The organism is Streptomyces sp. NPDC102437 (assembly GCF_044765565.1).
In the GTDB taxonomy this organism is placed as follows: domain Bacteria; phylum Actinomycetota; class Actinomycetes; order Streptomycetales; family Streptomycetaceae; genus Streptomyces.
The window spans coordinates 1-57,671 of the sequence record NZ_JBIWKI010000007.1; the positions used below are offsets into that span (position 1 = coordinate 1).

General features: G+C 70.1%; 44 protein-coding genes, 1 tRNA gene and 2 rRNA genes. 30 read left to right on the forward strand and 17 right to left on the reverse strand.

Going from position 1 to position 57,671, the window contains the following annotated elements; genetic code table 11:
* The 3 genes from ACIRJP_RS11100 to ACIRJP_RS11110 form a co-directional block, all read left to right on the forward strand.
* Window positions 1-73: ribosomal RNA gene (locus ACIRJP_RS11100) — 23S ribosomal RNA — on the forward strand; the annotation flags it as partial.
* Between the two features lie 76 nt (window positions 74-149).
* Window positions 150-266: ribosomal RNA gene (gene rrf / locus ACIRJP_RS11105) — 5S ribosomal RNA — on the forward strand.
* Between the two features lie 242 nt (window positions 267-508).
* A tRNA-Thr gene (locus ACIRJP_RS11110) sits at window positions 509-581 on the forward strand.
* A gap of 691 nt (window positions 582-1,272) precedes the next feature.
* Here ACIRJP_RS11110 and ACIRJP_RS11115 read toward each other — a convergent pair.
* Window positions 1,273-3,918, reverse strand: a complete 2,646-nt coding sequence (locus tag ACIRJP_RS11115) for a SpoIIE family protein phosphatase (RefSeq protein WP_404171181.1) — start codon at window positions 3,916-3,918, stop codon at window positions 1,273-1,275.
* Between the two features lie 400 nt (window positions 3,919-4,318).
* On the opposite strand from ACIRJP_RS11115, the gene ACIRJP_RS11120 reads away from it, so the two are divergent.
* The 9 genes from ACIRJP_RS11120 (at window position 4,319) to ACIRJP_RS11160 (ending at window position 18,531) form a co-directional block, all read left to right on the forward strand.
* A complete protein-coding gene (locus ACIRJP_RS11120) occupies window positions 4,319-9,748 on the forward strand; it encodes a HAMP domain-containing protein (protein ID WP_404171184.1) in 5,430 nt (1,809 codons plus the stop codon).
* A 244-nt stretch (window positions 9,749-9,992) separates the two neighbouring features.
* Window positions 9,993-10,667: a two-component system response regulator gene (locus tag ACIRJP_RS11125; RefSeq protein WP_404171187.1), complete on the forward strand. Its 675-nt coding sequence runs from the start codon at window positions 9,993-9,995 to the stop codon at window positions 10,665-10,667.
* 276 nt (window positions 10,668-10,943) lie between these two features.
* Complete coding sequence (locus ACIRJP_RS11130; protein WP_404171190.1) at window positions 10,944-13,724, forward strand: DNA translocase FtsK; 2,781 nt, start codon at window positions 10,944-10,946, stop codon at window positions 13,722-13,724.
* 205 nt (window positions 13,725-13,929) lie between these two features.
* Window positions 13,930-14,730 carry a helix-turn-helix domain-containing protein gene (locus ACIRJP_RS11135; protein ID WP_404171193.1) on the forward strand — a complete coding sequence of 267 codons (801 nt, stop codon included), beginning with the start codon at window positions 13,930-13,932 and terminating at the stop codon, window positions 14,728-14,730.
* Window positions 14,731-14,877: 147 nt separating this feature from the next.
* Window positions 14,878-16,353 (forward strand): 30S ribosomal protein S12 methylthiotransferase RimO, encoded by a 1,476-nt coding sequence (gene rimO, locus ACIRJP_RS11140; protein WP_404171196.1) that lies wholly within the window; start codon window positions 14,878-14,880, stop codon window positions 16,351-16,353.
* The gene (gene pgsA / locus ACIRJP_RS11145; RefSeq protein ID WP_358950916.1) at window positions 16,350-17,063 is read left to right on the forward strand and encodes a CDP-diacylglycerol--glycerol-3-phosphate 3-phosphatidyltransferase; all 714 of its coding nucleotides are present in this window, start codon (window positions 16,350-16,352) and stop codon (window positions 17,061-17,063) included. The genes rimO and pgsA overlap by 4 nt, the downstream gene beginning before the upstream one ends.
* A complete protein-coding gene (locus tag ACIRJP_RS11150) occupies window positions 17,060-17,569 on the forward strand; it encodes a CinA family protein (protein ID WP_404171200.1) in 510 nt (169 codons plus the stop codon). The genes pgsA and ACIRJP_RS11150 overlap by 4 nt, the downstream gene beginning before the upstream one ends.
* Before the next feature lie 109 nt (window positions 17,570-17,678).
* The gene (locus ACIRJP_RS11155) at window positions 17,679-18,062 is read left to right on the forward strand and encodes a helix-turn-helix domain-containing protein (protein ID WP_018105285.1); all 384 of its coding nucleotides are present in this window, start codon (window positions 17,679-17,681) and stop codon (window positions 18,060-18,062) included.
* A 277-nt stretch (window positions 18,063-18,339) separates the two neighbouring features.
* Window positions 18,340-18,531 (forward strand): CsbD family protein, encoded by a 192-nt coding sequence (locus tag ACIRJP_RS11160; RefSeq protein WP_404171204.1) that lies wholly within the window; start codon window positions 18,340-18,342, stop codon window positions 18,529-18,531.
* 683 nt (window positions 18,532-19,214) lie between these two features.
* Here ACIRJP_RS11160 and ACIRJP_RS11165 read toward each other — a convergent pair.
* The 3 genes from ACIRJP_RS11165 to ACIRJP_RS11175 all read right to left on the reverse strand — a co-directional run bounded on the left by ACIRJP_RS11165 (window position 19,215) and on the right by ACIRJP_RS11175 (window position 25,692).
* Window positions 19,215-19,979: an SDR family NAD(P)-dependent oxidoreductase gene (locus ACIRJP_RS11165; protein WP_404171207.1), complete on the reverse strand. Its 765-nt coding sequence runs from the start codon at window positions 19,977-19,979 to the stop codon at window positions 19,215-19,217.
* Between the two features lie 50 nt (window positions 19,980-20,029).
* Window positions 20,030-20,833, reverse strand: coding sequence for a DNA-formamidopyrimidine glycosylase family protein (locus tag ACIRJP_RS11170; protein WP_404171210.1), 804 nt, complete (start codon window positions 20,831-20,833; stop codon window positions 20,030-20,032).
* A 155-nt stretch (window positions 20,834-20,988) separates the two neighbouring features.
* Complete coding sequence (locus ACIRJP_RS11175) at window positions 20,989-25,692, reverse strand: DEAD/DEAH box helicase (protein ID WP_404171213.1); 4,704 nt, start codon at window positions 25,690-25,692, stop codon at window positions 20,989-20,991.
* 149 nt (window positions 25,693-25,841) lie between these two features.
* On the opposite strand from ACIRJP_RS11175, the gene ACIRJP_RS11180 reads away from it, so the two are divergent.
* The 3 genes from ACIRJP_RS11180 to ACIRJP_RS11190 are packed head-to-tail and all read left to right on the forward strand — an operon-like array spanning window position 25,842 to window position 27,899.
* A complete protein-coding gene (locus ACIRJP_RS11180) occupies window positions 25,842-26,711 on the forward strand; it encodes an AraC family transcriptional regulator (protein ID WP_404171216.1) in 870 nt (289 codons plus the stop codon).
* A gap of 10 nt (window positions 26,712-26,721) precedes the next feature.
* On the forward strand, window positions 26,722-27,597 hold the full coding sequence (locus tag ACIRJP_RS11185; protein ID WP_404171219.1) for an AzlC family ABC transporter permease: 876 nt from the start codon (window positions 26,722-26,724) through the stop codon (window positions 27,595-27,597).
* Window positions 27,594-27,899, forward strand: a complete 306-nt coding sequence (locus ACIRJP_RS11190) for an AzlD domain-containing protein (RefSeq protein ID WP_266729332.1) — start codon at window positions 27,594-27,596, stop codon at window positions 27,897-27,899. The genes ACIRJP_RS11185 and ACIRJP_RS11190 overlap by 4 nt, the downstream gene beginning before the upstream one ends.
* A 176-nt stretch (window positions 27,900-28,075) precedes the next feature.
* Here ACIRJP_RS11190 and ACIRJP_RS11195 read toward each other — a convergent pair whose 3' ends face one another.
* On the reverse strand, window positions 28,076-28,990 hold the full coding sequence (locus ACIRJP_RS11195) for a hypothetical protein (RefSeq protein WP_404171222.1): 915 nt from the start codon (window positions 28,988-28,990) through the stop codon (window positions 28,076-28,078).
* Between the two features lie 79 nt (window positions 28,991-29,069).
* On the opposite strand from ACIRJP_RS11195, the gene ACIRJP_RS11200 reads away from it, so the two are divergent.
* The 4 genes from ACIRJP_RS11200 to recX all read left to right on the forward strand — a co-directional run bounded on the left by ACIRJP_RS11200 (window position 29,070) and on the right by recX (window position 33,022).
* Window positions 29,070-29,264: a DUF3046 domain-containing protein gene (locus ACIRJP_RS11200; RefSeq protein WP_114247022.1), complete on the forward strand. Its 195-nt coding sequence runs from the start codon at window positions 29,070-29,072 to the stop codon at window positions 29,262-29,264.
* 223 nt (window positions 29,265-29,487) lie between these two features.
* Window positions 29,488-30,684, forward strand: coding sequence for an AI-2E family transporter (locus ACIRJP_RS11205; protein WP_404171706.1), 1,197 nt, complete (start codon window positions 29,488-29,490; stop codon window positions 30,682-30,684).
* 463 nt (window positions 30,685-31,147) lie between these two features.
* Window positions 31,148-32,275, forward strand: coding sequence for a recombinase RecA (gene recA / locus ACIRJP_RS11210; protein WP_404171225.1), 1,128 nt, complete (start codon window positions 31,148-31,150; stop codon window positions 32,273-32,275).
* Window positions 32,276-32,278: 3 nt separating this feature from the next.
* Window positions 32,279-33,022, forward strand: coding sequence for a recombination regulator RecX (gene recX / locus ACIRJP_RS11215; protein WP_404171228.1), 744 nt, complete (start codon window positions 32,279-32,281; stop codon window positions 33,020-33,022).
* A 33-nt stretch (window positions 33,023-33,055) separates the two neighbouring features.
* On the opposite strand, the gene ACIRJP_RS11220 is transcribed toward recX, so the two are convergent.
* The 9 genes from ACIRJP_RS11220 to ACIRJP_RS11260 form a co-directional block, all read right to left on the reverse strand.
* Window positions 33,056-33,709 carry a hypothetical protein gene (locus tag ACIRJP_RS11220; RefSeq protein ID WP_404171231.1) on the reverse strand — a complete coding sequence of 218 codons (654 nt, stop codon included), beginning with the start codon at window positions 33,707-33,709 and terminating at the stop codon, window positions 33,056-33,058.
* 544 nt (window positions 33,710-34,253) lie between these two features.
* Window positions 34,254-34,664, reverse strand: a complete 411-nt coding sequence (locus ACIRJP_RS11225) for a rhodanese-like domain-containing protein (protein ID WP_404171234.1) — start codon at window positions 34,662-34,664, stop codon at window positions 34,254-34,256.
* Entirely contained in the window at window positions 34,661-35,179 is a 519-nt protein-coding gene (locus ACIRJP_RS11230; protein WP_404171237.1) for a cysteine dioxygenase, read from the reverse strand. Before ACIRJP_RS11230 ends, ACIRJP_RS11225 begins: the two co-directional genes overlap by 4 nt.
* A 105-nt stretch (window positions 35,180-35,284) precedes the next feature.
* On the reverse strand, window positions 35,285-35,371 hold the full coding sequence (locus ACIRJP_RS11235) for a putative leader peptide (protein WP_311605579.1): 87 nt from the start codon (window positions 35,369-35,371) through the stop codon (window positions 35,285-35,287).
* Between the two features lie 32 nt (window positions 35,372-35,403).
* Window positions 35,404-37,017: an FAD-dependent monooxygenase gene (locus tag ACIRJP_RS11240; RefSeq protein ID WP_404171240.1), complete on the reverse strand. Its 1,614-nt coding sequence runs from the start codon at window positions 37,015-37,017 to the stop codon at window positions 35,404-35,406.
* A gap of 221 nt (window positions 37,018-37,238) precedes the next feature.
* Entirely contained in the window at window positions 37,239-38,138 is a 900-nt protein-coding gene (locus ACIRJP_RS11245; protein ID WP_404171243.1) for an amino acid ABC transporter permease, read from the reverse strand.
* Window positions 38,135-38,800 carry an amino acid ABC transporter permease gene (locus ACIRJP_RS11250; RefSeq protein ID WP_404171246.1) on the reverse strand — a complete coding sequence of 222 codons (666 nt, stop codon included), beginning with the start codon at window positions 38,798-38,800 and terminating at the stop codon, window positions 38,135-38,137. Before ACIRJP_RS11250 ends, ACIRJP_RS11245 begins: the two co-directional genes overlap by 4 nt.
* Before the next feature lie 75 nt (window positions 38,801-38,875).
* Entirely contained in the window at window positions 38,876-39,712 is an 837-nt protein-coding gene (locus ACIRJP_RS11255) for a glutamate ABC transporter substrate-binding protein (protein ID WP_383724040.1), read from the reverse strand.
* A 90-nt stretch (window positions 39,713-39,802) separates the two neighbouring features.
* A complete protein-coding gene (locus tag ACIRJP_RS11260) occupies window positions 39,803-40,588 on the reverse strand; it encodes an amino acid ABC transporter ATP-binding protein (protein WP_376308394.1) in 786 nt (261 codons plus the stop codon).
* Between the two features lie 356 nt (window positions 40,589-40,944).
* On the opposite strand from ACIRJP_RS11260, the gene ACIRJP_RS11265 reads away from it, so the two are divergent.
* Together ACIRJP_RS11265 and ACIRJP_RS11270 are read left to right on the forward strand one after the other, a co-directional pair.
* Window positions 40,945-41,637, forward strand: coding sequence for a response regulator transcription factor (locus ACIRJP_RS11265; protein ID WP_266729320.1), 693 nt, complete (start codon window positions 40,945-40,947; stop codon window positions 41,635-41,637).
* A gap of 15 nt (window positions 41,638-41,652) precedes the next feature.
* A complete protein-coding gene (locus tag ACIRJP_RS11270) occupies window positions 41,653-43,047 on the forward strand; it encodes a sensor histidine kinase (protein ID WP_404171251.1) in 1,395 nt (464 codons plus the stop codon).
* 27 nt (window positions 43,048-43,074) lie between these two features.
* On the opposite strand, the gene ACIRJP_RS11275 is transcribed toward ACIRJP_RS11270, so the two are convergent.
* On the reverse strand, window positions 43,075-44,073 hold the full coding sequence (locus ACIRJP_RS11275) for a TAXI family TRAP transporter solute-binding subunit (protein ID WP_404171254.1): 999 nt from the start codon (window positions 44,071-44,073) through the stop codon (window positions 43,075-43,077).
* A 162-nt stretch (window positions 44,074-44,235) separates the two neighbouring features.
* Between ACIRJP_RS11275 and miaB the strand changes: the two genes are divergently transcribed.
* The gene (gene miaB, locus ACIRJP_RS11280) at window positions 44,236-45,729 is read left to right on the forward strand and encodes a tRNA (N6-isopentenyl adenosine(37)-C2)-methylthiotransferase MiaB (protein WP_404171709.1); all 1,494 of its coding nucleotides are present in this window, start codon (window positions 44,236-44,238) and stop codon (window positions 45,727-45,729) included.
* Between the two features lie 114 nt (window positions 45,730-45,843).
* A complete protein-coding gene (locus tag ACIRJP_RS11285) occupies window positions 45,844-46,560 on the forward strand; it encodes a class III extradiol dioxygenase subunit B-like domain-containing protein (protein WP_404171257.1) in 717 nt (238 codons plus the stop codon).
* A gap of 84 nt (window positions 46,561-46,644) precedes the next feature.
* On the opposite strand, the gene ACIRJP_RS11290 is transcribed toward ACIRJP_RS11285, so the two are convergent.
* The gene (locus tag ACIRJP_RS11290) at window positions 46,645-46,887 is read right to left on the reverse strand and encodes an antitoxin (RefSeq protein ID WP_404171260.1); all 243 of its coding nucleotides are present in this window, start codon (window positions 46,885-46,887) and stop codon (window positions 46,645-46,647) included.
* A gap of 217 nt (window positions 46,888-47,104) precedes the next feature.
* Between ACIRJP_RS11290 and miaA the strand changes: the two genes are divergently transcribed.
* The 7 genes from miaA (at window position 47,105) to ACIRJP_RS11325 (ending at window position 56,186) form a co-directional block, all read left to right on the forward strand.
* Entirely contained in the window at window positions 47,105-48,043 is a 939-nt protein-coding gene (gene miaA, locus ACIRJP_RS11295; protein WP_404171263.1) for a tRNA (adenosine(37)-N6)-dimethylallyltransferase MiaA, read from the forward strand.
* Between the two features lie 107 nt (window positions 48,044-48,150).
* On the forward strand, window positions 48,151-48,588 hold the full coding sequence (locus ACIRJP_RS11300; protein ID WP_356088101.1) for a hypothetical protein: 438 nt from the start codon (window positions 48,151-48,153) through the stop codon (window positions 48,586-48,588).
* Window positions 48,589-48,700: 112 nt separating this feature from the next.
* Window positions 48,701-49,573, forward strand: coding sequence for a diaminopimelate epimerase (gene dapF / locus ACIRJP_RS11305; RefSeq protein ID WP_404171266.1), 873 nt, complete (start codon window positions 48,701-48,703; stop codon window positions 49,571-49,573).
* A 142-nt stretch (window positions 49,574-49,715) separates the two neighbouring features.
* The gene (locus ACIRJP_RS11310; protein ID WP_404171269.1) at window positions 49,716-51,887 is read left to right on the forward strand and encodes a RelA/SpoT family protein; all 2,172 of its coding nucleotides are present in this window, start codon (window positions 49,716-49,718) and stop codon (window positions 51,885-51,887) included.
* 97 nt (window positions 51,888-51,984) lie between these two features.
* Complete coding sequence (locus tag ACIRJP_RS11315) at window positions 51,985-53,439, forward strand: M1 family metallopeptidase (RefSeq protein ID WP_404171272.1); 1,455 nt, start codon at window positions 51,985-51,987, stop codon at window positions 53,437-53,439.
* A 144-nt stretch (window positions 53,440-53,583) separates the two neighbouring features.
* Window positions 53,584-55,104, forward strand: a complete 1,521-nt coding sequence (gene hflX / locus ACIRJP_RS11320; protein ID WP_404171275.1) for a GTPase HflX — start codon at window positions 53,584-53,586, stop codon at window positions 55,102-55,104.
* Window positions 55,105-55,358: 254 nt separating this feature from the next.
* Window positions 55,359-56,186, forward strand: a complete 828-nt coding sequence (locus ACIRJP_RS11325) for a transposase (RefSeq protein ID WP_404171278.1) — start codon at window positions 55,359-55,361, stop codon at window positions 56,184-56,186.
* Window positions 56,187-56,262: 76 nt separating this feature from the next.
* Here ACIRJP_RS11325 and ACIRJP_RS11330 read toward each other — a convergent pair whose 3' ends face one another.
* Window positions 56,263-57,432 carry a trypsin-like serine peptidase gene (locus ACIRJP_RS11330; protein WP_404171281.1) on the reverse strand — a complete coding sequence of 390 codons (1,170 nt, stop codon included), beginning with the start codon at window positions 57,430-57,432 and terminating at the stop codon, window positions 56,263-56,265.
* Window positions 57,433-57,671: the final 239 nt, after the last annotated feature.

Sequence of the window (57,671 nt, forward strand, 5' to 3'; positions counted from 1 at the left end):
GTTGATAGGCCAGATGTGGAAGCCCGGTAACGGGTGGAGCTGACTGGTACTAATAGGCCGAGGGCTTGTCCTCAGTTGCTCGCGTCCACTGTGTTAGTTCTGAAATAACGAACGGCCGTGTTGTTCCGGTGTTGTTTATTTCATAGTGTTTCGGTGGTCATTGCGTTAGGGAAACGCCCGGTTACATTCCGAACCCGGAAGCTAAGCCTTTCAGCGCCGATGGTACTGCAGGGGGGACCCTGTGGGAGAGTAGGACGCCGCCGAACTCCTTTTACGGGAAAGCCCCGTGTCCTTTTGGACACGGGGCTTTTCTGCGTTCTACGGCCGATTCGGTGGCGGCATAATCGGCCGGCCCGGCTTCCGTCCCGTCAGGTCCCGTCATCGTCGCGAGTGTGCGGGCGGGTGTGCGGTACGGGTGCGGTGAGAGCCCGTCAGAATCGTCTGCGAACAGTGGTTTTGAGCATCCCCGAGTTCGGGGTATGCTTTATCTCGTTGCACAGCGCAGCACGCCCCAATAGCTCAGTCGGTAGAGCGTCTCCATGGTAAGGAGAAGGTCTGCGGTTCGATTCCGCATTGGGGCTCCGAAGAACAGGAAGGGCCCCCGCCAGCTGGCGGGGGCCCTTCCTGTTGATGCGGAAGCTAACCGGCTGCCATGAACGCCCTGTTGGTGAGGTCGGTACGACAGCGGAGGCGTCCAACTCCGTGCGATGCCTATGTCGTCGGGGAAGCCCCCTGAGAGGACCTCCTGCCCGGATGCACCGGCGGTCACCGCGGCAGTGACATCCGGTGTTGCTTCGAAGCACGCGGCCGCTGTGGCCGCCTCGGGCGACAGGAGCCCGCCTCGCTGCTTCCTGAGCGCAGCGAGAACGGCTCCCAGCGCGGGGCGCAGGCTGCCGTCCGGCCATCGCTCGCCCGAGGTGAAAGGCGCGTCTCCCAGGACCGGCGGCGACCACGACCAAGGGGATGCCGAGCCGGCCATGCGTCGCCCTACGGCCAGTTGTGCGTCCATACGGTCGGCGAAGGCCGATGCCGACGCGTCACGCCAGGCATACGGGAAGACCCGGGTACCGAACTCCACGGCCACGGTCACCGAGGTGGTGAACGACAGCACGTCGACCACCACCAGACACGCGACCGCCGACAAGAGTCGTTCGGCACCTGTGGGCCCCCAGTCGAACCGCGCTCCGCTGCCCGCTTCCAGGTACCAGTCGTTCGTCCATGGCAGACGAGAACGGCAGGAGCTCGGCCGCAGGCCGCAAGGGCGGCGGCGTACTAGGCGGTGGGCGGTTCCGGGACACGCATGGCGAGGATGGCCATGTCGTCCGAAGCCGGTTCGGCGGCGAAGCGTTCCACTGCTCGCAGGATGCGAGCCGCCACCGCACCCGCGGTGAGGCCGGTGCAGGTCGCCAGGACGTCCGCCAGACCGTCGTCGCCGAGCATCCGCGTGCCCTCCCGGCGTTCCGTGACGCCGTCGGTGACGCACAGCAGGACATCGCCCGGGGCGAGGGTCACCGTCTGCTCGTACAGTTCGAGGTCCTCGATGACGCCCAGCAGCGGCTGGGGCTCGGCCGCTGCTTCGACCGAGCCGTCCTGACGCAGGCGCAACGGCAGCGGGTGCCCCGCGCAGACCACCTTCAGGAGGGCGCTGCCGTCCTCCTGGGGCCACAGCTCGCCGTACAGGAGGGTCAGGAAGCGGCTGCGGGCGCCCTCGTCCAGGATGGCGGCGTTGAGACGCTCCAGGACGGCGGGGCCGCCGAAGCCCTCGCGGGCGAGGAGGCGCAGGGCGTGACGGGCGAGGCCCGTGACGGCGGCGGCCTCCGGACCCGTCCCGCATACGTCGCCGATGGCGAAGCCGTAGGCGCCGTCGCGGATCGGGAAGACGTCGTAGAAGTCACCGCCGACCTCGTTGCCCTCGCCGGCCGCACGGTAGATGACCTCGATCTCGACATTGGGGACCTCGGGCAGCCCCGGAGGCAGGAGGCTGCGCTGCAAGGACTGGCTGATCGCCATGCGCTCCGAGTAGAGGCGCGCGTTGTCGAGGGCCAGAGCGGCGCGCCGGGAGAGGTCCTCGGCCAGTTCCAGGATCTCCTGGCGGAAGTGGTCGTCGGAGGGCTTCCCGAGCGTGAGCATGCCGATGACGCGGTTGCGGGCCACGAGTGGCAGGACCACCGTCTCCCCGCCCACGGCGGCCGCGGTGGCGAGCGTCGTACGGATGCCGGAGCCGAGTCTGCCCGGTTCGCCGAGCCTGCCGGTATCACCGAGGCCGAGAGTCCGCATCGAACTGCGCAGGGCTGCCTGGTGGGCGGCCTCGGAGGGGGCGGACCATACCCGGGCGCCGGGGGTGGGTACCGGGTCCGGCGGCGCGATCTTGGAGAGCAGGGCCTTGAGGCCGTCGATGCGCTCCTCGTCCTCGTGCAGGACGTACGAGAGGTACGGCTCGGAGGACTGGTCGGCAATCGTGTACACGGCGCACCAGGTGGCCAGGGTCGGGACCGTCATCTGGGCCATCAGCGCCAGGGTCTGGTCCCGGTCGAGAGTCCCGGCGAGCAGGTCGGAAGCCTCGACGAGGAAGGAGAGGGAACCGCGGCGGAGGCGTTCCAGCTCGCCCAGGCGGGCCGATTCGACCGCGAGCGCGATCCGGTCCGCGGCGAACTGAAGGCGCAGGGCCTCCTCGTTCGAGTAGCGGCCGGCCGCCTCGGCGGCGACGCCCAGCGAGCCCGTGAGCCGCCCTTCGACCTTCAGCGGGACGGTGACGACGGAACGCATCCCGGTGCCGCCCAGCAGCGGAACGGCGCCCGGGACGTGGTCGAGGTCCTCGTGGACGGCGGGCATCCGGGCGGATCCGTACCGTCCGGTTCCGGCTTCCACCGGGACCCGGGCGAAACGCTGGCGGGCGGAGGGCAGGCCGGTGGTGGCCCGTACCTCCAGTTCCGTTTCGTCGTCCGTCGCCAGCAGCAGGAAGGCCGCGTCGGCGTCGAGCATGTCGCGGGCCCGTTCGACCGTGCGCTGGAGCAGGCCGTCGAGGTCGTCGGGGGCGGGGGAGCCGATGAAGATCTCGAACGGGTCGGTCTTGCCGCTCTCGGTGTTGGTGTCGGAGACCGGCGCGCGTGCCGGTGACTGGAGCACCGCGCGTTCGTAGTCGCGGACGAGGAGACAGACGGTCGAGGGCTCGCCGTGGGTGTCGCGAACCCGCAGGTGCGAGGCGTAGACGGGGATGGTCCGGCCGTCGGCGCCGCGGATTCCGTAGCTGCCCTCCCATCGCGAGAGCTGGAGCGCTTCGACGATGCCGGTGTTGGTGCCTGGAGTCTGGGGCCAGGCGGTGAAGTCGGTGAGCTGTTTTCCGGTGACCTGATCCGTGGTGTGGCCGAAGAGGAACGAGGCGTCCTCGTTCCAGGCCGCGATGGAGCCGGTGCTGTCGATCTGGACGACCGCCACCCTGACGCGCTCGTCGGCGACGGGGAGCAGCCCCACGGGGAGCAGTGGGCCGGCCGAGCGGATGCCCACCGGGCGTTCGGGGAGATCGAGCTGGAACCAGACATGTTTGCGGGTGGGGGAGTACTCGACGCCCCAGCGTGTGGCGAGTGCCGCGCAGAGCAGCAGTCCGCGGCCGTTCTCGCTGTCCGGGCTGCCGAAGTCCGGGCCCGCGCTCTGGAGCGGGACCTCGCGTTCCGGATAGTGGTCGGAGACCTCGATCCGGACGCCGTCCTCCGTGCGAAGGCACAGGACGTCGGCGGCGGTGCCCGCGTGGACCACGGCGTTGGTCACCAGCTCGCTGGTGAGGACGACCGCGTCGTCGACGACGTCCGTGTAGCCCCACCCCTGAAGGGTGTCGCGGACAAAGGCGCGGGCGGTCGCGACGGAGCGCCCGACCGGGTCGAAGGTGGCGGCCGCGCGCGCGGTGATCACAGAACTCCCCATGTGGTGTCTCGTCGCTTCCCCGAGTCCTGTGCCCGTTTCTCGCCGCTTCGATTCGCCTGCCAGGCTAGACGCTCGGTCTGCGTGCCGGGTACACGAGGGGCGACTTCGGACAGGAGCGACCAGGAACCGACCTGTGACCGGACAAGTGTGGCCTTCTCAACGGAGGGATGAGGGACAACCATTGGAGGTGGCGCCCCGGCTGCGTCCGGCCTGGTACGTTTCAACGATTTGACGTCCCCATGGTCACCCGTCGACGGTGGGCTGTGGCGGTGAGCCAAGAAGAACTGGGCAAGCTCCCAGATAAGGCCCGAGCGATACGGTCAACCCCTGCGGGAGGGACACGGTGGAGTCTGGCGTGGCGGCGCGGGGCAGAAGCACGCGCACAAAAGGCGGACAGTCCGTGAAGAAACAGCGCAATGGAACCATCGACGTCGACGCGGCGGCACTCAACAGACTGTTGGCGGGCCTCGTGGCGATGCGCGACGGGAACTTCCGCAGGCGTCTGACCGTCTCGGGCGACGACGTGATGGCGGAGATCGCGGCAGTCTTCAACGAGGTCGCCGACCGCAATCTGCATCTCACCGGTGAGCTGGCCCGGGTGCGGCGGGTGGTCGGACGCGAGGGGAAGCTCACCGAGCGGCTGGAGACGGGCGCCTGCGAGGGCTCCTGGGCCGCCGCGATCGACGCCTCCAACGAGCTGGTCGACGATCTGGCCCGGCCGGTCTCGGAGGTCGGGCGGGTGCTGTCGGCGGTGGCCGACGGTGATCTCGAACAGCGGATGGAACTGCGTTCGCACACATCCGACGAGACGGTACGGCCGCTGCGCGGCGAGTTCCTGAAGGTCGCCCGTACGGTCAACAGTCTCGTCGACCAGCTTTCGGCGTTCACCGAGCAGGTGACGCGGGTCGCGGTCGAGGTGGGCACCGAGGGCAAGCTGGGCGGACAGGCCCAGGTGCGAGGGATGTCCGGGTCCTGGAAGGACCTCACGGACTCCGTGAACACCATGGCGTACCGGCTGACCGCGCAGGTGCGCGACATCGCCCTGGTGACCACGGCGGTCGCCAAGGGTGATCTGTCGCGGAAGGTCACCGTCCATGTGGCCGGTGAGATGCTCCAGCTGAAGAACACCGTCAACACGATGGTCGACCAGCTGTCGTCGTTCTCCTCCGAGGTGACCCGGGTCGCCCGTGAGGTGGGTACGGAGGGCGAACTCGGCGGTCAGGCGACCGTGCCGGGTGTGGCGGGGGTGTGGAAGGACCTCACCGACTCCGTCAACACCATGGCCGGCAACCTCACCTCCCAGGTGCGCGGGATCGCCGAGGTGACGACGGCGGTCGCCAACGGCGACCTGTCCCAGAAGGTCACGGTGAGCGCCCGCGGCGAGGTCGCGCAACTGGCCGAGACCATCAACCAGATGACCGACACGCTGCGCCTCTTCGCGGACGAAGTGACCCGGGTGGCCAGCGAGGTCGGTGGCGAGGGGCTGCTCGGCGGTCAGGCGAAGGTGCCGGGGGCGGCGGGGACGTGGAAGGACCTCACCGATTCGGTGAACACGGTCTTCCGGAACCTGACCACGCAGGTGCGGGACATCGCACAGGTGACCAAGGCGGTGGCCAACGGTGACATGACGCAGAAGGTCACCGTGAATGTGGCCGGCGAGATGCTGGAGCTGAAGAACACCGTCAACACGATGGTGGACCAGCTCCAGGCCTTCGGTTCGGAAGTGACCCGGGTGGCCCGGGAGGTCGGCGTGGAGGGCCGCCTCGGCGGTCAGGCCGAGGTGCCGGGGGCGGCGGGGACCTGGAAGGACCTCACCGATTCGGTGAACGCGGCGTTCCGCAACCTCACGGGGCAGGTGCGGGACATCGCGCAGGTCACGACCGCGGTGGCCAACGGTGACATGACGCAGAAGGTCACCGTGGATGTCGCGGGCGAGATGCTGGAGCTGAAGAACACCGTCAACACGATGGTGGCGCAGCTCTCGAACTTCGCCGACCAGGTGACGCGGATGGCGCGGGACGTGGGCACGGAGGGCCGCCTCGGCGGCCAGGCCCGGGTGGACGGCGTCTCCGGTACCTGGAAGGAGCTCACCGACTCCGTCAACTTCATGGCCGGGAACCTGACTTCGCAGGTCCGCCAGATCGCGCAGGTGACCACGGCGGTGGCGCGCGGTGACCTGTCGCAGAAGATCGACGTGGATGCCCGGGGCGAGATCCTTGAGCTGAAGAACACCATCAACACGATGGTCGACCAGCTCTCCGCCTTCGCGGATCAGGTGACGCGGGTCGCCCGCGAGGTGGGCACCGACGGGCGGCTCGGCGGGCAGGCGCAGGTGCCTGGCGTCGCCGGTGTGTGGCGGGATCTGACCGACTCGGTGAACGGAATGGCGGGCAATCTGACCGCTCAGGTCCGTAACATCGCGCAGGTCGCCACGGCGGTGGCGCGCGGTGACCTGTCGCAGAAGATCGACGTGGACGCGCGGGGCGAGATCCTTGAGCTGAAGAACACCATCAACACGATGGTCGACCAGCTCTCGAACTTCGCCGAGCAGGTGACCAGGGTCGCCCGTGAGGTGGGTACGGAGGGCATGCTCGGCGGCCAGGCCGAGGTGCAGGGGGTGTCCGGTACGTGGAAGGACCTCACCCAGTCCGTCAACGGCATGGCGAACAACCTGACCCTGCAGGTCCGCAACATCGCCGAGGTCACCACCGCGGTCGCCAACGGCGATCTCTCCAAGAAGATCACCGTCGATGCCAAGGGCGAGATCCTCGAACTGGTCACGACCGTCAACACCATGGTCGACCAGCTGCTCAACTTCGCCGACGAGGTGACGCGGGTCGCCCGCGAGGTGGGCACCGAGGGCATCCTCGGCGGCCAGGCGCGGGTGCCGGGGGCCACCGGCATCTGGAAGGACCTCAGCGACAACGTCAACCTGATGGCCAACAATCTGACCAGTCAGGTGCGGAACATCTCCCGGGTCTCCTCGGCGGTCGCCAACGGCGACCTGAGGAAGAAGGTCACCGTCGAGGCGCGCGGCGAGGTCGCGGAGCTCGCGGACACCGTCAACACGATGGTGACGACGCTGTCCTCGTTCGCCGACGAGGTGACGCGGGTCGCCCGCGAGGTGGGCACGGAGGGCGAACTCGGCGGCCAGGCGCGGGTGCCGGGCGTCTCGGGCACATGGAAGGACCTCACCGAATCGGTGAACTCCATGGCGTCCAACCTGACCGGTCAGGTGCGCCAGATCGCGGCGGTCACCACCGCCATCGCCAAGGGCGACCTCACCAAGAAGATCGACATCGACGCGCGAGGTGAGATCCAGCAGCTGAAGAACACCATCAACACCATGGTCGACCAGCTTTCCTCGTTCGCCGAGCAGGTGACCCGGGTGGCCCGCGAGGTGGGTACGGAGGGGCAGCTGGGCGGTCAGGCCCGGGTCCGGGACGTCGACGGCACCTGGCGCGACCTCACCGAGTCGGTGAACGAGATGGCCGGCAACCTCACCCGTCAGGTGCGGGCCATCGCGGCCGTCGCCACCGCGGTGACCCGCGGCGATCTCAACCTGAAGATCGACGTGGATGCGGCCGGCGAGATCCAGGCCCTGCAGGACAACATCAACACGATGATCGCCAACCTGCGCGACACCACGGCGACCAACAAGGAACAGGACTGGCTCAAGGGCAACCTCGCCCGGATCTCCGGCCTGATGCAGGGGCGCCGCGACCTGGACGACGTGGCCTCGCTGATCATGAGTGAGCTGACCCCGGTCGTCTCCGCGCAGCACGGTGCGTTCTTCCTGGCCATGCCCACCGGGGACACCGCCGCGGTGGGCTCGGACAGCGACGAGGACAACTCGTACGAACTCTGCATGAGGGGCAGCTACGGATACTCGGCCGGTTCGATGCCGACGTCCTTCCGGCCGGGCGAGACGCTCATCGGTACGGCGGCCGAGGAGAAGCGGACCATCCAGGTGGACAACGTTCCGCCGGGTTATCTGAAGATCTCCTCCGGGCTGGGCGAGGCACCTCCCGCGCATGTGATCGTGCTGCCGGTGCTCTTCGAGGGGAAGGTCCTCGGTGTGATCGAGCTGGCGTCGTTCCAGCCGTTCACCCACATCCAGCGGGACTTCCTCAACCAGCTCGCCGAAATGATCGCGACGAGCGTCAACACCATCAGCGTCAATACGAAGACCGAGAAGCTGCTCGAACAGTCGCAGGAGCTGGCCGAGCAATTGCGGGACCGTTCACAGGAGTTGGAGAACCGGCAGAAGGCGCTCCAGGCCTCCAACGCGGAACTGGAGGAGAAGGCCGAACTGCTGGCCCAGCAGAACCGCGACATCGAGGTCAAGAACACCGAGATCGAAGAGGCCCGGCAGGTCCTGGAGGAGCGCGCCGAGCAGCTCGCGGTCTCGATGCGCTACAAGTCCGAATTCCTGGCGAACATGTCGCACGAGCTGCGTACGCCGCTCAACTCGCTGCTCATTCTGGCCAAGCTGCTCGCAGACAATGCCGAGGGCAATCTCTCGCCGAAGCAGGTGGAATTCGCCGAGACGATCCACGGGGCCGGTTCCGATCTGCTCCAGTTGATCAATGACATTCTCGATCTGACGAAGGTCGAGGCGGGCAAGATGGACGTCAGCCCGACCCGGATCGCACTGGTTCAGCTGGTGGACTACGTGGAGGCGACGTTCCGCCCGCTCACCGCGGAGAAGGGGCTCGACTTCTCCGTACGGGTATCGCCGGAACTGCCCGCGACCCTGCACACGGACGAGCAGCGGCTCCTGCAGGTACTGCGCAATCTCCTCTCCAACGCGGTGAAGTTCACCGACAGCGGGGCGGTCGAGCTGGTGATCCGGCACGCCAACGAGGATGTGCCGAACGCCATCCGGGAGCAGCTCCTGGAGGCCGGCTCGCTGCGCGACGCGGACGCCGACCTGATCGCGTTCTCGGTCACCGACACCGGTATCGGGATCGCCGCCAGCAAGATGCTGGTGATCTTCGAGGCGTTCAAGCAGGCGGACGGTACGACCAGTCGCAAGTACGGCGGCACGGGACTCGGGCTGTCCATCAGCCGGGAGATCGCCCGGCTGCTGGGCGGCGAGATCCATGCGGCCAGTGAGCCGGGCCGGGGTTCGACCTTCACGCTGTATCTGCCGCTGCACCCGAGCGAATTGCCGCCGCAGGGGTACTCGCAGATCGGTCCCGGTGCCATCGAGGGACACGGCGCAGCGGCCGAGGAAGGGCTGCTGCCGGAGGCCGGTCCGGGTGCCGACCAGGTGGCCGAGGCACCGGATCCGGGCGGCGTGGCCGGCCTGATGCGGCGTCGCCGCAAGAGCCTGGGGAGTACGGAGCGGCGGCTCGCGCTGCCGCCCCGGAGCGCCGCGCCGGCCGCTCCGCAGGAGCCGTGGACTCTCGCAGGGCACGAGGAAGCCGAGGTCCGCAGGACGTTCCGGTTCCGTGGCGAGAAGGTGCTCATCGTCGACGACGACATCCGTAACGTCTTCGCGCTCACCAGCGTGCTGGAGCAGCACGGGCTTTCGGTGCTGTACGCGGAGAACGGACGCGTCGGCATCGAAGTCCTGGAACAGCACGACGATGTGACAGTCGTACTGATGGACATCATGATGCCGGAGATGGACGGCTATGCCACGACGGCGGCGATCCGGCGGATGCCGCAGTTCGCCGGGCTGCCGATCGTCGCGTTGACCGCGAAGGCGATGAAGGGCGACCGGGAGAAGGCGATCGAATCCGGCGCTTCCGACTATGTCACCAAGCCTGTCGATCCTGATCATCTCCTTTCCGTAATGGAGCAGTGGATGCGCGGAGAGTGATCATTGAGCGAGGGAATCCGGACGAGTTACTGATCGACTGTGCTGGCAGGGGTGTGAGGGGGTGGAATACGGGGAACCTTCTCGTCCCCCACCGCGTTTTTGCTGTGTGCACAGTGACATCACGGTGACAGGGTGTGGCGACGGGCGGGGTGCGGCTACCATGACCGGCACAAGGACGGACGGCGTAAGGGAGTCGTCCCCTGGGGCGGCGCCCGGTGCAATTCCGGGGCGAGGAGGACGGGCCATGGTGCAGAAGGCCAAGATCCTCCTGGTCGATGACCGGCCGGAGAATCTGCTGGCGCTGGAGGCCATCCTCTCTGCGCTCGATCAGACACTGGTCCGGGCATCGTCAGGGGAGGAAGCGCTCAAAGCGCTGCTCACGGACGACTTCGCGGTCATTCTGCTGGACGTCCAGATGCCGGGCATGGACGGTTTCGAGACCGCCGCGCACATCAAGCGGCGGGAACGGACCCGGGACATCCCGATCATTTTTCTCACCGCGATCAACCACGGCCCGCATCACACCTTCCGGGGTTACGCGGCGGGCGCGGTGGACTACATCTCGAAGCCCTTCGACCCATGGGTGCTCCGCGCCAAGGTCTCGGTCTTCGTCGAGCTGTACATGAAGAACTGCAAGCTGCGCGAGCAGGCGGCGCTGCTGCGGCTCCAGCTCGAGGGCGATCCGGGCGGTGCGGACCATGCGAAGGAGCCCGCCGGGCTGCTCGCCGAGCTCTCGGCGCGGCTGGCAGCCGTCGAGGAGCAGGCGGAGGCGCTCTCCAAGCAGCTCGACGACGAGTCGGCGGACGCCGCGGCGGTGGCCACCGCCGCCCATCTGGAGCGCAAGCTGACCGGGCTGCGCCGGGCGCTCGACGCCCTGGAGCCCGGCACCGGCACCGGCCCGGCCACCCTTACCTCGTAACGCCGCACCGCCGCTACCTCGTAACGCCGTATCAGCCGCGTCCCGCACCGGGAGAGGGCCGGGTTCACGACTGGTCCGGCGGTGTGACTTCGGCCCGGGGGCGGGTGGTTGTCCGGGCGTCGGCCCAACTGGCCCCTCCGGTCCGCCGGTCGGCGCACGGAATCGGGGCGTCCGGCAGTGAGGTCGCGTCAGTTTGCGTCCCCCGCACAGCGACACGGTCGGGTGAAGCGGCAGTCGCACGTGTTCACAGGCGCCGACAACGGTAACCTCGGCACCATGGCCTCACGTACGTCCGGCAAGGGTTCCCAGGGCACGGCGGGCACCGCGAAGCGCGTCGGCGGTACCGCGGGGCCGGCCAGGAAAGCCGCGCCGAAAGCCGCGCCCGCGAAGAAGACCGCCGCGAAGAAGACCGCGCCCGCCAAGAAGGCACCCGCCAAGAAGGCGGCGGCGAAGAAGGCGGCCCCGCCCAAGCCCGCCCCGTCGCCCACCGGCGGTGTGTACCGCCTGGCGCGCGCCGTCTGGCTCGGTGCGGCCCACGCCGTCGGAGCCGCCTTCCGCGGCATAGGGCGCGGCGCCAAGGGACTCGACCCGGCACACCGCAAGGACGGCGTCGCGCTGCTGCTGCTCGGCCTCGCGCTGGTCGTCGCCGCGGGCACCTGGTCGAATCTGCGCGGACCCGTCGGCGACCTCGTGGAGATGCTCGTCACCGGGGCCTTCGGCCGGCTCGATCTGCTCGTGCCGATACTGCTCGGCGCCATCGCCGTACGGCTGATCCGCTACCCGGAGAAGCCCGAGGCCAACGGCCGGATCGTCATCGGGCTCTCCGCCCTCGTCATCGGGGTGCTCGGACAGGTCCACATCGCCTGCGGATCGCCCGGCCGGGAGGACGGCACCACGGCGATGCAGAACGCGGGCGGGCTCATCGGCTGGGCCGCCTCCAAGCCGCTGATCTACGCGATGGGCGAGGTCCTCGCCGTACCGCTGCTGCTGCTGCTCACCGTCTTCGGGCTGCTGGTCGTCACCGCCACCCCGGTGAACGCCATTCCGCAACGGCTCCGGCTGCTCGGTACCAAGCTGGGTCTCCTCCACCCGGAGTACGACCCCGAGTCGGACGAGGAGAACGACGACGAGCGCTACGAGGAGCAGTGGCGCGAGCAGCTTCCCGCCCGCTCCCGCCGTTCCCCGGCACGCCGCTCCGAAGTCCCCGACGAGTACGACCCCGAGCAGGTCGAGGCCGAAGCGCTCTCCAAGCGCCGCCGGCCGCGCAGGCCCTCCGTGCAGCCCGCGATGAACCGCACCATGGACGCGGTGGATGTGGCGGCGGCCGCGGCCGCGGCCCTCGACGGTGCGGTGCTCAACGGCATGCCGCCCTCGCCGATCGTGGCCGACCTCACTCAGGGCGTCTCCGTCGAGCGCGAACGCCAGGGCACACCGGTGCCGGGTGCCAGGGCGGCCGAGCCCTCCTCTCAAGGAGGGAGGCCGTCGGCCCCCACGGGCGGCGTACCCGATCTGACGAAGCCGGTGCCCGACTCGCAGTCCCAGCCGCTGCCGGCCCGTGCCGAACAGCTCCAGCTCTCGGGCGACATCACCTATTCGCTGCCCTCGCTCGACCTGCTGGAGCGCGGTGGCCCGGGCAAGACGCGCAGCGCCGCCAACGACGCGATCGTCGCCGCGCTGACCAACGTCTTCACCGAGTTCAAGGTCGACGCCGCCGTCACCGGCTTCACCCGCGGACCGACGGTCACGCGGTACGAGGTGGAGCTCGGCCCGGCGGTGAAGGTCGAGCGGATCACCGCGCTCGCGAAGAACATCGCCTACGCCGTCGCCAGCCCCGACGTCCGGATCATCTCCCCGATCCCGGGCAAGTCGGCGGTCGGCATCGAGATCCCCAACACCGACCGGGAGATGGTCAACCTCGGCGACGTACTGCGCCTCGCGGACGCCGCCGAGGACGACCATCCGATGCTGGTCGCGCTCGGCAAGGACGTCGAGGGCGGCTATGTGATGGCCAACCTGGCGAAGATGCCGCACGTGCTGGTGGCCGGTGCGACCGGTTCCGGCAAGTCGTCGTGCATCAACTGTCTGATCACCTCGGTCATGGTGCGGGCGACCCCGGACGACGTCCGCATGGTGCTGGTCGACCCCAAGCGCGTCGAGCTGACGGCGTACGAGGGCATCCCACACCTGATCACGCCGATCATCACCAACCCGAAGCGCGCCGCCGAGGCGCTCCAGTGGGTCGTGCGGGAGATGGACCTGCGCTACGACGACCTCGCGGCGTTCGGCTACCGGCACATCGACGACTTCAACCAGGCGGTCCGCAACGGCAAGGTCAAGCCGCCGGAGGGCAGCGAGCGCGAGCTCTCGCCCTACCCGTATCTGCTGGTGATCGTCGACGAGCTCGCCGACCTGATGATGGTCGCTCCGCGCGACGTGGAGGACGCCATCGTCCGGATCACCCAGCTGGCCCGTGCCGCAGGTATCCACCTGGTGCTCGCGACCCAGCGGCCCTCGGTAGACGTCGTCACCGGTCTGATCAAGGCGAACGTGCCCTCCCGGCTCGCCTTCGCGACTTCGTCGCTGGCCGACAGCCGGGTCATCCTCGACCAGCCCGGCGCCGAGAAGCTCATCGGAAAGGGTGACGGTCTGTTCCTGCCGATGGGCGCGAACAAGCCGACCCGAATGCAGGGCGCCTTCGTCACCGAGGACGAGGTCGCGGCCGTCGTTCAGCACTGCAAGGATCAGATGGCGCCGGTCTTCCGCGAGGACGTGGTGGTCGGCACCGCCAAGAAGAAGGAGATCGACGAGGACATCGGCGACGACCTGGACCTGCTCTGCCAGGCCGCCGAACTGGTCGTCTCCACGCAGTTCGGGTCCACGTCGATGCTTCAGCGCAAGCTGCGGGTCGGCTTCGCGAAGGCGGGCCGGCTGATGGACCTGATGGAGTCGAGGAACATCGTCGGACCCAGTGAGGGGTCGAAGGCGCGCGACGTCATGGTGAAACCCGACGAGCTGGACGGGGTGTTGGCTCTGATCCGCGGGGAAACCGGTTCGTAAGGGTGTTACGGGCAACCGTTTCGTCGGGTCGTACGTCAACTTGGAGGGAGGGGCGGCAGAATTGTCCTTCCCGGGGCGGTCCGGCGAATCGGACAGTGATTCGAGTCCGATGGAGGACAAAGTCATTCCTCCCGGTTGCCCCACCCTTTCGTACCCCCCCTAGACTGAACACCCAGCAGGTGGCTCACGCTCGAAAGGCGCCCCCGTGTCCATCGGCAACTCCCCCGAAGACGACCGGCCTTCGATCGGTCGAGTGCTCCAGCAGGCTCGCATCGCCGCAGGTCTCACGGTCGAAGAGGTCAGCTCGTCCACCCGGGTGCGCATCCCCATCGTGCACGCGATCGAAGAGGACGACTTCTCCCGCTGCGGCGGCGACGTGTACGCGCGCGGCCATATCCGTGCGCTCGCGCGTGCCGTCGAACTCGATCCGGAACCGCTGGTTTCGCAGTACGACGCGGAACACGGCGGCCGTCCCGCTCCCACCCCCGCGGCGCCGCTGTTCGAGGCCGAGAGAATCCGTTCCGAACCCCGTCGGCCCAACTGGACGGCGGCCATGGTCGCGGCGATCGTCGCCGTCGTCGGTTTCGTCGGCTTCACCTTCCTCAAGGGCGGCGACGACAGTCCCGCGGCCACCCAGGTCGCGGAGGGTCCCGCACCCCACAAGAAGAGTCCCGCACCGAAGACCGGTAAGCCCGTCGACCCCAAGCCGGCGCCTTCGGACAGCGCCATCGCCGCGGCACCCAGGGACAAGGTGACCGTCCGGCTCAACGCCAAGCAGGGCAAGAGCTGGATCTCCGCCAAGGACCACAACGGGCGGCTGCTCTTCGACGGTCTGCTGCTCCAGGGCCAGACCAAGACCTTCCAGGACCAGGAACGGGTCGACCTCGTCCTCGGTGACGCGGGCTCGATCGAGCTCTTCGTCAACGGCAAGAAGGTCGAGGACCAGTTCCAGCCCGGCCAGGTCGAGCGGCTCTCGTACACCAAGGGCGACCCGGCGGTCGGCTGACCCTGGCACGCACAGTTCCCTCAGGCGGCATCGACGACACGGCGAGCGCCCGGCAAACAAGCCGGGCGCTCGCAGCATTTGTTACTCGATGTAACGGTGGAACCCTGCGCGGCAGGGCGAGTGCAGGGACAAAGTAGTCTTGAGCCCATGCCCGAACGCCGTACCGTCGCCCTTGTCACTCTTGGCTGCGCCCGTAACGAGGTGGACTCGGAGGAGCTCGCAGGCCGCTTGGCAGCGGACGGCTGGGAGCTCGTCCAGGACGCCTCCGACGCGGATGTCGCCGTGGTCAACACCTGTGGATTCGTCGAAGCCGCCAAGAAGGACTCCGTCGACGCCCTGCTCGAAGCCAATGATCTGAAGGACCACGGCCGGACCCAGGCCGTGGTCGCCGTCGGCTGCATGGCCGAGCGCTACGGCAAGGACCTCGCCGAGGCCCTGCCCGAGGCGGACGGCGTCCTCGGCTTCGACGACTACGCCGACATCTCCGACCGCCTCCAGACCATCCTCAACGGCGGTATCCACGCCTCGCACACCCCGCGCGACCGCCGCAAGCTGCTGCCGATCAGCCCGGCCGAGCGGCAGGACGCGGCCGTGGCCCTGCCCGGTCACGCACAGGAGGCCGCACCGGCCCCCGCCCCCGAGGACCTCCCCCACGGCGTCGCCCCGGTCTCCGGGCCCCGCGCGCCCCTGCGCCGGCGGCTGGGCACCAGCCCCGTCGCCTCGGTGAAGCTCGCCTCCGGCTGCGACCGCCGTTGCTCCTTCTGCGCCATTCCGTCCTTCCGCGGCTCCTTCATCTCGCGGCGCCCCTCGGACGTGCTGCAGGAGACCCGCTGGCTGGCCGAGCAAGGCGTCAAGGAGGTCATGCTCGTCTCCGAGAACAACACCTCGTACGGCAAGGATCTCGGCGACATCCGCCTGCTGGAGACGTTGCTGCCGGAGCTCGCCGACGTCGAGGGCATCGAGCGGATCCGGGTCAGTTACCTCCAGCCGGCCGAGATGCGGCCCGGCCTGATCGACGTGCTGACCTCGACGCCGAAGGTCGCGCCCTACTTCGATCTGTCCTTCCAGCACTCGGCCCCCGGTGTGCTGCGGGCGATGCGCCGCTTCGGCGACACCGACCGGTTCCTGGAGCTGCTGGCCACCATCCGGAGCAAGGCGCCGCAGGCCGGTGCCCGCTCCAACTTCATCGTGGGCTTCCCCGGCGAGACCGAGGCCGACCTGGCGGAGCTGGAACGCTTCCTCACCGGTGCCCGGCTCGACGCCATCGGCGTCTTCGGCTACTCCGACGAAGAGGGCACCGAGGCCGTCGGCTACGAGAACAAACTGGACGCCGATGTCATCGCCGAGCGGCTCGCGCACATCTCGCAGCTGGCCGAGGAGCTGACCTCGCAGCGTGCCGAGGAGCGCCTGGGCGAGTCGCTCCAGGTGCTCGTCGAGTCCGTGGACGACGAGGACGGTGCGGTGGGCCGCGCGGCACACCAGGCACCCGAAACGGACGGCCAGGTGCTCTTCACGACACGCGACGGCCTCGTACCCGGCCTTATGGTCGAGGCAAAGGTCGTGGGCACCGAAGGAGTGGATCTGGTGGCCGAGTGTTCCGGACTCGTGGAGGCAGCCAGATGACGGGAGCCCCGGCATCCGCGGCAGGCGGCTCCGGCGCGAAGCCGGTCCGTGGCGGCAAGCTGGGCACTGCGGCCGTCAATCAGGCCAGCCTGTGGAACATCGCCAATCTGCTCACCATGCTGCGGCTGGTGCTGGTGCCCGGCTTTGTGCTGCTGCTGCTGCACAACGGCGGGTACGACCCGGTCTGGCGTTCGTTCGCCTGGGCGGCCTTCGCCATCGCCATGATCACCGACCTGTTCGACGGTCATCTGGCGCGCACGTACAACCTGGTCACCGACTTCGGGAAGATCGCCGACCCGATCGCGGACAAGGCGATCATGGGCGCTGCGCTGGTCTGTCTCTCGTACCTCGGTGATCTGCCCTGGTGGGTCACGGGCGTGATCCTCTTCCGCGAGCTCGGCATCACGCTGATGCGCTTCTGGGTGATACGGCATGCGGTGATTCCGGCCAGTCGCGGCGGGAAGATGAAGACCCTGGCTCAGGGGACGGCCGTCGGGATGTACGTCCTGGCGCTCACCGGTCCACTTGCCACTCTGCGCTTCTGGGTGATGGCGGTGGCCGTCGTGCTGACGGTGGTCACCGGGCTCGACTACGTGCGCCAGGCCGTGGTGCTGCGTCGCAAGGGGCTGGCCGCCGAGCGGGCCGCCGCGGCGGCGGGGCCGGTTCAGGAGGCCACCGGAAGCCGTGATTCGGCGGAGGCCGAGCGGTGACTGCCGCGGCCAGGGTGCTGGAGCTGCTCGTGGAGCGTGGTGAGACCCTTGCCGTCGCGGAGTCGCTGACCGGCGGTCTGGTCGCGGCCGAGCTCACCTCGGTGCCGGGGGCCTCGCGGTCCTTCCGGGGCTCTGTGACGGCGTACGCGACGCCCCTGAAGCGGGATGTCCTGGGTGTGGACGCGGGCCTGCTGACGGAGCGCGGTGCGGTCGATCCGGAGGTGGCGCGGCAGATGGCAGCCGGTGTGCGCCGTGCCCTCGGGGCGGACTGGGGCATGGCCACCACGGGGGTCGCGGGCCCCGATCCGCAGGACGGCAAGGCCGTGGGGACGGTCTATGTCGCGGTGGCCGGGCCGGGCGGCGCGCAGAATATGGCCGAGCTGAGGTTGAACGGCGGGCGGGCGGACATCCGTAAAGAGAGCGTACGGAGCGTGCTCGAGCTGCTCTCCGCCGAACTCCGCAAGAATGCAAGGGCACAGGATACGGAACAGAACGGGGGGAATTGATGTTTGCAGCCCTGAGTGAACACGACATCGCTCCCCGCACGGCCGCGGCGCGAGGCGGTACGGTGGGGCGTGAAGGATGCGGCTACGCGGTCCGAGGAGGGAGCCACCGATGATTCTGCTCCGTCGCCTGCTTGGTGACGTGCTGCGTCGGCAGCGCCAGCGCCAAGGCCGTACTCTGCGCGAAGTCTCCTCGTCCGCCCGAGTCTCGCTCGGCTATCTCTCCGAGGTGGAGCGGGGGCAGAAGGAGGCATCCTCCGAACTGCTCTCCGCCATTTGCGACGCGCTTGACGTACGGATGTCCGAGCTCATGCGTGAAGTGAGCGATGAGCTGTCGCTGGCCGAACTGGCCGAGTCGGCAGCAGCCAGCGATCCGGTGCCTGTGCCGGTCCGGCCAATGCTCAACTCCGTCTCCGTGACGTCGGTGGCAGGTGTGCCGACGGGCCGGGTGACCATCAAGGCGCCCGCGGAAGCGGTGGATGTCGTCGCCGCCTGACCCGTGCGGTCCGGTGTGAAGCGATGTGTGGCGGAGCCCCGGTCGTCCCCTTGAGGGGGCGACCGGGGCTTCTGCGTGCTCGGGGGCGGGTTCAGGCGCTCGGGCCGTGCTCGGGGTGGGCTTGGGTCGTGCTCGGGCTGTGCTCGGCGTGGATGGCTCGGGGCGTGCTCAGGTGGGTGGCACAGACGGTTCTCAAGTGACCGATTTGTTTCGTTTGTGTAATCGTGGGTGAAGCCGAACGGGCAGAGTGACCATCCCCGTACCCGAAGGAGTCGCAATGGTTGACGAAGGCGCCAAGGACAAGATGAAGGGCAAGGCGAAGGAAGCCATGGGCAAGATGACCGGCGACCGCCGCAAGGAGGCCGAAGGCAAGATGGACCAGGCCAAGGGCCGGACCAAGGACGCCATGAGCGACGCCGAGAAGCGCGCGAAGGGCATGAAGGGCTCGCTGCGCCGCGACGAGCACTGACCGCGTCCGCCGGGCCCCCACTCGATTCGGTGGGGGCTCAGTGGTGCCGAGGCGCCCCTTGTTCTGGATGCGGTCCGGGCGCTGCCGGGCGAGACTGCGGTGAGCGGGCCGCCGGCCGGTGGGATCCGGTGCGGTCGTCGCCCGCAGTACGACGGGGTCGTGCCCTCCGGTTGCGTACCGGAGAGTGTCCGGCCGTGGTGGGCCCGATCCGGCGCAGCATGCCCTGGAGTTCTGGGCAAGAGCGTGCAACGGTCTGCGGCTGTACGCCGCGCGCCGGCGGTGCGCCGATGCGCTCTCCCGCCGGGTGAGTGCGCCGCACTAGGTTCGGCCGGAGGAGGCAGCCATGGTACGGCGAGGGGTGCCGGCGCTCGTTCTCGGCGGGGTGTGGTGGTGGGCCGTGCTGCGGCTCGTGCTGGAACCGGCCCATGCGGGACTTGTCGAGGGTGCGGTGGCGGCGGGTGGATGGGGTCTGAGTCTGCTGCCCGTGCATGTGGCCGCGACCGCCGGTTCGACGGATGCCCGCCGAAGGAGCATGGCGGCAAAAGGCGGGGGCGCCGAAGCGGGTGCTGCCCGGTGGGCGGCCCTCGGTGTGCGGTGGGCGGGCTGGTGGCTCGCTGCCGGCGTGCGGAGCGCGAGCCGTTGGTCGGCTGCTGGGGTGCAGGGTGCGGAGCGGGTTCGACGGATCACCAGGGCATGGCTACGCCGCCGTTCGGGCGGAGGATCTGGCCGGTCATGAAGGCCGATGCGTCGGAAGCGAGATGGAGCACGGTGTGGGCGACGTCCTCCGGTTCGCCCACCCGTCCCAGCGGGGAGATCCGGGCCATCGTCGTCTCCACCCGTTGCTGTCGGGCCGCGTCGTGGCGGGCAGTCATGGGCGTACGGATCCAGCCCGGGGCGACGGCGTTGACGCGGATCGCGTGCGGCCCCAGTTCGGTGGCCAGTGTCTTCGTGAGCTGGACGACCGCCGCCTTGGCCGCGCTGTAGCAGAACAGTCCCGGGCCCGAGGAGTCGACCGCTCCCGAGGCCATGGTGATCAGCGAGCCGGGGGCGCCGCGCGCGATCATGCCGCGGGCCGCCTCCTGGCAGGCGTACAGCACACCCTTGAAATTGACCGCGAGCACGCGGTCGAGGTCCTCGTCCGAGGTCTCCAGAACGCTGCTCGAATGCATGATTCCGGCGACGGCCGCCAGGATGTCGAGGTCGCCCGCTGCGGCCACCGCGGCCCCGACCCGACTGCGGTCGGTGACATCGAGGACCTGGATGTGGGATGTGCCACCCGCGTCGTTGATCAGGTCCCGGGTTTCCAGCAGACCCTTCTCGTCGAGATCCGCGCAGTGCACCGTGGCGCCCGCGGCCGCGAGCAGGAGGGCGCTGGCCCGGCCGATGCCGCCTGCCGCGCCGGTGACGAACGCGGAGCGGCCCGTGAGGTCGTACGCGGCGAGGAGCATGACCGGACGGTACGACGGGAACTGACGGAGCGTCAACCAGTGGGCGGCCCTCAGCTGGTGGGGCCCGACTGGCAGTGCGGGCACCAGTAGGTGGGACGGGCGTCCTGGTCCGCGGTGCGGATGGGGGTGCCACAGCGCAGACAGGGGCGGTCGGCCCTGCCGTAGACCCAGAGCCGTTCCTTCGGGCCGGGGCCGCGTGGGGCGCGCGTGGTCGTGGTCGTGCGCATCGGGCGGTCGCGATTGGCTTCGAGGAGCTGCTTGGCCGTGGTGACCAGGCGGGCGGCGGTGGGGGCGGGGAGGTCGCCGACGATGAGCCAGGGGGTGGCGCGGGCCAGGAAGCAGATCTCGGCCTTGTAGATGTTGCCGATTCCGGCCAGGTTGCGCTGGTCCAGCAGGGCTTCACCGAGCGGGCGGCCGGGGTCGGCGAGCAGATTGCGCAGAGCGGTCTCGGGGTCCCAGTCCGGGCCCAGCAGGTCGGGGCCGAGGTGGCCGACCGCCTTTTTTTCGTCCCGGGTGCGGAGCAGTTCGAGGACGGGCAGCCGGTAGCCGACCGCGGTGTACTCCGTGTTGGCGAGGATCGCGCGGATCTGATGGGCGGGGCCACCGCGCCAGCGCTCGCCCGGGGCGTATACGCGCCAGGCGCCGTCCATCCGGAGGTGGCTGTGCAGGGTGAGGCCGCCCTCGACGCGGGTGAGGAGATGCTTGCCGCGCGAGATGACGTCCAGGACCGTCCGGCCGGTGAGGTCGGCGGTGGCGAATCGAGGGACGCGCAGGTCGGAGCGGGTGAGGGTCCGACCTGCGAGTGCGGTGTGCAGACGTACGGCGGTCTGCAGGACGGTGTCTCCTTCGGGCATGCCTCCATGATGCGGGGCGGGCGCGCCGTGCGGGCGTGTGTGGGGTGTGTGGCGATGCGGGGGTTGGGTACGGGTGCGGCGATACGGGCTTGTGTGCGTGGTGCCGCCGACGGCTGCGGCGATGCGGGGGGCCAGGAGCGGGGCGTGCTGTTGGTTCAGGCGCGCAGGCGGAGCCCTCTCGGGGTGGCCAGGAAGCCGGCCGCCTCCAATGTGCGGCCGAGCGGGGAGGTCAGGGACGGTGCGCCATTGGTGCGCTCCACCGTGACCGTGCCGAGTGCGCCAGCGCGGGCGGCCGCCGCCAGTGCCCCGGCCGCAGCGACGAGCGCCGGATCGTCCGGGGCTGTGGGCCAGGCCAGCAGCGTCTTGCCGCCGCGCTCCATGTACATCGCGAGCTCTCCGTCGACCAGCACCACCAGGGCGCCCGCCTTGCGGCCGGGCTTGTGCCCGGCGCCGTCCGGCGGTTCGGGCCAGGGCAGAGCGGCGCCGTACGCGTTGGCCGGGTCCGCCGCGGCGAGGACCAAGGCGTGGGGCGCGGCGCCCGGCTCCGTACGGTCGCGGGCGGTGGACGTGGCACGCAGCCGGTCCACCGCGCCGTCCATCGCGAACTGCGCAGCCCCCAGGCCCTCGACGACATAGCCGCGCCGGGCCTGCCCGTTGTCCTCGAAGGCGGACAGGATGCGGTACGTCGCGGAGAAGCCGCCTTCGACGCCCTCGGCCTGGACCGCGCCCCGGGTCACCACACCATGGCGGTCGAGGAGAGTGCGGGCCAGGGCGTGAGCACGGTGCGTGGGGTCGGGTTCGGTGGCGGGCAGCAGGGACCAGCGGCCCGAGACGGTGGGCGGGCCGGTGCGGGAGACGGGCCGGGCGGCGGAGGTGAGCGAGCCGTAACGCCCGCGCGGGACATTGCGTCTGGCGCGGTGGGCGGTCGACCCCGCCGTGCGGCCGGAGCCGAGCAGCGAGCGCAGTGGGGCGAGCGTGTCATTGGTGAGCCGGCCCGACCACGCCAGCTCCCAGATGGCGTCGGCCAGTTGCGGATCGGTGCAGTCCGGATGAGTGGTGGCGCGGACCTGATCGGCGATCTGCCGGAAGAACAGTCCGTATCCGCCGCTCAGCGCGGTCAGGACGGATTCGTGCAACGCGCTGAGCTCCAGCGGGTGCGGGGGCGGGAGGAGCAGTGGTGCGCTGTCGGCGAGGTAGAGGGACAGCCAGCCGTCCTTGCCGGGCAGGGCACCCGCGCCGGCCCAGACGACCTCGCCGGTGGTGGTCAGCTCGTCGAGCATCGCGGGGGTGTAGCCCGTGACCCGGCCCGGCAGGATCAGCTTCTCCAGCGCCGACGCCGGGACGGGCGCGCCCTGCAACTGCTCGACGGCGCGGGCCAGTCCGTCGATTCCGCGCAGGCTGTTGCTGCCCAGATGCTGCCACTGAGGCAGGAAACCGGCGAGGGCGGCGGGCGGGACCGGTTCCAGTTCGTGGCGGAGCGCGGCGAGCGAGCGGCGGCGCAACCGGCGCAGCACGGTGGCGTCGCACCACTCCTGGCCGATACCGGCGGGATGGAACTCGCCCTGGACGATCCGGCCGGACGCGGAGAGCCGTTGCAGCGCCCCGTCGGTGACGGCGGTGCCGAGACCGAAGCGGTTGGCGGCCGCGGTGGAGGTGAACGGGCCGTGCGTACGGGCGTACCGGCCGAGGAGATCGCCGAGCGGGTCCTTCACCGGTTCGGTGAACGCCTCGGGGACGCCGACCGGGAGGGCGGTGCCCAGTGCGTCCCGCAGGCGGCCCGCGTCCTCGATCGCCGCCCAGTGGACGGCCCCGCCGATCCGGACCCGGATGGCCCGGCGGGCCGAGGACAGCTCCGGAGCCCAGGACGGGTCGGCTCCGCGTGCTGCCAACTCCTCGTCGGTGAGCGGACCGAGGACCCGAAGGAGGTCTGCGACGCCTTCGACGTCCTTGATCCGGCGGTCCTCGGTCAGCCACTGGAGCTCCTGCTCCAGCTCGGCCAGGACATCCGCGTCGAGCAGCTCGCGCAGCTCCGCCTGGCCGAGGAGCTCCGCCAGCAGATGGGAGTCGAGGGAGAGGGCGGCGGCCCGCCGCTCTGCGAGGGGCGAGTCGCCCTCGTACAGGAACTGGGCGACGTAGCCGAACAGGAGCGAGCGTGCGAAGGGCGAGGGCTCCGGGGTGGTCACCTCGACCAGCCGGATCCGGCGCGCTTCGAGGTCGCCCATGAGTTCCGTGAGGCCGGGGACGTCGAAGACGTCCTGGAGGCATTCGCGGACCGCTTCCAGGACGATGGGGAAGGAGCCGAACTCCGATGCGACCTGGAGGAGTTGCGCGGCGCGCTGGCGCTGCTGCCACAGCGGGGTGCGTTTGCCGGGGCTGCGGCGCGGCAGCAGCAGGGCGCGGGCCGCGCACTCACGGAACCGGGAGGCGAACAGCGCCGAACCGCCGACCTGGTCGGTGACGATCTGGCTGATCTCGCCCTGTTCGAACGTCACGTCCGCAGCACCTACGGGCGGTTGGTCGCTGTCGTACGAGAGGCCCGGCAGCGGTGCCGGAGCCCGGCCCGGACTGTGCGCCAGGCCCCGTGCCGGGTCCGGTGCCAGATCCTGCGCCGGGTCCTGCGCGGGGTCGAAGTCCAGGAGGTCCAGGCCCATCAGGTCGGCATCCGGCAGCCGGAGCACGATGCCGTCGTCGGCGTGCATCACCTGGGCGTCCATGCCGTACCGCTCGGCGAGGCGGGCGCTCAGCGCCAGCGCCCACGGCGCGTGCACCTGCGCGCCGAACGGGGAGTGAACCACGACGCGCCAGTCACCCAGCTCGTCACGGAACCGCTCGACGAGGATGGTCCGGTCGTCCGGCACATGGCCGCAGGCACGGCGCTGTTCGTCGATGTACGACAGAGTGTTGTCGGCGGCCCAGGGGTCGAGACCGGCGGCGAGCAGACGTTCCCGGGCGTCCTTCTGCGACAGTCCGCCGATCTCGCGGAGGAACGCCCCCAGCGCACGCCCGAGCTCCAGCGGGCGGCCCAGCTGGTCGCCCTTCCAGAACGGCAGCCGGCCGGGAACGCCGGGGGCGGGCGATACCAGGACCCGGTCACGGGTGATGTCCTCGATCCGCCAGGACGTGGTGCCGAGCGTGAAGACATCGCCGACCCGGGACTCGTACACCATCTCCTCGTCGAGCTCACCGACCCGGCCGCCGCCCTTCTTCGGGTCGGCGCCCGCGAGGAAGACCCCGAAGAGCCCCCGGTCGGGGATCGTTCCTCCGGAGGTTACGGCGAGCCGCTGCGCGCCGGGGCGGCCGGTGACCGTACCGGCCACCCGGTCCCAGACCACGCGGGGGCGCAGCTCGGCGAAGGCATCGGAGGGGTAGCGGCCGGCGAGCATGTCCAGCACGGCGGTGAACGCGGACTCGGGCAGCGAGGCGAAGGGCGCGGCGCGGCGGACCGCCGCCAGCAGATCGTCCACCTGCCAGCTGTCCAGGGCGACCATGGCCACCAGCTGTTGGGCCAGCACGTCCAGCGGGTTGGACGGGACCCGGAGCGCCTCGATGGAGCCCTCGCGCATCCGCTCGGTGACCACGGCCGCCTGCACCAGATCGCCCCGGTACTTGGGGAAGACCACTCCGGTGGAGACTGCACCGACCTGGTGTCCGGCCCGGCCGACCCGCTGCAGGCCGGAGGCGACCGAGGGCGGCGACTCCACCTGGATCACCAGGTCGACCGCCCCCATGTCGATGCCCAGCTCCAGGCTGGAGGTGGCGACGACGGCCGGCAGCCGGCCCGCCTTGAGGTCCTCCTCGACCTGGGCGCGCTGTTCCTTGGAGACCGAGCCGTGGTGGGCGCGGGCGAGCAGCGCCGGGGCGCCCTTCGCCGCCCCGGACTCGGCCATGATCTCGGCGGGGGAGTGGGACTCGGCGATCGTCTCGCCGGTGAGCCGCTCGTAGGCGATCTCGTTGAGTCGGTTGCACAGCCGCTCGGCGAGGCGACGGGAGTTGGCGAAGACGATGGTGGAGCGATGCTGCTGGACCAGGTCGACGATCCGCTCCTCGACGTGGGGCCAGATGGACGGCTTGTCCGCCTGGCCCGCCTGGTCGGGGTCGGTGGCGGGGGAGCCGCCGAGCTCGCCCAGATCCTCGACCGGGACGACCACCGACAGGTCGAACCGCTTGGTGGACGGCGGCTGGACGATCTCCACCTTGCCCCGGGGCGAGAGGAAGCGGGCCACCTCGTCGACCGGACGGACCGTCGCCGACAGGCCGATCCGCCGTGCGGGACGCGGCAGCAGCTCGTCCAGACGCTCCAGCGACACGGCGAGATGGGCGCCGCGCTTCGTGCCCGCCACGGCGTGCACCTCGTCGAGAATCACCGTGTCGACGCCGGACAGCGCCTCTCGTGCTGACGAGGTCAGCATCAGGAACAGTGATTCGGGTGTGGTGATCAGGATGTCCGGCGGCCGGGTCGCCATCGAGCGGCGCTCGGCGGGCGGGGTGTCACCGGAGCGGATCCCCACCCGGACCTCGGGCTCGGGCAGCCCCAGCCGCACCGACTCCTGTCGGATGCCGGTCAGCGGCGAGCGGAGGTTGCGCTCCACATCGACCGCGAGCGCCTTGAGCGGCGACACGTACAGCACCCGGCAGCGCTTCTTCGCCTCGGCGGGCGGCGGGACGGACGCCAGGGCGTCCAGCGCGGCGAGAAACGCGGCGAGGGTCTTGCCGGAGCCGGTCGGCGCAACGACCAGCACGTCCGAACCCTCGCCGATCGCGCGCCAGGCGCCCTCCTGCGCGGCGGTGGGCGCGCTGAAGGCACCCGTGAACCAGCCGCGGGTCGCGGGTGAGAACGAATCGAGCGCAGAGCCGGTCATGCCCCCCATCGTGCACCCCGCCACTGACAACGACCCCGCCGCCGTGCGTGCCCCCACTGGCGACGGTCGCGAAGCCGCGCACCCCGGCTCACCTGCAGGGGCTCCGACCGGCCTCGGCGGCCCTGCCCCGCAGCTGCGAGAATTCGTGCATGGCGGCGACACCGGAATCGGGATCGGGGGAGTGGGCGAGGCACTGGCAGTACGCGGAGCTGCCCGAGCTCGATCTGCTGCGTGCCCGCTATGTGCGCCACACTTTCCCGCGCCACAGCCACGAGGGCTATGTCTTCGGCACCATCAGCCGCGGAGTGGAGGACGTCGGGCTGCCGGGCGGCACCGTCCACGCCGGCCCCGGCACCGTTGTCGTGATCAACCCCGAGGTTCCGCACACGGCCCGCGCGGGTGTGCCCGAGGGCTGGGTCTACGCCACGCTCTACCCGTCGTCGCAGGTGATCAACGACATCGCGGCCGAGACGACGAGCCTGCGCGGCACAGTCGGATTCACCGAGACCAGCGTCGTGGACCCGTACGTGGCCCGGCTGATCGGCGAGGTCCACCGGGCCGCCGAGGAGGGCAACGCGCTTGCCGCCGACACGGTGCTGAGGGTCATGGTCACGCGGCTGCTCGACCGGTGCGGCAGCGTGCTGCCCACCCGGGCGCCCCGCTCGGCGGGCGCCCGCGACGCGGCGAGGGCCCGCGCGGTGCTGGAGGGACGGATGGCGGCGCCGCCCACCCTGGAGGCGCTGGCGGCGGAGCTGGGTACGAGGCCGTTCGCGCTGCTGAGAGCCTTCAAGAAGCAGTACGGGATGCCACCGCACGCCTGGCTCACCGATGCCCGGGTGCGGGCAGCGCGGCGGATGCTCGACGCGGGGACGGCGCCCGCGGAGGCGGCCGCCGAGGTCGGCTTCACCGATCAGCCGCATCTCAATCGTCACTTCACCCGGATCGTGGGAGTACCACCCGGCGCGTACCAGCGTGAACGTGCAAGAACGTACAAGACCGGTCCTGATCTGCCCACGTAGCGTTCCGGTCGTGGCAGAACAGACAACACTCCCAGAGGGCGTCGGCGCATCGGCCGGCGCACCCCACCGCGACGCGACCGGCCGAGGAGAGCAGCCGGACGCGGTCCGTGGGAAGCCGGACGGTGCGGAGCCGGCCGGCGCGAAGCCGGACGCGGCCGTCGTACGCGATGCGCTCGGCGTCGGGATAGCCGTCGGGCTTTCCGGGTTCGCCTTCGGCGTGACCTCGGCCGGTTCCGGACTGAGCCTGCTGCAGACCTGCGTGCTCAGCCTCGCCGTCTTCACGGGAGCCTCGCAGTTCGCCCTCGTCGGCGCCCTCGCGGCGGGTGGCAACCCGTACACCGCGGCGGCCGGCGCCTTCTTCCTCGGCGTACGCAACTCTTTCTACGGCCTGCGGCTGTCGCAGCTGCTGGCGCTCCCCAGGGCGCTGCGCCCCTTCGCCGCCCAGTGGGTCATCGACGAGACGACCGCCGTCACTCTGCCGCAGCCGACCCGACGGGCGGCACGGATCGGCTTCGCCGTCACCGGGCTGACCCTGTATGTGCTGTGGAACCTGACCACGCTGCTGGGAGCCCTGGGCGCCGAGGCGCTCGGCGACACCGACGCCTGGGGGTTGGACGCAGCATCGCCGGCGGTCTTCCTCGCTCTGCTCGCGCCGATGCTGAAGAGCACCACGGAACGCGTCACGGCCGCCATCGCGGTCCTGCTCGTGCTCGGGCTGCTGCCCGTGCTGCCCGCAGGCGTCCCTGTCCTGCTGTCCGCGCTCGCCGCACCTGCCGTGCTGTTCCTGGGCGGACGCGGAAAGGGCGCAGGCCGGGGAACGGCCACCACGAAGCGCAGCACGAAGGAGAGCACGAAGAGCACGAAGAGCACGGAGAAGAACCGATGAACGTCTGGATCGCCATCGCACTGACCGCCGTCGGCTGCTACCTCGCCAAGCTCGTCGGGCTGCTGGTGCCCGCCGGTGTGCTGGAACGCCCGCTCGCCCAGCGCCTCGCCGCACTCCTGCCCGTGGCGCTCCTGGCCGCCCTCACCGCGCAGCAGACGTTCGGCGACGGGCAGCACCTGGCACTGGACGCCAGGGGGGCCGGCCTTGCCGCAGCGGCGCTCGCGCTGGTCCTGCGCGCGCCGTTCCTCGTGGTCGTGGGCGCCGCCGTGGCCGTCACCGCAGGGGTACGGGCCCTCGGTTAGGCACGCGCCCCGCACGGGAGGTAAGGGGCTGGGGCCATGGAGCCGCGCTCCTTACCATCCGGAGCCGACAGCCGACAGCCGACAGCCGACAGCCGACAGCCGACAGCCGGCCGGCCGACAGCCGGCCGGCCGGGCGCACCGAGCTGACCGCCACCATCCGCTCCGGCGACCGGGGCTCAGCCGAGGCTGCGGCCATGGGCGCGCAGAGTCAGGAGCGCCTTGAGTGTCACGATGGGCCGCCCTTCCAGAGCCGTCCCCGGTGCCCACTGCCGCCAGTTGACCGGCCAGCCGCCGTCCGGCTGCTGCTCGGCCGCGAGATGGTCGAGCGAGCGGGAGAGCTCCTCGTCTGTGAACCAGTGACGAGCGAGCGACTCGGGCGTACGGGCGTAGTCGTACGGGAAGTGCTGCTCCCCCGGCGCGTAGCCGGCCGCGACCGGGTACTCGGCCCGCCGCTCCGGATCCAGTACGACGAGACGCTGTTCCCGCACCAGCCGCCCGAGCCGGTCGGCCGCCGCCTCCGCTCGCGCCCGGTCCGGAGCGCCGTCCAGGAAGGCGAGCGCCGCCTCGATCTCGTACGGATGCGACCGGTCCAGTGCGTCCACCGCGGCCCAGCAGAAATCGGTGGCCCGGAACAGCCAGGCGTGCCACACCTCGTTGCGGTGCAGGAGTCCGACGACGGGGCCGGTGGCCAACAGCTCCGCGGGGGGATCGTCGACGATCGGGATGAACGGCGCGGCGGGATAGCCGCGCTGCGTCGGCAGCAGAGCGGGGAGCGCACCCTCCTTGGTCGACACCTGGGTGAGGAAGCGGCAGATCCGCTCCACCCGCAGTCCGTCGCAGCGCCCGATGGAGTCCAGCACATTGAGTGCGTGCGCGGTGTGCAGTGGCTGACTGACGGGGCCGCGCAGATCGGGTTCGAGCGCGTGCCCGTAGCCACCGTCCTCGTTCAGATAGGCGGCGAGTGCGGTTTCCACCCCGTCCGCACTTCCTTCCAGGAAGTAATGAGCGAACCGCCGTTGTTCCAGGACACGGGCCGTGAGCCAAATGAACTGCTCGGCACGGTTGAGGGGACTTGCTCCGGTTCCAGCCATGGACCGACCGTAGGGCGCTAAGCGCTCTCGGTAAGACGTAGCGGCCCGGCTGCACTCTCAGGAGCGGGATAATGAGGTCATGCGGTTGACGATTTTCTGGGAACGGATGGCGGACCACTTCGGAGCCGGGTACGCCGACTCCTTCGCGCGTGATCATGTGATGGCCGAACTCGGCGGGCAGACGGTGCACCAGGCCCTGGCCGCGGGCTGGGAGACCAAGGACGTCTGGCGCGGTGTGTGTACCGCGGTCGGCATTCCGGCGGACAAGCGCTGACCCGGTGCGTACAGGTGCTGACGCCGACGCGGACGGGCACTGACCCCGGTTCCGTGGCCGGACCTGTGCCGTTGTCCGGGGCGGGCGGTTGCCCGGCGAAGCCGTAGGCGAGACTGGAACCGTGGCACCGACAGACGAGACAGCACAGACCCAGCCGCCCTCCACACCGCCCGTCCCGCCGGCCGCGCCACCCACCGCGTCCGCCGGCGGCGGCCCGGTACGCATGCCCGCGTGGCTGCCGCGCGCCATGGTTCTCGCGCTGGCGCTCTATGCCTGCTTCCGGCTCGGCAGCTGGGCGTTCGACCAGCTCATCGGGCTGCTGATCAATGTGCTGATCGCGTTCTTCCTGGCGCTCGCCATCGAGCCGGCGGTGAGCCGGATGTCGGCGCGCGGCATGCGCCGCGGCCTCGCCACCTTCCTGGTCTTCCTGGGGGTGCTGATCGCCGGGGTGGGCTTCGTCGTGCTCCTCGGCTCGATGCTCGCGGGCCAGATCGTCGACATGGTCGAGGAGTTCCCGAAGTATCTGGACTCGGTGATCAACTGGGTCAACCAGAGCTTCCACACCGACCTCTCCAGGGTCGAGGTCCAAGACAGTCTGCTCCACTCCGACTGGCTGCAGAAGTACGTCCAGAACAGCGCGACCGGAGTGCTCGACATCTCCACCACCGTGCTCGGCGGGCTGTTCCGTCTGCTGACGATCTTCCTGTTCTCGTTCTACTTCGCGGCCGACGGCCCCAGGCTGCGACGCGCCCTGTGCTCCGTGCTGCCGCCCGCCAGGCAGGCGGAGGTCCTGCGGGCCTGGGAGATCGCGGTCGACAAGACCGGCGGCTACCTCTACTCACGCGGTCTGATGGCCCTCATCTCCGGGATCGCGCACTACATCCTGCTGGTGATCCTCGGCGTTCCGTATGCGCCCGCACTCGCCGTCTGGGTCGGGCTGGTCTCCCAGTTCATCCCCACGATCGGTACGTATCTGGCGGGCGCCCTGCCGATGCTGATCGCGTTCACCGTCGACCCCTGGTACGCGCTGTGGGTGCTCGGCTTCGTCGTGGTCTACCAGCAGTTCGAGAACTACGCGCTGCAGCCCAAGCTCACCTCCAAGACCGTCGACATCCATCCGGCGGTCGCCTTCGGATCGGTCATCGCGGGCACGGCCCTGATGGGTGCCGTGGGCGCGCTGATCGCGATCCCGGCCGTCGCCACGCTCCAGGCGTTCCTCGGTGCGTATGTGAAGCGGTACGACGTGACGGACGACCCGCGGATGCTCGGCCACGGCCGGGGCCGACGACGCGGCGAGCCGCTGCTCACGCGGCTGCGCCGTTCCTGGCGGGCCCCCGAGAGCAATGCAGGCGAGGGGAGCGACGGGGCCGAAGGCGGACAGGGCGCTGCCGGGGGGCCGGAGGACCCGGCACACGCCTGACCCTTCCGCTTTCCGGTCCGGGCCACGGAGCCCGTCGACCTCCTCGGGCACCAGATGGCCGCCCCGGACCAGGATCCCGCGGCCGTCCGCCTCGTCCACAAGGGTCGCGGTCTCCTCCACGGTCCAGGGGCCACGGCCCGCACCACGGGTCGCTCCGGTGACCAGAGACACTCCCCTTTGACTGTTTTGTCGCAATGTGGCCGGAATCTAGCATGGTGTTGATCGGCTGTTCTTGACCCCCGGAGGCGGGTCGCCAGGGCGCCTCCCCGGGGCGCGGATCGGCCTGGCACGGTGCGCTTGACACCAAAATCGAACATCCATTCTCATGGGATTCCGGCCGGGTTTTCCCGGGCCCGACCGTGGAGTTGTCCACAGGCCGGGAGGACGTCGAGGCCCATTGTCAGTGGCAGGGGTTAGCGTCTTTGACGTGAAGCGATCGACTCAAGCAAATCGGGTGGAACCCATGGCAGGAAACGACCGCGAGAAGGCGCTGGACGCCGCCCTCGCACAGATTGAACGGCAATTCGGCAAGGGCGCGGTGATGCGCCTCGGCGAGCGGCCGAACGAGCCCATCGAAGTGATTCCCACCGGGTCGACCGCCCTCGACGTGGCCCTCGGCGTCGGCGGCCTGCCGCGCGGCCGTGTGGTGGAGGTGTACGGGCCGGAATCGTCCGGTAAGACGACGCTGACGCTCCACGCGGTGGCGAACGCGCAGCGGCTCGGCGGCTCGGTCGCCTTCATCGACGCGGAGCACGCCCTCGACCCCGAGTATGCGAAGAAGCTCGGCGTCGACATCGACAGCCTCATCCTGTCCCAGCCGGACAACGGCGAGCAGGCCCTTGAAATCGTGGACATGCTGGTTCGCTCCGGCGCCCTCGACCTGATCGTCATCGACTCCGTCGCGGCGCTCGTGCCGCGTGCGGAGATCGAGGGCGAAATGGGTGACTCGCACGTGGGTCTCCAGGCCCGTCTGATGAGCCAGGCACTCCGCAAGATCACCAGCGCGCTCAACCAGTCGAAGACCACCGCGATCTTCATCAACCAGCTCCGCGAGAAGATCGGTGTGATGTTCGGCTCGCCGGAGACCACGACCGGTGGCCGGGCGCTCAAGTTCTACGCCTCGGTGCGCCTCGACATCCGCCGGATCGAGACGCTTAAGGACGGCACCGACGCCGTCGGTAACCGCACCCGCGTCAAGGTCGTCAAGAACAAGGTCGCGCCGCCCTTCAAGCAGGCCGAGTTCGACATCCTCTACGGCCAGGGCATCAGCCGCGAGGGCGGTCTGATCGACATGGGCGTGGAGCACGGCTTCGTCCGCAAGGCCGGTGCCTGGTACACGTACGAGGGCGACCAGCTGGGCCAGGGCAAGGAGAACGCCCGCAACTTCCTCAAGGACAACCCCGATCTCGCCAATGAGATCGAGAAGAAGATCCTTGAGAAGCTGGGCATCGGTGTCAGGCCCGACGACAGCGCCGCCGAGTCCGGTGCGGACGCGGCAGCTGGTGCAGCGGCTCCGGCCGACAACGCGAAGTCGGTGCCCGCTCCGGCCGGCAAGACCAAGCCGGCCAAGACCGCGGCGGCCAAGAGCTAGACCGTGACGCGTCGTACGGAGTGGCCGGTCAGCGCCACTGACCAGCACGCCGGGCCCGGCCACGGAAGCATCGCCGGGTACATGGCCGGGTCCGAGGATGCGCACGAGCTGGAGGCCGGTGCCGGATCAGGCACCGGTCGCGGCACGGGCTCGGGCGCCGGATTCGGCGAGGGGGCGGGCCGTCGTGACCGCTCCCGCACCAGGAACAGCGGCTCCCCTTCCTCGTCGAGGGCCGAGAAGGGGGAGCCGCGAGACCCGGTCGAGCAGGCGCGCAACATCTGCCTGCGACTGCTCACCGGAACCCCGCGTACCCGGAAGCAGCTCGCGGACGCGCTGCGCAAGCGGGAGATCCCGGACGAGGCGGCCGAAGAAGTGCTGTCGCGCTTCGAGGATGTCGGGCTGATCGACGACGCGGCGTTCGCCGACGCCTGGGTGGAGTCCCGGCACCACGGCCGCGGCCTGGCCCGCCGGGCCCTCGTCCGTGAGCTGCGCACCAAGGGGGTGGACTCGGCGGTCATCGACGAGGCCGTCGGGCAGCTCGACTCCGAGCAGGAGGAGGCGACCGCCCGGGAGCTGGTTGCACGGAAACTGCGCTCCACGCGTGGCCTGGACCGCGACAAGCGGCTGCGCCGCCTTGCGGGCATGCTCGCCCGCAAGGGGTACGGGGAGGGCATGGCCCTGCGCGTGGTGCGGCAGGCGCTCGAAGAAGAGGGCGAGGACACGGAGGGCCTGGACGGGCCCTTCTGACTGGGGGCGGGTATCGGGCGGGGGCTGTGGCGATCACTGCCCGGCGAGGGCGGCGCGGGTGATGGTGGCGTCGATCAGGGCGAGCGCATCCGCGGCGGTGCGGCCGGGGCAGCGATTCCATGGGCCGATCAGTCCGGTCCAGCCCCGGGAGCGGAGCTCGGCGACGAGCCAGGCGCCGGCCCGGTCCACGGTGTCGAGGGAGCCGTATCCCAGGCGGTGCGCGGTGAGGAGGGCGCCGCAGATGCACCGTGCGCCGCGTGCGTTGCGGAGCCGGTACGGGGTGTTCTGCCAGCCCCATTCGGTCAGGATCTGTCTCGCGTAGGCGAGATGCGTGGAGGGCCTCACCTCGGGCTGGCCGATGCGCCGCCAGGAGTGGAGCCGGTCCGGGAGGACTGCGCCCAGCCGCCCGGGAAGCGGCCGCTCGCGCGGTGCGGTCGGGGGCAGGGCGCGGACGGAGTCGGCGATGAGCTGGTCGACCGGCACGGACAGCAGGTCGCGCCAGTCGGCCGGCTGACGAACCGGCAACGGCCGTTCCGCAATGGCTGGGGAGGAAGGCTGTACGGGATCGCGGTCGGGGCCGGGGGCTGTGGCGCCCCAGCCGCTGATGATCTGCTGCCACGCCTCGGTGTCATGGAGACGAGTGGCCTGGGCGTCCAGTTGATCGGGGGTGAGGGTGGGGGTCGGCATGGGTTCGAGGTCTCCGTCACATCGGTCCTTGGCGTTGAGGTGAATGTCGGTCGGGTACGGGGATTGCTCCACCGGAGCGTGGCGTTCGGGTGTGCCGGGGCGGATTCGGGGGAACTGCGGGTGGCGTGGGGGAGTGGCCCCGGACGATGGCACGGCAGGATCCGGCGCGTAGGTGTCCGTGTCCGGAACGCTGTGCGAGATGCGGCCGGCGAGCCGTGCCGGACAGGGAACTTGCGCGGGGTTGGGCGTTCGGTCCAAGGCCCCGGACGTCGAGACGGTCCGGGGGATGCGGGGGCGGGGATGCCGGGCGCTGGGACCTCTCAGCATGACCCCGGCAACCGGGCACCCCGAGCCGGACCCGTCACAGCGGAAAGAGTCCGACCCGCCACCCCGGGACCGGCCCTGGCTCACCCATGTGCGGCTCGGCCCCGGCGTGTCTACCCACGGCTCGGCCCCGGCCGTCACCCCGAAAGCCGTCATTCCGGAACCAGGGCGCCGCCCGTCGCACCTCGACCGGCAGGCTCCGCCCACCACATGTCGCCCGTCACACCTCGATCGGCAGGCCCGCCGCTCGCCATGCCTGGAAGCCGCCGATCAGGTCGGTTGCCCGGTGCAGTCCCAGCTGTCGCAGGGACGCGACGGCGAGGCTCGATGCGTAACCCTCGTTGCATATCACCACGATGCGGAGATCGTGGCTCACCGCCTGCGGGGCCCGATGGCTTCCTCGCGGGTCGAGCCGCCACTCCAGTTCATTGCGCTCGACGACCAGCGCCCCCGGAATCAGTCCGTCCCGTTCGCGCAGCTCCGCGTAGCGGATGTCCACGAGGAGGGTCTCGCCTGCAGCAGCTGCGGTGGCAGCCTCCTGCGGGCCGACCCTGACGAACCCCGCCCGGACTCGTTCCAGGAGCTCATCGATCCCGACCGGATCCGCATCTCCGCGACCGCTGGCACTCACTGCCAGTCCTCCGGGCGCTCGACCTGCTCAAGACGGAGCACCGCGCCCGTACGGCTGTAGCGGCGGATCTGCGGCAGCGGCGGGTAATACGCGTGGACGGAGACGGCGTGCTCCGTGTCCGACTCGTTCAGCACCTCGTGGACGTGGTGACGGCCGAAAGCCCTGCCCTGGCCGGTGGCCAACTGCCGGGAACGGTCGATGCCTTCGGCGAGTTCGAGGGTCTTCCAACCGTCGGTGGGCAGCCGGGCGGCGAGCGACAGCTCCGTGAGCGTGCCGGCCGCCGTGGTGAAGGCGCCGATCGAGTCGGCGTGGTCGTGCCAGCCCGTACCCGTACCCGGCGGCCAGCCGATCAGCCAGGCCTCGCTGCCGCCGGGCCCTTCGAGCTGGAGCCAGGTACGGCCTTCGGGATCGAGCGGGAGCGAGGCGACGATCGCGGCGTCGGCGGCGACGCCACGGACGAAATCGAGCAGTTCCGCCGCCGTCGGACCGGAAGCGTCATCGGTGGCAAAGGACATGCGTACAGAGGGTGACGAAGGGGCTGACACAGGGACCGTCCTGAGGGTTCGCGCGGATGCCCCGCCCGTACGGCAGCGCGCACGGCGGAGCAGGGAGAAGGCGATTCAGCAGGACGGCCGACACACGCAGCCCGCATAGCGGACGAGGTCCATATGGACCCTCCGCCACAGGCGCACATCGGTGTCGGTCACGTTCCGGAGTACACCATCTGCGTCCGCATCGGTCAATTGATGCCCGCAGTCTGGTCGGAACGTACGGCGGCGCGCACCGCTCCGCCACGTACCGCGTCCGCCGCCGCGAAGAGGTCCCGCGGCTGCACCCCGCCGAACGACGCCACGAGATGACCGTCCGGCCTGACCAGTAGCACGGTGTGGGCCGATGCTCCCGGATAGCTCTCGGTCACCAGCAGCTCGCCCTTCAGTGGCAGGGCGTCGACGGCGGCGGCGAGGCGGGGCATGACACCGGCGGTCATCCAGTGCCGCCGGTCCCAGACCCCGGTCCCGGGCGCCACCAGAACCACCAGCAGATGCCCCTGCCCCAGCCGTTCCCGGAGCCGTACGGTCGTCCCGTCGGGGGCCGTCACCCGCACATCGGCCACCGGCGCACCGGGGGGCGTACCGACAGATGTGTGCGCCTCGGCGCGTGAGGGCGCAAGGGGCGAATGCGAGTACGAGGGGGGCGCACCGAGGGGGCCGCAGCCCAGATGTCCGTCGGCGAGCAGCGAATCGTGCTCCCGCGCGCTCCCCGGGACCAGCGTCCGCAGCCCTCCGCCGCCCCGCAGTATCGGCAGCGACTGGTCCGCGGCACGCAGCCGTGCGGCGACCGCGGCCCGGCGCTCGGCCTGGTAACTGTCGAGCAGTACGTCGGAAGCGCCGTGGTGCCAGTCCTGGGCCAGCTTCCAGGCCAGGTTCTCGGCGTCCCGCAGTCCCTCGTCGAGCCCCTGGGTGCCCAGCGCCCCCAGCAGATGGGCGGCGTCGCCGGCCAGGAAGGCCCGGTCAACCCGCCAGCGCAGGGCGAGCCGGTGGTGCAGCGTGTACACGCCCGTGTCCAGCAGTTCGTACGGCGGTGTCTCCCCGCACCAGCCCGCCAGCGTGTCCCGGACCCGGGTGATCAGAGCGTCCGGGGTGACGAGTTCGCCGCGCGGCGGCAGCAGCCAGTCCAGCCGCCAGACGCCGTCCGGCAGCGGCCGCGCCGTCACCTCGGCGCCGCCGGTTCGCCACGGCGGCAGCCGGTGCAGCACGGCCTGTCCGGTCCAGGGCAGCTCGGTACGCAGCGCCGCGACGGCATGCCGCTCCACCGCCGTACGTCCGGGGAACCGGATGTCGAGCAGCTTGCGCACGGTGGACCTGGCGCCGTCGCAGCCCACCAGGTAACTCCCGCGCCACTCGGTCGCGTTCGGCTTCCTGGTGTGCACGGTGACGCCGGTGGCATCCTGCTCCAGGGTGTCGATCCGGCTGTACGGGGCCACCCGCACCAGCTCCTGCGCGGCCACCGCGTCCCGCAGCCCACGCGTCAGCACGTGCTGGGGCAGATGGATCGGGGCCGGCAACGGATCCCCCTCGGAGGAGTCCTCGCCGAGCGGCAGCTCACGCACCAACTGCTTCCGCCGCATCGACCGCCACCCGGACCACCGCATCCCCTCGTGCCGGAGCGCCTTGCAGCCCAGCCGCTCCACCAGGGCGGCGGTGTCCTCGCGCAGCACCACGGTCCGGGCGGGGCGCGTCTCGTCCTTGCCCGGGTCCTCGTCGAGCAGGACGGAGGGAACGCCCTGCGCCGCGAGGGCGAGCGACAGTGCCAGGCCGACCGGGCCGGCACCGACGACGATCACCGGGTCCACGGCGCGACTCCCGGGATCCGTTCACACGACGCGGACGCGCGAAGCGAGCGGCTCGGAAGGTGGATGGAGGGTTGAGGAGGTGTGGCGACGGAGAGGACAGGGGGCGCGATCACAGAACGTATGCAACCTACTGCCGGTGCTTGCGTCAAGCGACACCGGAGAGCGGTGAGGGGCGGTGGCTCATCTGCCACCGCCCCTCGGGAACTCCATGCGACGGTCCGTCAGACGGCGTGGCCGTCATCGACGACGAGCGACGGCGTACCGGCGGTCTTGGGTGCGCCCCCGGGCGCGGTGCCCTTCCCCTTCTTGGTGCGCCGGAGCCAGCGCTCCAGCCAGCTCGCGAACGAGGTGAGGGCGAAGTTCACCAAGAGGTAGATCAGGGCGATGACGGTGAAGCACGCGATGGTGTTCGCGCCGTAGTTGGCAGCCATCGGGCGGACCGAGGCCAGCAGCTCGGGGAAAGTCATCACGGCACCGCCCAGCGCGGTGTCCTTCACGATGACGACGAGCTGGCTGACGATCGCCGGCAGCATCGCCGTCACCGCCTGCGGCAGCAGCACGAACACCATGGTCTGGCCCTTGCGCATGCCGAGTGCCTTGGCAGCCTCGCCCTGGCCCTTCGGGAGGGTGTGGATACCGGCGCGCACGATCTCGGCGAGCACGGAGGCGTTGTACAGCACCAGACCGGTCACCACGGCGTACAGAGGACGGTCGTCGGTGTCGATGTTCGTGTACTCCGAGTACACCGCGTTCGCCACGATCATCAGGATCAGCACCGGGATGGCGCGGAAGAACTCCACGACCACACCGGCCGGCACCCGCACCCACCGGTGGTCGGAGAGCCGACCGATACCGAAGAGCGCGCCGAGCGGCAGCGCGATGATCAGGGCGAAGAACGCCGCCTTGAGCGTGCTCTGGAGGCCCGGCCAGATGTACGTCTCCCACGGCTGGGAGCTGGTGAAGAAGGGCTTCCACTTGATCCAGTCGAGCTGGTGCTTCTCGGCCAGACCGTCGTACACCCACCACACCACGGCCGCGGCGCACAGCACGAACAGCACTGTGTAGAGGATATTGCGCTGCTTGGCGCGTGGCCCCTGGGCGTCGTAGAGGACGGAACTCATCGCTTCACCGCCACCTTCTTGCTCACCCAGCCGAGGATCAGGCCGGTCGGGAGGGTCAGGACGACGAAGCCGAACGCGAAGACCAGCGAGATCAGGATCAGCTGGGCCTCCGCCTCGATCATGTCCTTCATCAGGTAGGAGGCCTCGACGACACCGATCGCGGAGGCGACCGTGGTGTTCTTCGTCAGCGCGATCAGCACGTTGGACAACGGGTTGACCACCGCACGGAACGCCTGAGGAAGGATGATCAGCCGCAGTACCTGCGTGAAGCTCAGCCCGAGTGCGCGCGCCGCCTCGGCCTGGCCGACCGGTACCGTGTTGATGCCGGAGCGCAGCGCCTCGCAGACGAAGGCGGCGGTGTAGGCGACCAGGGCGAGTACGGCCAGCCGGAAGTTGATGTTGTCGATGACGTCGGCACCGAGAGTGACGCCCAGCGTCTGGAACAGACCCAGCGACGAGAACACGATGATCACGGTCAGCGGAATGTTCCGGACCACGTTCACATAGGCGGTGGCGAAGCCGCGCATCAGGGGGACCGGGCTGACCTTCATGCCGGCCAGCAGCGTTCCCCATATGAGGGAGCCGAGGGCGGAGTAGACGGTGAGCTGCACCGTCACCCAGAAGGCCCCCAGCAGGTCGTAACCTTCAAGAAAGTCGAACACGATCTCCCGCGCTTCCGCGTGTAGGAGGGCACGGCGCGCCGCCGTTCACGGACGGCGCGCCCGGTCAGCCCTGCTTCACTTGACGATGTTGCCGACCTTCGGGGCGGGCTCGTTCTTGTAGTTCGCCGGGCCGAAGTTGGCCTTCACGGCCTTTTCCCAGGAGCCGTCCGAGACCATCTTGGTGAGGGCGTCGTTGACCTTCTTCTTGAGGTCGGCGTCGCCCTTCTTCAGGCCGATGCCGTAGTTCTCGTTGGTCATCTTGAAGCCGGCCAACTTGAACTTGCCCTGGAAGTTCGCCTGCGAGGCGTAGCCCGCCAGGATGCTGTCATCGGTGGTCAGCGCGTCGATGACCTTGTTCTCCAGGCCGGTCAGGCACTCCGAGTAGCCGCCGTAGGTCTGGAGCTGCGCCTTCGGGGCCAGTTTGTCCTTGACGTTCTTCGCCGAGGTCGAGCCGGTGACCGAACACAGCTTCTTGTTGTTCAAGTCCTCCGGCGACTTGATCGAGTCGTCGTCGGCGCGGACCAGGATGTCCTGGTGGGCCAGCAGGTACGGACCGGCGAAGTCGACCTTCTGCAGGCGCTCGTCGTTGATCGAGTAGGAGGCGGCGATGAACTTGACGTCACCGCGCTCGATCGCCGTCTCGCGGTCGGCGCTCTTGGTCTCCTTGAAGACAATGTCCTTGGCGTCGTAGCCGAGTTCCTTGGCCACGTACGTGGCGACATCGACGTCGAAGCCGGTGTACTTGCCGTCCGGGGTCTTCAGGCCGATGCCCGGCTGGTCGATCTTGATGCCGATCGTGATCTTCTTGCCGTCGCCCGAGCCGCCGTCCTCCTTGTCGGAGCCACAGGCGGTGGCGGTGATGGCGAGGGCGAGCACGGCGGCCGAGGCGGCGGTGACCTTACGAAGCTGCATGGTGGTTTTCCCTAAGAGTTGACGCGATGTGAGTGATCAGCCGGTCCGGGGCCCGGCGGTGCAGGATCAATCAGTGCAGTGCGGGATCAATCAGTGGTGAAGGATCTTCGACAGGAAGTCCTTGGCCCGGTCACTGCGCGGGTTGCTGAAGAACTGGTCGGGCGTGGCCTCTTCGACGATCTTTCCGTCGGCCATGAAGACGACCCGGTTCGCGGCCGAGCGCGCGAAGCCCATCTCATGGGTGACGACGACCATCGTCATGCCGTCCCGGGCGAGCTGCTGCATGACCTCCAGCACCTCGTTGATCATCTCCGGGTCGAGCGCGGAGGTCGGCTCGTCGAAGAGGATCACCTTCGGGTCCATGGCCAACGCCCGTGCGATGGCCACGCGTTGCTGCTGCCCGCCGGAGAGCTGGGCGGGGTACTTGTCGGCCTGCGTCGCGACACCCACCCGGTCGAGCAGCGAACGGGCCTTGTCCTCGGCGGCCTTCTTGTCCGTCCTGCGGACCTTGATCTGGCCCAGCATCACGTTCTCGAGCACCGTCTTGTGCGCGAAGAGATTGAACGACTGGAAGACCATGCCGACATCGGCACGCAGCCTGGCCAGCTCCCTGCCCTCCGCGGGCAGCGGCTTGCCGTCGATCGAGATGGCGCCCGAGTCGATCGTCTCCAAGCGGTTGATCGTGCGGCACAGCGTGGACTTCCCGGACCCGGAGGGCCCGATGACGACCACGACCTCGCCACGGGCGATCGTCAGGTCGATGTCCTGGAGCACATGCAGCGCGCCGAAGTGCTTGTTGACGTTGCTCAGCACGACAAGGTCGTCCGCCGCAGGCGCGGCGTCCCCGGCACCCTTGGTCACTGAAACTCCGCTCATCGGCTTCATGCTCCGTCCTCCTCGGTTGGGAAGGACCCTAGTGACGCGGTGCTACCAGCGTCATTACATCTGAGCGGAAATTGAGGATAACGATCCGGCGGCAACCGGACACTCCGTGTGAAGGGGGTGCGGGATGTGACGCCTGCGGCGTACCGGGTGGATAACAGATGGCCGGATGCGGTGGGCAGGCCTTGACTGACCTGCCTCTCATCGGAGTGGATGCCCTGGTACGCCATGACGTGAAACTTCTCGGTACGTGGAAGTGACGGGGAGCGTACGGAGACCGCACCGACACCCGCCGACGCCTGTCGGCAGGTGTCCCGTCGCAATCATCGGAGAAACCGGAGAGGGAGGCCATGAGACTGCTGCTCGTCGAGGACGACAACCATGTCGCCGCGGCCCTCTCCGCGATCCTCGCCCGGCACGGCTTCCGGGTCGTGCACGCGCGCAGCGGCGAGGAGGCCCTGCAGGCCCTGCTGCCCGCCGACACGGAGCCGTTCGGTGTCGTGCTCCTCGACCTCGGCCTGCCCGACCAGGACGGCTACGAGGTGTGCGGGAAGATCCGCAAGCGCACCTCCACGCCGGTGATCATGGTGACCGCGCGCGCGGACGTACGGTCGCGGATCCACGGTCTCAACCTCGGCGCCGACGACTACGTGGTGAAGCCGTACGACACCGGCGAACTCCTCGCCCGTATTCACGCCGTCAGCCGGCGTAAGGCCCCGGGCGAGGACACCGTGCCCATGCCCGTCGCAGGGCTGCGTCTCGGCCATGTCCACATCGAGCTGCCGACCCGCAAGGTCAGCGTCGACGGATCGGAAGTCCAGCTCACCCGCAAGGAGTTCGACCTGCTCGCGCTGCTCGCCCAGCGGCCCGGAGTGGTGTTCCGCCGGGAGCAGATCATCAGCGAGGTGTGGCGCACGAGCTGGGAGGGCACGGGGCGCACGCTCGAAGTGCACGTCGCGTCCCTGCGTTCCAAGCTGCGGCTGCCCGCACTGATCGAGACGGTGCGCGGAGTCGGCTACCGCCTCGTCGCGCCGTCCGCGTAGAGGCGTACGTCCCAGGTGCGCACCCGGCTGCTTCCCCTGCTCATCATTCTCATGGCGGGCGTACTGCTCGCTCTCGGCTTCCCGCTGGCCGTCAGCGTGGCTGCCGCCCAGCAGCAACGCGTCGTCATCGACCGCATCGACGACACCGCACGCTTCGCCGCACTCGCGCAGTTCATGACCGATCCGGTCGCCGGATACGACGAGCGCCGGCGCACCCTGCGCAATGAACTCGACACCTACGAGTCCGTGTACGGCATCCGCGCCGGTATCTTCCGCCGCGACGACAGCGCCATGGCCAAGGCCCCCGCCGCCTGGCAGCTGCCGCTGGAGGGGGAGGGGCGCGAGGCGTTCAAGGAGGCCCTGCTCGGGCGGCGCAGCCACGATCCACCACAGGTCTGGCCGTGGCAGAACGGCAGGGTCGTCGTCGCCTCACCCGTCGTACGGGATGGCGATGTCGTCGCCGTGGTGGTCCTCGACTCGCCCACCGACGAGATGCGCTCGCGCACGATCCGCGGCTGGCTGCTGATCGCGGCCGGCGAAGCGATCGCGATGCTGGTCGCCGTCGGCGCCGCGATCCGCCTCACCGGCTGGGTCCTGCTGCCGGTGCGGACGCTGGACGCGGCCACCCACGACATCGCCAGCGGACGCATGCGATCGCGGGTCGCGGCTTCCGGCGGACCACCGGAACTCAGGCGCCTGGCCCGTTCGTTCAACGAGATGGCCGACAACGTCGAGGACGTGCTGGAGCAGCAGCGCGCCTTCGTCGCCGACGCCTCGCACCAGCTGCGCAACCCCCTCGCCGCGCTGCTGCTGCGGATCGAGCTCCTCGCGCTCGAACTCCCCGAGGGCAACGAGGAGATCGCCTCCGTGCGTACGGAGGGCAAGCGCCTCGCGCAGGTCCTCGACGACCTGCTCGACCTGGCGCTGGCCGAACACGCCGCGGCCGATCTGCAGCTCACGGACATCGGCGCGCTCACCGCGGAGCGCGTCGCGTCCTGGCGGCCGGTCGCCGAGGAGAAGGGGGTACGGCTCCGGGCGGACGGCTCGTCCGCGGTGACCGCCTGGGCGGACCCCGTCGCGCTGTCGAGCGCCCTCGACGCGATCATCGACAACGCCCTGAAATTCACCCCTGCCGAGGAAGAGGTCGTCGTCACGGTCGCCTCCGGCCGCGATGACGTCACGGTCGTCGTCGCCGACCGCGGGCCCGGCCTCACGGCACAGGAGATGGAACGCATCGGCGACCGGTTCTGGCGCAGCACCCAGCACCAGAACATCAAGGGATCCGGCCTCGGGCTCTCCATCTCGCAGGCGCTCCTGGCGGCCTGCGGCGGCTCCCTGAGCTACACGGCCCGTGAGCCGCACGGGTTGCGGGTCACGGTCTCGGTGCCGCGCAACGGCCCGCAGGGCTGAGCGGGAGGACCAGGGGGAGGGCCGGCGTCAGGGCTTGACCGAGCGGTAGTAGCGGCTGGCCCCTTCGTGCAGCGGCAGCGGATCGGTGTAGATCGCCGTACGCAGATCCACCAGCTGGGCCGCGTGCACCTCGCGCCCGATCCGGTCCCGGCTGTCGATCACGGTCCGGGTGAATGCCTCCGTCAACGCCGGATCCGAGCGGTCCGTGGTCACCAGCACATTGGCGACCGCGACCGTCGGCACCGCCTGGTCCTGTTGCGCCCTGCCGTAGGCGTCGGCGGGCATCATGGCCGAACGGTAGTAGCGGGCGGACCCGCCCGCCGCCTGGAGCTTCTTGACCAGCGGGGCCTCCAGCGGCACCAGCCGGACAGCGAAGCGGTCCGACAGCTCCTGCACGGCGGAGGTGGGCAGTCCGCCGGACCAGAAGAAGGCGTCGAGCCTGCCGTCCTCCAACTGCTCCGGCATGGTGTCGATACCGGCGGAAACCGGGGTCACGCCCTTCGCGGGGTCGAGCCCCGCGGCCGTCAGCAGCCGGTCGGCGACCAGCCGCACACCCGAACCCCGCTGCCCCACCCCGACCCGCTTTCCACGCAGGTCAGAGACCTTTCGTACCTCGGATCCGCGGGGTACGACCAGCTGGATGTAGTCGTCGTACAGCCGCACACAGCCCCGCAACCGGTCCGCGCCGGGCTTGCCGCTGCGCAGATAGGTGGCGAGGGCATCGGTGGTGGCGATGGTGAAGTCGGCCTTCCCGGTCGCCACCCGGGCGATGTTCTGCTGCGAGCCCTCGCTGGTCTGCAACCGTATCGACACCTTGGGCAGATCCCTGGCCAGGTCCCCCCTGAGGCGCTCGCCATAGCGCTGGTAGACCCCGCTGCGCACACCGGTGCTGAAAGTCAGCGTGCCGGTGGGGGCCGGCTGCCCGAGCGGCAGCAGCCACCACAGCAGCAGCCCGAGCACGACGGCGAGCGCGGCGCACATCTGAAGGACGCGTCGCCTGCCGATACGGGAGAGTGCCTGGAGCATGGCGGCGATACTGCCAGCCCGCCCCGGCGATGACCAGGGCCGCTCCCCGGCGAGGACCGGAGCCGCTCCCGCGGGCGTCGCCGGGCGGGGCAGTCATCATCGGGGCCCCGGCGGAGCCCTTACCCTGGACGGGTGAGCGGCAACGACGTGGCTGGTGGAGTAGTGGACGGTTTGAAAACGTACGAGGTGCGCACCTACGGGTGCCAGATGAACGTCCATGACTCCGAGCGGCTGTCGGGGCTGCTGGAGGGCGCGGGTTACGTACGTGCCGCCGAGGGCTCCGACGGCGACGCCGACGTCGTGGTCTTCAACACCTGCGCGGTGCGGGAGAACGCCGACAACAAGCTCTACGGCAACCTCGGCCGGCTCGCTCCGATGAAGACAAAGCGGCCCGGCATGCAGATCGCCGTCGGCGGCTGCCTGGCGCAGAAGGACCGCGACACCATCGTCGAACGGGCCCCCTGGGTCGACGTCGTCTTCGGCACGCACAACATCGGCAAGCTGCCCGTGCTGCTGGAGCGCGCCCGCATCCAGGAGGAGGCGCAGATCGAGATCGCCGAATCCCTGGAGGCGTTCCCCTCCACACTCCCCACCCGCCGCGAGTCCGCCTACGCCGCGTGGGTGTCGATCTCCGTCGGCTGCAACAACACCTGCACCTTCTGCATCGTTCCGGCCCTGCGCGGCAAGGAGAAGGACCGCCGCACCGGCGACATCCTCGCCGAGATCGAGGCCCTGGTCGCCGAGGGAGTCTCCGAGATCACCCTGCTCGGCCAGAATGTGAACGCGTACGGATCCGACATCGGCGACCGCGAGGCGTTCTCCAAGCTGCTGCGCGCCTGCGGCAGGATCGAGGGCCTGGAGCGGGTCCGATTCACCTCGCCGCACCCCCGCGACTTCACGGACGACGTGATCGCCGCGATGGCCGAGACGCCCAACGTGATGCCCCAGCTCCACATGCCGATGCAGTCGGGCTCGGACACGATCCTCAAGGCGATGCGGCGCTCGTACCGGCAGGAGCGCTTCCTCGGCATCATCCAGAAGGTACGCGCCGCGATGCCGGACGCCGCCATCTCCACCGACATCATCGTGGGCTTCCCCGGCGAGACCGAGGAGGACTTCGAGCAGACCATGCACGCGGTCCGCGAGGCGCGCTTCGCCAACGCCTTCACCTTCCAGTACTCCAAGCGCCCCGGGACCCCGGCCGCCGAGATGGAGGGGCAGATCCCCAAGGAGGTCGTCCAGGAGCGGTACATGCGCCTGTCGGCCCTTCAGGAGGAGATCTCCTGGGAGGAGAACAAGAAGCAGGTCGGCCGGACGCTGGAGATCATGGTCGCGGAGGGCGAGGGCCGCAAGGACGGCGCCACCCACCGCCTCTCCGGCCGCGCCCCCGACAACCGCCTGGTCCACTTCACCAAGCCGGACGAGGACGTGCGCCCCGGTGACGTGGTGACCGTCGAGATCAGCTACGCGGCCCCGCACCACCTGCTCGCCGAGGGCGCACCGGTCGCCGTGCGGCGGACCCGGGCCGGGGACGCCTGGGAGAAGCGCAACGCCGCCGAGGCCGTCAAGCCGGCCGGAGTGATGCTGGGCCTGCCCGGCATCGGAGCCCCGGCACCGCTGCCGGCCGCGGCGGCCCCGGGCTGCGGCTGCGACTGACGCAGGAGCCCGACGGTGCTCGACCTCCCGCGCGGCAGCGGGACCGAGCAGCGCCCGGGACGACCGGGGGCCGAGGCCGCAGGAGCCTCGCGGCCAGGCAGTACGCTGCCCTCCATGCTTGTCGCCGCCGCTGTCTGCCCCTGCCCACCCCTGCTGGTACCCGAGGTCGCCGCCGGGGCCGCTCCCGAACTCGACACCCTGAGGGACGCCTGCGCCGACGCTCTCGGCGTGCTCGCCGCCGCGCGTCCCGACCTGCTGATCGTGGTCGGGCCCACGGCCCCCTCGGGCCGCGGGCCGCACCCCGAGGGGGCGACCGGAACCTTCGAGGGGTTCGGCGTCGACCTGGGCGTACGGCTCGGCCGCGACCTCGGACCGGTGGGGGCGGACCACTCGCTTCCGCCGTCCCTCGCCGTCGGCGCCTGGCTGCTGGCCCGCGCGGAATGGGCCGGTGCGCCGGTCGAGGGGCTGGGTGTGGCGGAGCAGCTGGCGGCCGAGCGCTGTACGAGCGCCGGGCGGGACCTGGCCGCCAGGGCGGAGCGGGTCGCACTGCTCGTGATGGGCGACGGCAGCGCCTGCCGCACGCTCAAGGCCCCCGGCTATCTGGACGAACGGGCCGAGGCGTTCGACGCGGCGGCCGCCCGCGCACTGGGCGCGGCGGACCCGGACGCGCTGATCGCGCTGGACGAGTCACTGGCGTACGAACTGAAGGCGGCGGGCCGGGCACCCTGGCAGGTCCTCGCGGGCGCGGCACAGGGGGCAGGACTGGCGGGACGGCTGCTGTACGAGGACGCCCCGTACGGCGTCGGCTACCTGGTCGCCGCCTGGTCCTGAGTCGCTGCCGCCCGCGGTCCTCCGGGTGACGGCCGTGCGGCGTCGCCGTTCCGAGGCCGTCACCCGGACCCGATCAGTTCATGGTCAGGAAGCGGGCGGCGGCGCACCACCTTCGTCCTTCTTGTGGGACAGGCGCTCGACCGCGTCCTTGGCCTTCCTCGCGCCGGATTCGATCTTGTCGCTGTACTTGCCCTTGGTCTTTTCGTCGACCGTCCGCGCGGCCTTGTCGACTCCGTGGTCGATCTTTTCCCCGTGCTGTTGCGCGAGTTCGCCGACCTTGTCCTTGGCGGGGCTCAGCTTGGTCTTCAAATTGTCCAGGAAGCCCATCGGGCACCTTCCCTGCTGGGGGACTACGGCCGGACGCTTCTTCAAACCGTGAAAAAACGCCCATATTCAATGTGAATTCTACTGGCGTGCGGGACGATCCGCGCCGCCCGGAGGGGCCTGACGAACGGGTCCGGACCGGGACGGCAAACGATTCCCGTTCCCGGCCGGTCACCTCACTCGTTCGGGAAGAGTGCCTGAGGTTTGCGAGACTGTGGCGGTGAGAAGCTCAGCTCCCGCACCGCGGGTCATCACCGTCGTCGGTCCCACTGCGGCCGGAAAGTCCGATCTGGGAGTATTTCTTGCTCAGCAGCTCGACGGCGAAGTGGTCAACGCCGACTCCATGCAGCTCTACCGGGGGATGGATATCGGTACCGCGAAGCTGACGCTCGCCGAACGAGAATCCGTCCCGCACCGCCTGCTGGATATCTGGGACGTCACCGAGACCGCCAGCGTCGCCGAGTACCAGCGGCTGGCCCGCGCCGAGATCGACCGGCTGCTCGCCGCCGGCCGCACCCCCGTCCTGGTGGGCGGATCCGGGCTCTACGTGAAGGGCGCCATCGACGCCCTGGAGTTCCCCGGCACGGACCCCGATGTGCGGGCCAGGCTGGAGGAGGAGCTGGTCGAGAGCGGTTCCGGAGCGTTGCACGACCGGCTCGCCGCCGCCGACCCCGAAGCGGGCCGGGCCATCCTGCCCAGCAACGGCCGCCGGATCGTCAGGGCCCTCGAAGTCATCGAGATCACCGGCAAGCCCTTCACCGCGAATCTCCCCGGTAACGATGCGGTGTACGACACCGTCCAGATCGGCGTCGACGTGGCCCGTCCCGAACTCGACGAACGCATCGCCCTGAGGGTCGACCGGATGTGGGCGGCCGGGCTCGTGGACGAGGTGCGAGCCCTGGAGGCGCACGGCCTGCGCGAGGGCCGGACCGCGTCACGGGCGCTCGGCTACCAGCAGGTACTCGCCGCGCTGGCCCAGGAATGCACCGAGGACGAGGCGCGTGCCGAGACCGTCCGCGCCACCAAGCGATTCGCCCGCCGTCAGGACTCGTGGTTCCGCCGCGACCCGCGGGTCCACTGGCTGAGCGGCGCCGCAGAACACCGCGGGGAACTCCCGCGCCAGGCGCTGGCGTTGATCGAACGAGCGGTTACAGCCTGATCACGTGATGGCATCGGGAAGCCCTGCCCGTCATTTCGACGACCCGGAGCGTGCCATCATCGAGCATCGATCGACCAGTGGAGTCCGAGTTGGGAGGGCGCGTGGCGATGGAGGCCGGCCCTCGCGACACTGAACAAGACGCACCGGACGCGCTGCACGGAGCGGGAAGTCTGAGCCCCGACGGGCCGGACGAGCTCGAAGCGACCCCCGAGGTCGAGGTCGAGCTGCGGCCCGCTCGCAAGCTGCGGATCTGGCAGCTGGCACCGATCGTCATGCTCGCCGCGGTGGGATCGCTGATGTTCGCCTTCCCGCTCGCCTTCGAGTTCGGCGACGGCGGCGCGGTCGTGGCCATGCTCGGCCTGCTGATCAGCTGTTGCGCCGCGGGCTGGGGCATGATGGCCGCCCGGAGGGTGGGTTACACCTGGCCCGGCCTTCCGCAGCGGGGCTCCGGCGAGCGCTCGGACTGGCGGGTGATCGCCCTGTACGTCGCAGTCGGCGGCACGCTGGTCGCCCTGGCCGTCTGGCGGGTGGCCCGGCTCCAGTGACGCCGGAGCCGTCACGGACGGTACGGCTTCCGCGGCGGCCGGAGCTGTCGTGCCGGCGCCCGCGGGCGGGCCGGGGCCGTCGGTTGTCGGCGCCGTTTCGTACAGTTGCCCTGTGAGCACCTCGCAGATCGCCTTCCTCAAGGGTCACGGCACCGAGAACGACTTCGTGATCGTTCCCGACCCGGACAACGCCATCGACCTGCCCGCCTCCGTCGTCGCCCGGCTCTGCGACCGCCGGGCCGGTATCGGCGGTGACGGACTGCTGCACGTCGTACGGTCCGCCGCGCACCCAGAGGCACAGGCCATGGCCGCCGAGGCCGAATGGTTCATGGACTACCGCAACGCGGACGGCTCGATCGCCGAGATGTGCGGCAACGGGGTCCGGGTCTTCGCCGGATACCTCCAGCGCGCCGGGCACGTCGAGCAGGGCGACCTGGCCGTCGCGACCCGGGGCGGCGTGAAAAAGGTGCACATCGCCAAGGACGGCGCCATCACGGTCTCCATGGGGCGCGCGCTCCTCCCCGAGGACGGGGTCACGGTCGGCCTCGACGGCCGCAGCTGGAACGCCCGCAACGTGAACATGGGCAACCCCCACGCCGTCGCCTTCGTCGACGACCTGACACACGCCGGCGATCTGCTCTCCGTACCGCCTTACAGCCCCGCGGCCGTCTACCCCGACGGCGTCAACATCGAGTTCGTGGTGGACCGTGGACCGCGCCATGTCGCCATGCGGGTCCACGAGCGCGGCTCCGGCGAGACCCGTTCCTGTGGCACGGGCGCCTGCGCCGTGGCCGTCGCCGCGGCCCGCAGGGACGGCGCGGACCCCACGGAGACCGGCACCCCGGTCACGTACACCGTCGATCTGCCGGGCGGCACCCTCCTGATCACCGAGCGGCCGGACGGCGAGATCGAGATGACCGGACCGGCCGTGATCGTCGCAGAGGGACTGATCGACCCCGCCTGGCTCGAAACGGTGGCCGGTTAGGACTTCGCTCGAATGGGTGATCCCTTTCACGCTCGGCGAGAGCGGCACTCCGCCGCGTGGTGGGCTCGGTAGCATCAAGCACCGGCCCGGAGGCGCGACCGCACCTCCCCACCGCCGGTCGACGTCGCCGGAGGTGCCCCCCATGAGCGCAGAGGCCACCAGCCCAGGTGCCCCCATCCGCAGACGGGGCCGTCCCCGGATCGATCTGCGCAGGCTCGGCCGCGTCGCGCTGCTCGGCCCCGTCTCCCGCGACCGGCTGCCCGACGCCATCGGCCATGTCGCCGAGGCGCACCGGGCCCACCACCCGGATGCCGATCTCTCGATCCTGCGCCGGGCCTACGTACTCGCGGAGTCCTCGCACCGGGGACAGATGCGCAAGAGCGGCGAGCCGTACATCACTCACCCGCTCGCGGTCACCCTGATCCTCGCCCAGCTCGGCGCCGAGACGACGACACTCACCGCATCGCTGCTCCACGACACCGTCGAGGACACCGATGTGACCCTCGATCAGGTGCGGGAGCAGTTCGGCAAAGAGGTCTGCTACCTCGTCGACGGCGTCACCAAACTCGAAAAGGTCGACTACGGAGCGGCGGCCGAGCCCGAGACCTTCCGCAAGATGCTGGTCGCCACGGGGGACGACGTCCGCGTCATGTCCATCAAGCTCGCCGACCGGCTGCACAACATGCGCACCCTGGGCGTGATGCGGCCCGAGAAACAGGCCAGGATCGCCAAGGTCACCCGCGACGTACTGATCCCGCTGGCCGAACGGCTCGGGGTACAGGCACTCAAGACCGAGCTGGAGGACCTCGTCTTCGCGATCCTCCACCCCGAGGAGTACGAACGGACCCGCGCGCTGATCGACGCCGCGTCGGCGCGGCCGGACGGCTCCGGCGCCGCCCGCCAGAATCCGCTCGCGGCCATCGCCGAGAACGTCACGACGGTGCTGCGGGAGGCCGGCATCCCTGCCGAAGTCCTCATCAGGCCACGCCACTTCGTGTCCGTGCACCGGGTAGGCATCAAACGCGGCGAGCTGCGCGGCCCCGACTTCGGCCGGCTGCTGGTGCTGGTCGGCGAGGACGCCGACTGCTACGCCGTGCTCGGTGAACTGCACACCTGCTTCACGCCGGTGATCTCCGAGTTCAAGGACTTCATCGCCGCCCCCAAGTTCAACCTGTACCAGTCGCTGCACACCGCCGTCGTGGGCGAGGACGGGGCGGTCGCCGAAGTCCTCATCCGCACCCACCGGATGCACAAGGTGGCCGAGGCCGGAGTCATCGCCCTCGGCAACCCGTACGCCGCGGACAACGGCACCGACCCCCAGGCCGCCGAACCCGCCGACGGGGAGCGCGCCGACCCCACCCGGCCCGGCTGGCTCTCCAGGCTCCTCGAATGGCAGCAGTCCGCCACGGACCCCGACACCTTCTGGACCACGCTCCGCGCCGATCTGGCCCAGGACCGGGAGATCACGGTCTTCCGGACCGACGGTGGCACGCTCGGGCTGCCCGCCGGAGCCAGCTGCGTGGACGCCGCCTACGCGCAGTACGGGGAAGAGGCGCACAACTGCATCGGCGCCCGGGTCAACGGCCGCCTGGCCACCCTCGGCACCGTACTCAGCGACGGCGACACCGTGCAGCTGCTGCTCGCCGAGGACGCCGCCTCGGGCCCCTCGCCCGACTGGCTCGACCACGCCCGCACCCCCGCCGCCCGCATCGCCATCACCGGCTGGCTGGACGCCCATCCCGAGGACACCCGCGGCCCGCAGGGCGCCCGGCCCGAGAAGACCGGACCCGAGCAGCAGTCGCAAGGAAACTCCAGGCCAGGACCGCAGGCTCAGCAGACCGCCGGCGCCGGGCCCGCCGCGGCCGCGAGCGCCGTGGTGGACCGGCCGCACGCCCCCGTACGGCTCGCCGGCTGCTGCACCCCCGTACCCCCCGACGCGGTCACCGGATTCCTCGTGCGCGGCGGCGCTGTCACCGTGCACCGCCTGGAGTGTCCCGCCGTTGCCCGGATGCGGTCCGTCGGCCGGACGCCGGTCGGGGTGAGCTGGGGAGAGTCCACCGAGTGCCGGGTCACACTGGTCGCCGAGTCCTTCGGGCGCCCCCGGCTGCTCGCCGATCTCACCGAGGCGATCGCGACGGCGGACGCGGCGATCATCGCCGCCACCGTCGAACCACCCAGCGAACAACGCGTCCGGCACATCTACACCCTGCAACTCCCCGACGCGGCCGGACTGCCGGCCCTGATGCGCGCCATGCGTGACGTGCCCGGGGTGTACGACGTGAGCCGCGCCCAGCACCGGGCGACCACCGTCTGACCTCGTCGGCCGGAGCCATCTGCCCACAGAGATCTCGTTCGGGTGGCGCGGCGCGCGCCGCGCCTGTCCGGCGGGAAGTCGCTGGTAGCGGTAGTTCATGCCGTTCATCTCCCGTCGCCTGCGGGCCGCTCTGCTGGCCACCGCATCAGCCACCCTCGTCGCAGCCACCCTCCCCTCGCCCGTGCCGCTCGGCATCGGCGATCCGCTCTTCCCCCACCTCGGCAATCCGGGGTACGACGTCCGCGCCTACGACATCGGACTCACCTACCACGGCGACAACAGCAAGCCGCTGGACGCCGTCACCAGGATCGACGCGCGGACCACCGAACCGCTCGACCGGATCAACCTCGACTTCACCCGGGGCACGGTCCGCGGGGTCGAGGTCAACGGACTCCGCGCCGACTTCGCCGTCAAGGACGAGGACCTGGTCATCGAGCCGACGGGGCGGCTCCCCGCCGGGGTGCCGCTGCGCATCACCGTCCGGCACACCAGCGACCCCAGCGGCGACCAGGACAGCGGGGGCTGGCTGCGTACCGCCGACGGCCTGGCCATGGCCAATCAGGCCGACGCCGCGCACCGGGTCTTCCCGAGCAACGACCACCCCGCGGACAAGGCGTACTTCACCTTCCGGGTCACCGCGCCCAAGGGCCTCACCGTGGTGGCCAACGGGCTGCCCGCCGGCACGGCCCGGCACGGCGCCGACACCACCTGGACCTACCGGACCGAACACCCCATGGCCACCGAACTGGCCCAGGTCTCGATCGGCCGGTCCACCGTCCTGCACCGGACCGGCCCGCACCGGCTGCCGATGCGCGACGTGGTGCCCACCGCCGACCGCAAGCTCCTCGAACCCTGGCTCAGCAGGACCCCCGCCCAGCTGGAGTGGATGGAACAGCAGGTCGGCCGCTACCCCTTCGAGACGTATGGGCTGCTCGTCGCCGACACCGAGACCGGTTTCGAGCTGGAGACGCAGACGCTCTCGCTCTTCGAACGGTCCCTGTTCGCCGGGGCCGGCTATCCCGAGTGGTACCTCGAATCGATCATGGTGCACGAGCTCGCCCACCAGTGGTTCGGCGACAGCGTCTCCCCGCAGCGGTGGTCCGATGTCTGGCTCAACGAGGGGCACGCCACCTGGTACGAGGCCCGCTACGCCGAGGACCACGCCGACAAGCCGCTGGAGGACCGGATGCGCGAGGCGTACACCAGGTCCGACGGCTGGCGCGCCGCGGGTGGTCCGCCGGCCCTCCCCGACGCCCCGGCGCCCGGACACAAGATCAGCCTGTTCCGGCCGGTGGTGTACGACGGCAGCGCGCTGATCCTCTACGCGCTGCGCCAGGAGATCGGGAGCAGCGCGTTCGACCGGGTGGAGCGGAGCTGGGTGAAGAAGCACCGGGACTCCAACGCGACCACCGAGGACTTCGTCGGCCTGGCGTCCCGGACCGCGGGCCGCGACCTGACCTCGTTCTTCGAGGGCTGGCTGTACGGGGAGAAGACCCCGCCGATGCCTGGGCACCCGGACTGGCGCAGCACCGCGCCCGCCGCACAGCGATAAACCCGGGTGACTGGCGAGGCGCGGCCGTGCAACTATCGACGGGTCGCCGCGGCGGCCGGACCGGAGATTCCCGACGGAGGGAATCATCGGAAGGGGTCACGCGTTGTGACTGATGTAACGGACTTCCAACGACGTAAGGATCCAATGACCTCCTCTTCTTCCCTTCCCCAGGACGCGCAGGACGCGCAGAGCGCTACGGAGAATGTCACCGAAAGCCTCACCGAGAGCCTTCGGGCCGACGCCCTGATGGAAGAGGACGTCGCCTGGAGCCACAAGATCGACACGGAGCGGGACGGCGAGCAGTTCGACCGCTCCGAGCGCGCCGCACTGCGGCGTGTGGCCGGGCTCTCCACCGAGCTCGAAGACGTCACCGAGGTCGAGTACCGACAGCTGCGCCTGGAGCGCGTGGTGCTGGTCGGTGTCTGGACGTCGGGGACCGTGCGGGACGCGGAGAACTCCCTCGCGGAGCTGGCCGCACTGGCGGAGACGGCGGGCGCCCAAGTGCTCGACGCCGTCTTCCAGCGCCGCGACAAGCCGGACCCGGCCACCTACATCGGTTCGGGCAAGGCGCTGGAGCTGCGCGACATCGTGCTCGAATCCGGGGCCGACACCGTCGTCTGCGACGGTGAGCTCAGCCCCGGCCAGCTGATTCACCTGGAAGACGTCGTCAAGGTCAAGGTGGTCGACCGGACCGCCCTGATCCTCGACATCTTCGCCCAGCACGCCAAGTCCCGAGAGGGCAAGGCGCAGGTCTCGCTGGCACAGATGCAGTACATGCTGCCGCGGCTGCGAGGCTGGGGTCAGTCGCTCTCCCGTCAGATGGGCGGCGGCGGTTCCAGCGGCGGTGGCGGCATGGCCACCCGTGGTCCCGGTGAGACCAAGATCGAGACGGACCGGCGGCGGATCCGCGAGAAGATGGCGAAGATGCGCCGGGAGATCGCGGAGATGAAGACGGGCCGCGAGATCAAGCGCCAGGAGCGCAAGCGCAACAAGGTGCCGTCGGTCGCCATCGCCGGCTACACCAACGCGGGCAAGTCCTCGCTGCTCAACCGGCTCACCGGTGCAGGCGTCCTGGTGGAGAACGCACTGTTCGCCACCCTGGACCCGACCGTGCGCCGGGCCGAGACGCCGAGCGGCCGGCTCTACACGTTGGCCGACACCGTCGGGTTCGTACGGCATCTGCCGCACCACCTCGTCGAGGCGTTCCGCTCCACCATGGAGGAGGTCGGCGAGTCCGACCTGATTCTCCACGTGGTGGACGGCTCGCACCCGGCGCCGGAGGAGCAACTCGCCGCGGTGCGCGAGGTGATCCGCGAAGTGGGTGCGGTGGACGTGCCCGAGATCGTGGTGGTCAACAAGGCGGACGCGGCCGATCCGCTGGTGCTCCAGCGACTGCTGCGCATCGAGAAGCACGCGATCGCCGTCTCGGCGCGCACCGGCGCCGGTATCGATGAGCTGCTCGCACTCATCGACACCGAACTGCCGCGGCCGTCGGTCGAGATCGACGCGCTCGTCCCGTACATCCAGGGCGGACTCGTCTCCCGGGTGCATGCCGAAGGCGAGGTGATCTCCGAGGAGCACACGTCGGAGGGCACCCTGCTCAAGGCGCGGGTGCATGAGGAACTGGCGGCCGAGCTCTCCTCGTTCGTCCCCGTGGCGCACTGACCGCGACACGAAAAGGCTCCGATCGCCCGAAGGCCTGCCCAGACCGGGATGCTGTTGGTTAATCCGGGGCGGGCGTGACGACGGCCTGTATGACCCCGTTGGGGTTGTGCAGGCCGTCGTCGTGTTGAGGGGTGGGCTCGGTGCCGTCGTGTGGAGTGGATCTGGGAGAGGTCCCGGAGGAGACTGCTCGGCTGGCACGTGCGGTGTTCCCGAAGGGCTGCCCGGTGATGCGGGCGCGGGATGCACTCGGACCAGTGTTCTCGGATGCCGATTTCGAGGAACTTCTCCCGGCCAGGGGGCGACCGGCCGTGTCGCCGGCCCGGCTCGCGCTGGTGTCGGTGTTGCAGTTCGCCGAGGGGCTGACCGACCGGCAGGCCGCGCACGCGGTCCGCTCGCGCCTGGACTGGAAGTACGCTCTTTCGCTGGAGTTGGCCGATACCGGATTCGACTTCTCGGTGCTCAGCGAGTTCCGTGCCCGGCTGGTCGACGGCGAGGCCGGCCAGATGGTGTTCGATGCGGTACTCCGGGCGGCCGACGGGGCAGGGCTGGTCAAGGCAGGCAAGCGGCAGCGCACGGATGCGACCCACGTGCTGGCCGCGACGAGAGACCTGAACCGGCTGGAGTTCGTGGTCGAGACCCTGCGGGCGGCACTGAACCAGGTAGCGGAGGCGGCCGGGGACTGGCTGGTGACGGTGTCGTCGCCAGAGTGGTTCGACCGTTACTCGGCAAGGCCGGAGGACAGTCGCTTCGCGTCCCGGTGGGCGGCCCGCGTCGAGCACGCCGACCAGTGCGGGGCCGACGGCATGATGCTGCTGGAGGCCGTCTGGTCGGCCACGTCACCGCCCGTGTTGCAGAGCCTGCCCGCGGTGGAGTTCCTGCGGCAGACCTGGGTGCAGCAGTACCATCACGTCGAGGGCACCGTGCGCTGGCGCGGAACGAAGGACCTCCCGCCGGGCCTGATCCGCTTACGGACCCCACTTCACCGGCGCTGCCATCAACCCCGCATCGATGCCTGGCTCACCGGCCGACCACTGGCCAAGACCGGCGTTTCGCCCTTCGCAGCACTCCGCCCCGCTGGATGAGATCCAGCGGGGCGGAATTGACCAACAGCATCCGACCGGGGGCGGGCCTTCGACCGTCATGGGGTGGAGGCGGCGGTCAGCGGCCGGCGAACTTCTCGCTCGTCGTGGCGAAGACGTCCTCGGCGCCCGGACCCAGGTGAGGGCCGGCGAGCCAGCCCGAAGTCACCGGCCCGATGGACGTGTTGGAGACCAGCACCGACTTGCCGTCACTGCCCTTGCGGAACCAGCCGCCGCCGGACGACCCACCGGTCATGGTGCAGCCGATGCGGTACATCGCCGGAGTGCTCGGGCTGATGGAGAGACGGCCGGGGCGGTCGACGCACTTGTGCATGATCAGGCCGTCGTACGGCGGAGCGGCCGGGTATCCCCAGGCGCCCATGGCGTCGATACGCGAGATCTCGGGAGCGTCGAAGTCGACCGACAGGGCGTTGCCCACGGTCTCCTCCAAGGACTTGGTGCCCCGCTCCGGCTTCACGTGCAGTACCGCGTAGTCGTACGGGGCGCCTTCGCCCCCGGTGGGTCCGCCGTCGGCGAGCCATTCGCCCGAGGTCGTCGCCCAGTCCGCCCAGTACGCGCCGTACGGGGCGACCTCCTGCGGCTGCGCGCTCTCCAGCGCGGCGGCGGACTTGCCCTTGTCGTTGTACGCGGGCACGAAGACGATGTTGCGGTACCAGCCGCCCTTCGAACCGGCGTGCACACAGTGCCCCGCGGTCCACACCAGGTTGGACTTGCCCGGGTTCGCCGGGTCCTTGACGACCGTGCCCGAGCAGACCATCGAGCCCTCGGGGGAGTCGAAGAACACCTTGCCGACCGGGGCCGCGTAGTCGTGGTACGGCGTCTTCTCGCGCTCTGCCTGCACAGGAGCGGGCTCCGGGTCGCTGATGCCCTGACCGCCGGAGACGTCGCCGGCCGCCATGGTCTTCGCCGGGTCCTTGGCCGACTTCATCCGGTCGGGCTTCCACAGCCCCTCGATGACCGGGTTGACGAAGTCCTTGGCCTCACGCAGCCACTTGTCCTTGTCCCAGTTCTTCCACTCGCCGTTCTTCCACTTCTCCGGGTCGACACCGTGCTTCTTCAGCGTCTCGGCCAGACCGTCGGGCAGGGAGCCGCCGGCGTCCTGGCCGCCCGGGGATTCGGCGGCGGGCTTGCCGGCCGCGTTGTCCTCGCCAGGACCGCAGGCTGTGGCCGTCAGCGCGAGCGCGGCGACGAGCCCGGTCGCGGCGAGCAGCGGACGTATGGATCGCATGAAAAGGTTTCCCCCTGAAATTGCCAAAATTTTTGCCATGAGCGTGTCATACGGTTCGGTGGGCCGGGCCAACGGCCACTGAGGATGCAGGGGCCACCCTATGACGGCCGGAGCATGCTCTTTGCCACGGAGGCACGTCCCGCACGGGTCGCGGCCGGGAGGCGGTGCCGCACGACGGACAGGGCCCCCGGCGCGCAACTGCCGCGCCGGGGGCCCTTGATGTGCTGTTGCCGTCACCG

Coding starts and splice junctions, on each gene's coding strand:
- ACIRJP_RS11115 (WP_404171181.1), bottom strand. CDS start 3,918: ATGGGGAGTTCTGTGATCACCGCGCGCGCGGCCGCCACCTTCGACCCG.
- ACIRJP_RS11125 (WP_404171187.1), top strand. CDS start 9,993: ATGGTGCAGAAGGCCAAGATCCTCCTGGTCGATGACCGGCCGGAGAAT.
- ACIRJP_RS11130 (WP_404171190.1), top strand. CDS start 10,944: ATGGCCTCACGTACGTCCGGCAAGGGTTCCCAGGGCACGGCGGGCACC.
- rimO (WP_404171196.1), top strand. CDS start 14,878: ATGCCCGAACGCCGTACCGTCGCCCTTGTCACTCTTGGCTGCGCCCGT.
- pgsA (WP_358950916.1), top strand. CDS start 16,350: ATGACGGGAGCCCCGGCATCCGCGGCAGGCGGCTCCGGCGCGAAGCCG.
- ACIRJP_RS11155 (WP_018105285.1), top strand. CDS start 17,679: ATGATTCTGCTCCGTCGCCTGCTTGGTGACGTGCTGCGTCGGCAGCGC.
- ACIRJP_RS11160 (WP_404171204.1), top strand. CDS start 18,340: ATGGTTGACGAAGGCGCCAAGGACAAGATGAAGGGCAAGGCGAAGGAA.
- ACIRJP_RS11165 (WP_404171207.1), bottom strand. CDS start 19,979: ATGCTCCTCGCCGCGTACGACCTCACGGGCCGCTCCGCGTTCGTCACC.
- ACIRJP_RS11170 (WP_404171210.1), bottom strand. CDS start 20,833: ATGCCCGAAGGAGACACCGTCCTGCAGACCGCCGTACGTCTGCACACC.
- ACIRJP_RS11175 (WP_404171213.1), bottom strand. CDS start 25,692: ATGACCGGCTCTGCGCTCGATTCGTTCTCACCCGCGACCCGCGGCTGG.
- ACIRJP_RS11180 (WP_404171216.1), top strand. CDS start 25,842: ATGGCGGCGACACCGGAATCGGGATCGGGGGAGTGGGCGAGGCACTGG.
- ACIRJP_RS11190 (WP_266729332.1), top strand. CDS start 27,594: ATGAACGTCTGGATCGCCATCGCACTGACCGCCGTCGGCTGCTACCTC.
- ACIRJP_RS11195 (WP_404171222.1), bottom strand. CDS start 28,990: ATGGCTGGAACCGGAGCAAGTCCCCTCAACCGTGCCGAGCAGTTCATT.
- ACIRJP_RS11200 (WP_114247022.1), top strand. CDS start 29,070: ATGCGGTTGACGATTTTCTGGGAACGGATGGCGGACCACTTCGGAGCC.
- ACIRJP_RS11205 (WP_404171706.1), top strand. CDS start 29,488: ATGCCCGCGTGGCTGCCGCGCGCCATGGTTCTCGCGCTGGCGCTCTAT.
- recA (WP_404171225.1), top strand. CDS start 31,148: ATGGCAGGAAACGACCGCGAGAAGGCGCTGGACGCCGCCCTCGCACAG.
- ACIRJP_RS11220 (WP_404171231.1), bottom strand. CDS start 33,709: ATGCCGACCCCCACCCTCACCCCCGATCAACTGGACGCCCAGGCCACT.
- ACIRJP_RS11230 (WP_404171237.1), bottom strand. CDS start 35,179: ATGTCCTTTGCCACCGATGACGCTTCCGGTCCGACGGCGGCGGAACTG.
- ACIRJP_RS11245 (WP_404171243.1), bottom strand. CDS start 38,138: ATGAGTTCCGTCCTCTACGACGCCCAGGGGCCACGCGCCAAGCAGCGC.
- ACIRJP_RS11255 (WP_383724040.1), bottom strand. CDS start 39,712: ATGCAGCTTCGTAAGGTCACCGCCGCCTCGGCCGCCGTGCTCGCCCTC.
- ACIRJP_RS11260 (WP_376308394.1), bottom strand. CDS start 40,588: ATGAGCGGAGTTTCAGTGACCAAGGGTGCCGGGGACGCCGCGCCTGCG.
- ACIRJP_RS11265 (WP_266729320.1), top strand. CDS start 40,945: ATGAGACTGCTGCTCGTCGAGGACGACAACCATGTCGCCGCGGCCCTC.
- ACIRJP_RS11275 (WP_404171254.1), bottom strand. CDS start 44,073: ATGCTCCAGGCACTCTCCCGTATCGGCAGGCGACGCGTCCTTCAGATG.
- ACIRJP_RS11285 (WP_404171257.1), top strand. CDS start 45,844: ATGCTTGTCGCCGCCGCTGTCTGCCCCTGCCCACCCCTGCTGGTACCC.
- ACIRJP_RS11290 (WP_404171260.1), bottom strand. CDS start 46,887: ATGGGCTTCCTGGACAATTTGAAGACCAAGCTGAGCCCCGCCAAGGAC.
- ACIRJP_RS11300 (WP_356088101.1), top strand. CDS start 48,151: ATGGAGGCCGGCCCTCGCGACACTGAACAAGACGCACCGGACGCGCTG.
- ACIRJP_RS11310 (WP_404171269.1), top strand. CDS start 49,716: ATGAGCGCAGAGGCCACCAGCCCAGGTGCCCCCATCCGCAGACGGGGC.
- ACIRJP_RS11315 (WP_404171272.1), top strand. CDS start 51,985: ATGCCGTTCATCTCCCGTCGCCTGCGGGCCGCTCTGCTGGCCACCGCA.
- hflX (WP_404171275.1), top strand. CDS start 53,584: ATGACCTCCTCTTCTTCCCTTCCCCAGGACGCGCAGGACGCGCAGAGC.
- ACIRJP_RS11330 (WP_404171281.1), bottom strand. CDS start 57,432: ATGCGATCCATACGTCCGCTGCTCGCCGCGACCGGGCTCGTCGCCGCG.